General features: G+C 45.5%; 53 protein-coding genes (1 of these 53 running past the window's edge). 25 read left to right on the forward strand and 28 right to left on the reverse strand.

All coding sequences use genetic code 11. The features are described from left to right. Positions 1–99: 99 nt before the first annotated feature. The 5 genes from I6E49_RS05885 to I6E49_RS05905 form a co-directional block, all read right to left on the reverse strand. A complete protein-coding gene (locus I6E49_RS05885; protein ID WP_235400993.1) occupies positions 100–1,272 on the reverse strand; it encodes a carboxypeptidase-like regulatory domain-containing protein in 1,173 nt (390 codons plus the stop codon). 88 nt (positions 1,273–1,360) lie between these two features. Further along, positions 1,361–2,047 (reverse strand): TlpA family protein disulfide reductase, encoded by a 687-nt coding sequence (locus tag I6E49_RS05890; RefSeq protein WP_235400994.1) that lies wholly within the window; start codon positions 2,045–2,047, stop codon positions 1,361–1,363. Between the two features lie 116 nt (positions 2,048–2,163). Continuing rightward, positions 2,164–2,763 (reverse strand): hypothetical protein, encoded by a 600-nt coding sequence (locus tag I6E49_RS05895; RefSeq protein ID WP_235400995.1) that lies wholly within the window; start codon positions 2,761–2,763, stop codon positions 2,164–2,166. Positions 2,764–2,812: 49 nt separating this feature from the next. Continuing rightward, positions 2,813–3,550, reverse strand: coding sequence for a hypothetical protein (locus I6E49_RS05900; RefSeq protein ID WP_235400996.1), 738 nt, complete (start codon positions 3,548–3,550; stop codon positions 2,813–2,815). Next, positions 3,547–4,041: an RNA polymerase sigma factor gene (locus I6E49_RS05905; RefSeq protein WP_235400997.1), complete on the reverse strand. Its 495-nt coding sequence runs from the start codon at positions 4,039–4,041 to the stop codon at positions 3,547–3,549. The genes I6E49_RS05900 and I6E49_RS05905 overlap by 4 nt, the downstream gene beginning before the upstream one ends. Positions 4,042–4,262: 221 nt before the next feature. On the opposite strand from I6E49_RS05905, the gene I6E49_RS05910 reads away from it, so the two are divergent. The 14 genes from I6E49_RS05910 (at position 4,263) to I6E49_RS05970 (ending at position 15,999) form a co-directional block, all read left to right on the forward strand. Next, positions 4,263–5,093, forward strand: a complete 831-nt coding sequence (locus I6E49_RS05910) for an Rpn family recombination-promoting nuclease/putative transposase (RefSeq protein WP_235400998.1) — start codon at positions 4,263–4,265, stop codon at positions 5,091–5,093. 376 nt (positions 5,094–5,469) lie between these two features. Then, positions 5,470–5,691 (forward strand): PD-(D/E)XK nuclease domain-containing protein, encoded by a 222-nt coding sequence (locus tag I6E49_RS14590; RefSeq protein ID WP_369681609.1) that lies wholly within the window; start codon positions 5,470–5,472, stop codon positions 5,689–5,691. Then, on the forward strand, positions 5,682–5,750 hold the full coding sequence (locus I6E49_RS14595) for a hypothetical protein (protein WP_369681611.1): 69 nt from the start codon (positions 5,682–5,684) through the stop codon (positions 5,748–5,750). Before I6E49_RS14590 ends, I6E49_RS14595 begins: the two co-directional genes overlap by 10 nt. A 2-nt stretch (positions 5,751–5,752) precedes the next feature. Then, a complete protein-coding gene (locus I6E49_RS05920; RefSeq protein WP_235401000.1) occupies positions 5,753–6,517 on the forward strand; it encodes a hypothetical protein in 765 nt (254 codons plus the stop codon). A gap of 76 nt (positions 6,518–6,593) precedes the next feature. Continuing rightward, positions 6,594–6,881: a helix-turn-helix domain-containing protein gene (locus I6E49_RS05925; protein WP_235401068.1), complete on the forward strand. Its 288-nt coding sequence runs from the start codon at positions 6,594–6,596 to the stop codon at positions 6,879–6,881. Positions 6,882–7,511: 630 nt separating this feature from the next. Next, a complete protein-coding gene (locus tag I6E49_RS05930) occupies positions 7,512–8,603 on the forward strand; it encodes an OmpA family protein (protein ID WP_235401002.1) in 1,092 nt (363 codons plus the stop codon). Positions 8,604–8,623: 20 nt separating this feature from the next. Further along, the gene (locus I6E49_RS05935) at positions 8,624–9,517 is read left to right on the forward strand and encodes a FimB/Mfa2 family fimbrial subunit (RefSeq protein WP_235401004.1); all 894 of its coding nucleotides are present in this window, start codon (positions 8,624–8,626) and stop codon (positions 9,515–9,517) included. Positions 9,518–9,545: 28 nt separating this feature from the next. Then, on the forward strand, positions 9,546–10,439 hold the full coding sequence (locus I6E49_RS05940) for a fimbrillin family protein (protein ID WP_235401006.1): 894 nt from the start codon (positions 9,546–9,548) through the stop codon (positions 10,437–10,439). A gap of 22 nt (positions 10,440–10,461) precedes the next feature. After that, the gene (locus I6E49_RS05945) at positions 10,462–11,403 is read left to right on the forward strand and encodes a fimbrillin family protein (protein ID WP_235401008.1); all 942 of its coding nucleotides are present in this window, start codon (positions 10,462–10,464) and stop codon (positions 11,401–11,403) included. An 86-nt stretch (positions 11,404–11,489) separates the two neighbouring features. After that, positions 11,490–12,383, forward strand: coding sequence for a fimbrillin family protein (locus tag I6E49_RS05950; RefSeq protein WP_235401010.1), 894 nt, complete (start codon positions 11,490–11,492; stop codon positions 12,381–12,383). A gap of 14 nt (positions 12,384–12,397) precedes the next feature. After that, positions 12,398–13,741 (forward strand): leucine-rich repeat protein, encoded by a 1,344-nt coding sequence (locus I6E49_RS05955; RefSeq protein WP_235401012.1) that lies wholly within the window; start codon positions 12,398–12,400, stop codon positions 13,739–13,741. A gap of 239 nt (positions 13,742–13,980) precedes the next feature. Further along, complete coding sequence (locus tag I6E49_RS05960; RefSeq protein WP_235401014.1) at positions 13,981–14,283, forward strand: DUF4160 domain-containing protein; 303 nt, start codon at positions 13,981–13,983, stop codon at positions 14,281–14,283. Then, positions 14,280–14,528, forward strand: coding sequence for a DUF2442 domain-containing protein (locus I6E49_RS05965; RefSeq protein ID WP_235401016.1), 249 nt, complete (start codon positions 14,280–14,282; stop codon positions 14,526–14,528). Before I6E49_RS05960 ends, I6E49_RS05965 begins: the two co-directional genes overlap by 4 nt. Before the next feature lie 778 nt (positions 14,529–15,306). Then, on the forward strand, positions 15,307–15,999 hold the full coding sequence (locus tag I6E49_RS05970) for a nitroreductase family protein (protein ID WP_235401018.1): 693 nt from the start codon (positions 15,307–15,309) through the stop codon (positions 15,997–15,999). 195 nt (positions 16,000–16,194) lie between these two features. On the opposite strand, the gene carB is transcribed toward I6E49_RS05970, so the two are convergent. The 4 genes from carB to I6E49_RS05990 all read right to left on the reverse strand — a co-directional run bounded on the left by carB (position 16,195) and on the right by I6E49_RS05990 (position 23,660). Further along, positions 16,195–19,419, reverse strand: coding sequence for a carbamoyl-phosphate synthase (glutamine-hydrolyzing) large subunit (gene carB, locus I6E49_RS05975; protein ID WP_235401019.1), 3,225 nt, complete (start codon positions 19,417–19,419; stop codon positions 16,195–16,197). A gap of 103 nt (positions 19,420–19,522) precedes the next feature. Beyond that, positions 19,523–20,599, reverse strand: coding sequence for a glutamine-hydrolyzing carbamoyl-phosphate synthase small subunit (gene carA, locus I6E49_RS05980; RefSeq protein ID WP_235401020.1), 1,077 nt, complete (start codon positions 20,597–20,599; stop codon positions 19,523–19,525). A gap of 179 nt (positions 20,600–20,778) precedes the next feature. Further along, positions 20,779–22,656 carry an amidophosphoribosyltransferase gene (locus tag I6E49_RS05985; RefSeq protein ID WP_235401021.1) on the reverse strand — a complete coding sequence of 626 codons (1,878 nt, stop codon included), beginning with the start codon at positions 22,654–22,656 and terminating at the stop codon, positions 20,779–20,781. 203 nt (positions 22,657–22,859) lie between these two features. After that, positions 22,860–23,660 carry a polysaccharide biosynthesis/export family protein gene (locus I6E49_RS05990; RefSeq protein WP_235401022.1) on the reverse strand — a complete coding sequence of 267 codons (801 nt, stop codon included), beginning with the start codon at positions 23,658–23,660 and terminating at the stop codon, positions 22,860–22,862. A 219-nt stretch (positions 23,661–23,879) separates the two neighbouring features. Between I6E49_RS05990 and I6E49_RS05995 the strand changes: the two genes are divergently transcribed. Both I6E49_RS05995 and I6E49_RS06000 read left to right on the forward strand, forming a co-directional pair. After that, entirely contained in the window at positions 23,880–24,932 is a 1,053-nt protein-coding gene (locus tag I6E49_RS05995; RefSeq protein WP_235401023.1) for an asparaginase, read from the forward strand. A 12-nt stretch (positions 24,933–24,944) separates the two neighbouring features. Further along, positions 24,945–26,165 carry an anaerobic sulfatase-maturation protein gene (locus tag I6E49_RS06000; protein ID WP_235401024.1) on the forward strand — a complete coding sequence of 407 codons (1,221 nt, stop codon included), beginning with the start codon at positions 24,945–24,947 and terminating at the stop codon, positions 26,163–26,165. A gap of 370 nt (positions 26,166–26,535) precedes the next feature. Here the strand turns inward: I6E49_RS06000 and rny are convergent, their stop codons facing one another. The 4 genes from rny to I6E49_RS06020 form a co-directional block, all read right to left on the reverse strand. Further along, the gene (rny, locus tag I6E49_RS06005; protein WP_235401025.1) at positions 26,536–28,068 is read right to left on the reverse strand and encodes a ribonuclease Y; all 1,533 of its coding nucleotides are present in this window, start codon (positions 28,066–28,068) and stop codon (positions 26,536–26,538) included. Positions 28,069–28,182: 114 nt separating this feature from the next. Next, positions 28,183–28,485, reverse strand: a complete 303-nt coding sequence (gene zapA, locus I6E49_RS06010) for a cell division protein ZapA (RefSeq protein ID WP_235401026.1) — start codon at positions 28,483–28,485, stop codon at positions 28,183–28,185. Between the two features lie 71 nt (positions 28,486–28,556). Next, positions 28,557–28,856, reverse strand: a complete 300-nt coding sequence (locus I6E49_RS06015) for a hypothetical protein (protein ID WP_235401027.1) — start codon at positions 28,854–28,856, stop codon at positions 28,557–28,559. A gap of 82 nt (positions 28,857–28,938) precedes the next feature. Beyond that, positions 28,939–29,571, reverse strand: coding sequence for a hypothetical protein (locus tag I6E49_RS06020; RefSeq protein ID WP_235401028.1), 633 nt, complete (start codon positions 29,569–29,571; stop codon positions 28,939–28,941). Between the two features lie 237 nt (positions 29,572–29,808). Here I6E49_RS06020 and rfbA point away from each other — a divergent pair, with 237 nt between their 5' ends. From rfbA to I6E49_RS06045, 5 genes are all read left to right on the forward strand, one after another. Further along, positions 29,809–30,687 carry a glucose-1-phosphate thymidylyltransferase RfbA gene (gene rfbA, locus I6E49_RS06025; RefSeq protein ID WP_235401029.1) on the forward strand — a complete coding sequence of 293 codons (879 nt, stop codon included), beginning with the start codon at positions 29,809–29,811 and terminating at the stop codon, positions 30,685–30,687. 84 nt (positions 30,688–30,771) lie between these two features. Next, a complete protein-coding gene (locus tag I6E49_RS06030) occupies positions 30,772–33,294 on the forward strand; it encodes a GumC family protein (RefSeq protein ID WP_235401031.1) in 2,523 nt (840 codons plus the stop codon). A gap of 42 nt (positions 33,295–33,336) precedes the next feature. Next, entirely contained in the window at positions 33,337–33,768 is a 432-nt protein-coding gene (locus I6E49_RS06035; RefSeq protein ID WP_235401033.1) for a BT0820 family HAD-type phosphatase, read from the forward strand. A gap of 268 nt (positions 33,769–34,036) precedes the next feature. Continuing rightward, positions 34,037–36,625 carry a C10 family peptidase gene (locus I6E49_RS06040; protein WP_235401035.1) on the forward strand — a complete coding sequence of 863 codons (2,589 nt, stop codon included), beginning with the start codon at positions 34,037–34,039 and terminating at the stop codon, positions 36,623–36,625. Between the two features lie 194 nt (positions 36,626–36,819). Further along, the gene (locus tag I6E49_RS06045; RefSeq protein ID WP_235401036.1) at positions 36,820–37,419 is read left to right on the forward strand and encodes an RNA polymerase sigma factor; all 600 of its coding nucleotides are present in this window, start codon (positions 36,820–36,822) and stop codon (positions 37,417–37,419) included. A gap of 47 nt (positions 37,420–37,466) precedes the next feature. Here I6E49_RS06045 and I6E49_RS06050 read toward each other — a convergent pair whose 3' ends face one another. The 7 genes from I6E49_RS06050 to trpD form a co-directional block, all read right to left on the reverse strand. Then, entirely contained in the window at positions 37,467–38,030 is a 564-nt protein-coding gene (locus I6E49_RS06050) for an anthranilate synthase component II (RefSeq protein WP_235401037.1), read from the reverse strand. Further along, on the reverse strand, positions 38,027–39,421 hold the full coding sequence (locus I6E49_RS06055) for an anthranilate synthase component I family protein (protein ID WP_235401038.1): 1,395 nt from the start codon (positions 39,419–39,421) through the stop codon (positions 38,027–38,029). The genes I6E49_RS06050 and I6E49_RS06055 overlap by 4 nt, the downstream gene beginning before the upstream one ends. Then, positions 39,408–40,610 carry a tryptophan synthase subunit beta gene (gene trpB / locus I6E49_RS06060; protein WP_235401039.1) on the reverse strand — a complete coding sequence of 401 codons (1,203 nt, stop codon included), beginning with the start codon at positions 40,608–40,610 and terminating at the stop codon, positions 39,408–39,410. Before trpB ends, I6E49_RS06055 begins: the two co-directional genes overlap by 14 nt. A 38-nt stretch (positions 40,611–40,648) precedes the next feature. Beyond that, entirely contained in the window at positions 40,649–41,425 is a 777-nt protein-coding gene (gene trpA / locus I6E49_RS06065) for a tryptophan synthase subunit alpha (RefSeq protein ID WP_235401040.1), read from the reverse strand. Between the two features lie 29 nt (positions 41,426–41,454). Next, positions 41,455–42,162 carry a phosphoribosylanthranilate isomerase gene (locus tag I6E49_RS06070; RefSeq protein WP_235401041.1) on the reverse strand — a complete coding sequence of 236 codons (708 nt, stop codon included), beginning with the start codon at positions 42,160–42,162 and terminating at the stop codon, positions 41,455–41,457. A gap of 174 nt (positions 42,163–42,336) precedes the next feature. Beyond that, a complete protein-coding gene (trpC, locus tag I6E49_RS06075; protein WP_235401042.1) occupies positions 42,337–43,125 on the reverse strand; it encodes an indole-3-glycerol phosphate synthase TrpC in 789 nt (262 codons plus the stop codon). Positions 43,126–43,193: 68 nt separating this feature from the next. Then, complete coding sequence (gene trpD, locus I6E49_RS06080; protein ID WP_235401043.1) at positions 43,194–44,192, reverse strand: anthranilate phosphoribosyltransferase; 999 nt, start codon at positions 44,190–44,192, stop codon at positions 43,194–43,196. A 451-nt stretch (positions 44,193–44,643) separates the two neighbouring features. Between trpD and I6E49_RS14425 the strand changes: the two genes are divergently transcribed. Continuing rightward, a complete protein-coding gene (locus tag I6E49_RS14425; protein WP_262911519.1) occupies positions 44,644–44,769 on the forward strand; it encodes a hypothetical protein in 126 nt (41 codons plus the stop codon). Positions 44,770–44,808: 39 nt separating this feature from the next. Beyond that, positions 44,809–45,462 (forward strand): ribulose-phosphate 3-epimerase, encoded by a 654-nt coding sequence (gene rpe / locus I6E49_RS06085; RefSeq protein ID WP_235401044.1) that lies wholly within the window; start codon positions 44,809–44,811, stop codon positions 45,460–45,462. Positions 45,463–45,534: 72 nt separating this feature from the next. Here rpe and I6E49_RS06090 read toward each other — a convergent pair whose 3' ends face one another. After that, entirely contained in the window at positions 45,535–47,346 is a 1,812-nt protein-coding gene (locus I6E49_RS06090) for a chloride channel protein (protein WP_235401045.1), read from the reverse strand. Positions 47,347–47,349: 3 nt separating this feature from the next. Continuing rightward, entirely contained in the window at positions 47,350–47,919 is a 570-nt protein-coding gene (locus I6E49_RS06095) for an L-threonylcarbamoyladenylate synthase (protein WP_235401047.1), read from the reverse strand. A gap of 126 nt (positions 47,920–48,045) precedes the next feature. Here I6E49_RS06095 and fmt point away from each other — a divergent pair, with 126 nt between their 5' ends. After that, positions 48,046–49,026, forward strand: a complete 981-nt coding sequence (gene fmt / locus I6E49_RS06100) for a methionyl-tRNA formyltransferase (RefSeq protein WP_235401048.1) — start codon at positions 48,046–48,048, stop codon at positions 49,024–49,026. Positions 49,027–49,132: 106 nt separating this feature from the next. Here the strand turns inward: fmt and I6E49_RS06105 are convergent, their stop codons facing one another. From I6E49_RS06105 to I6E49_RS06115, 3 genes are all read right to left on the reverse strand, one after another. Then, positions 49,133–50,563, reverse strand: a complete 1,431-nt coding sequence (locus I6E49_RS06105; protein WP_235401050.1) for an alpha-amylase — start codon at positions 50,561–50,563, stop codon at positions 49,133–49,135. A gap of 80 nt (positions 50,564–50,643) precedes the next feature. After that, on the reverse strand, positions 50,644–51,915 hold the full coding sequence (locus tag I6E49_RS06110) for a glycosyltransferase family 4 protein (RefSeq protein ID WP_235401051.1): 1,272 nt from the start codon (positions 51,913–51,915) through the stop codon (positions 50,644–50,646). A gap of 21 nt (positions 51,916–51,936) precedes the next feature. Then, entirely contained in the window at positions 51,937–53,883 is a 1,947-nt protein-coding gene (locus I6E49_RS06115; RefSeq protein ID WP_235401052.1) for a glycogen debranching enzyme N-terminal domain-containing protein, read from the reverse strand. Positions 53,884–54,239: 356 nt separating this feature from the next. Here I6E49_RS06115 and I6E49_RS06120 point away from each other — a divergent pair, with 356 nt between their 5' ends. Further along, a complete protein-coding gene (locus I6E49_RS06120; protein ID WP_235401053.1) occupies positions 54,240–54,941 on the forward strand; it encodes a Crp/Fnr family transcriptional regulator in 702 nt (233 codons plus the stop codon). A gap of 238 nt (positions 54,942–55,179) precedes the next feature. On the opposite strand, the gene I6E49_RS06125 is transcribed toward I6E49_RS06120, so the two are convergent. The 3 genes from I6E49_RS06125 to gap all read right to left on the reverse strand — a co-directional run. Further along, on the reverse strand, positions 55,180–56,115 hold the full coding sequence (locus tag I6E49_RS06125) for a diacylglycerol/lipid kinase family protein (protein WP_235401054.1): 936 nt from the start codon (positions 56,113–56,115) through the stop codon (positions 55,180–55,182). A 53-nt stretch (positions 56,116–56,168) separates the two neighbouring features. Beyond that, a complete protein-coding gene (gene miaA / locus I6E49_RS06130; RefSeq protein ID WP_235401055.1) occupies positions 56,169–57,101 on the reverse strand; it encodes a tRNA (adenosine(37)-N6)-dimethylallyltransferase MiaA in 933 nt (310 codons plus the stop codon). A gap of 161 nt (positions 57,102–57,262) precedes the next feature. Then, positions 57,263–57,671, reverse strand: partial view of a type I glyceraldehyde-3-phosphate dehydrogenase gene (gene gap, locus I6E49_RS06135; RefSeq protein ID WP_235394233.1) — the final stretch only. The gene runs 602 nt beyond the window's last position; only the last 409 of its 1,011 coding nucleotides appear in the window; the start codon falls outside the window, past its right edge; its stop codon occupies positions 57,263–57,265.

The following is a 57,671-nucleotide window of genomic DNA, read 5'->3' on the forward strand; positions in this document are numbered from 1 at the left end:
GACTTTACAATTCTTGCATTTTGCCATCCATATTGTTTGGAGGGCAAATGTAATATGCACCTATCGGAAATCTAGCATAGCAAGAAAAACGACAGTCGCTTATCCCGAACTCAGGTTGATAGTGTTCAGCGAGTCGGTGTAGGCGAAGAGACGTGCCTGCATCTGTGGGGCTATCTTATGTTTGTAACGATAGTTTTCCGATACGGCAAACGTGCGTTCCTGGTTGGGGAAGAAGGTCTCGGTAGACTGACCTGTTGTGTTCCAACCGTCGCTATGTCCCATATTTGCACTAATGTCAAAGCTATTGTTGTCGAATTTGTCAGCACCCTTAGTCTGCCAGTTGTGCTGATAATTGTACGACCCGTATTGGCTCTTGCCGTCGCCGTCGATATTAGCGTTCATTGAAGAATTCATGGTTCTGTCAATATAGCGATTGGCATTGTTTGCCTGTGCATAAACCATCTGCGGGTCGTGGTCGCTCAGCTTGCTGGCGGTGACATTAAACATGTAGCGCTTCTTTGTCTGATATTGCGCCTCAACATTGCCATACCACTTGTCAAGAAAACCTGGCTTCACCTGAATGTCGAGCACATGGTCTTCATCGCCTTCATCCTTGCCGGTATGTCGAGCCAGTTCCGACTTGCGGTCGTACAGCTTCAGCTTGCCTGCCACCTCAGCTGGCAACTGACCTATAATCTGGTCGCCGCCAAACAAATTCTTGCCATTCATCATCAAGCGTATGGGTTTGTTGTTCCAGTAGAGTTTGCCGTCACGGTTCTCCACTCCTGGCAACTTTTTGATGAGTTCGTCGAGACGTGCCCCCTCCTTCAGCTTGAATGCTTCGGGATTGAAAACAATGGTGTCGCCCGACATAGTGATGCGAGGCATCTTTGCCGTCACCTCCACATCCTTCAGCATAAGGGCAGTAGGCTGAAGCTTTATGATGCCAAGATCGGTAGTGTCATTCACTTCTTTACCGTAAGCATAGTCCACCTTGCGCGCATTCTTATATCCAATCATACTGAACGTGAACATGATGCGGCCCTCCCAACTTGCATTGAGAAAGAAGCAGCCAGTACTGTCGGTCTCAGCCTGATTCTGCATCGACCATCCTGGCTGTGGATTAATCTCGCTTCGTATTGTCGCTCCAATAAGTATCTCGCCCGTCTCGGCATTAACTATCTTACCCTTGAACGTGTCGGCATGACACACAGCCGAGTGCACAAGGCAGAGCAATAACACAACAAAAAGTTTCTTTAATACGTTTTCCATACGCTGATTATTTTAAATATGGTGCCAATTCTGACGTTTTGATTATATAACGTATTAAAGCATTATTTTTGAACAGCATTAACATGCATTAACAGCAACCAGCTAATGTTTCTATCTGTTGTAATATATCACTGCTGGCATTATTATTAACGCCATGCTTGCAATATCTTACAATGCCATCCTTATCTACAACAATGGTCAATGGATAGCCCTCATTGCCCACTCTTTTGGTGAAATACGTGTCATTGGCAATATGCGTCCAATTAAAGCCTTCCTTCTCCGTGATTTGCTTCACCTTGTCGACATTCTCGAAATTGGCTGAAACGAACTGTACATCAGGATATTTGTCTTTCCACGTCGATAGGATTGGCATCTCCCTACGGCACGGTCCGCAACCAGAATACCACACATTTACAACCGTTACACGACCTTTAAGTGCATCCTTGGTCCATGTCTTGCCATCAATATCTTTCTCTACGAAATCATCCGGCAGAGCTTTGCCAACTATAAACTTTTCGACACCAGTTGAACTGATAAGCTTTTTCATCTTGGCAAAGTTCAGAGCTCCTTCCTCAAGTTGCTCACCATTAAGCACCTTCTCAAAAGGAATCTCATACTTCTTTATTGACTGCGGCACCTTGAAGTCGTCGCCTACCAAGAGATTTACAACCCTATTTCCGTCCTTATCAGCAAGAGCCATTATCGAACTGCTAATCTTAAAAGCCTCATCCATCGGCAATTCCTTAGAAAAATAATGGCCTCCAATTCTATACATTGGAACAATCTTGTCCTGTGCTATCATCTGAGATGCGACACATAAAAAGCCGAATAGTAACAATAGTTTTTTCATATATTGATTATTTCTTATCATAGTAATTCATTACACAAGCATCACTTTGTCTTGATAATACAGATATCATGCGTCTTGCCCACTTCCCCATAGTCCATAGCAGCCTTTGAGCCACGCTTCAGCACAACGATATTTGAGATTTTCGATGGTGCAATGTCTTTCACTTCCTGAGACGTTGCCGACTTGCCATCTACTACATACTGGACATTATCCTTGCTTGCCTTGGTGAAGATTTTCAGCACACCGTTCTTCCCTTTCTCTCCGTAGGCGTTGGCTACGTCTGACCCAGGCTTGTACACATTTATCGAACTAATGTCGCCAGGTTTGATATAGTTGATAGAGCCACTGTATTCCTTACCATCCACAACAAACAAAGCCTTTGATGTGATGTGCTGCACTTTAGACGTCACTTTCAATGGTCGGTTTTTCAAACTATCAGGCAATATGTCGTCAGTATGTACATTATAAATATCACCTTTTTCATTCTTGATAACATTAAACGAGAGAATCTTCTTTCCAGTTAGTTGCGAACCGTCGAAATTCTCTATCTTCTCGCCATTAATGATAAAGACGTTTTCTTGCGCATACGATGCTGCTGCCACAAAGAGCGCAATAAATGTAATGACAAAAAACTTTTTCATAAGTATAATATTTTAAGTTGTTTATTATTTCTATCGAGAGCTATAGGTTTTAATTGAGTGCAATAAGCTGACTGCTCAACTCATCGTCAGAACATGAGACAATGAAGGAGGCAGACGTTCCATCATCATAACATTTGGTCACAATGTTTGCCTCACCCACTTTTCTTATTTCATAACTTTCCACCTGTTCGTTTGGTAATGTGACCGTAGCGATGATATTATCAACCCTATTGACTACACTTGGTTCGACTGTAGGCAATCGCTTTTTGGTCAATCGCTTGGATTGAGTCTTCCTTTGAGTGTTATTATCAACCCTTTCCTCTGTAGATTTTTCTATTGTGTCAGTATCATGTGTCTTGACAATGCCCACATCATATTTTACCTCGTCTGCCTTTTTCGGTTTTTCTACAGCAACCATATTGTCTACATCAGAAGTATTGCCTGTAAAAGCTGCCCATGGTCGGATAGCAACGAATGCCACTACTACTGCTACACATGCCGCAACAGCCACCCAACGCCATACATGTGATGTATGTTTTGGCAGTATATGCGCTGCAGAGGGTTCAACAGCCACATCAGATGTGAGCATTGCATCAAGTTCCGCAATGCTGAAGTTGTAATCATCGGTCTTGAAGCTACGAAACATCTCCTTATATACCTGCCATTCCGCAGGAATATCATCAGCTGTATCGAAGTATTCTGCAAGCTGCTGTTCCTCAAGTTCAGTAGTAAGACCATCAACAAACTTGCCCAACAGTTTTTCTATATATTCTCTTGAGTATTTCATTGTTTTGCCTTTTTAAGATTCTTAATAAGTTCCATTCGTGCCTTGCTTATCATTCCACGCACCGAGCTTTCCGTAGTGCCGAGTATACGTGCAATATCTGCATACGGCATATTCTCGACGTTGCGCATCCGTATAATGGCACGATGCCTGTCGCTAAGTGCGCTGATACTCTGTTTCAGCATACGGTCACTCTCTTTAATTTCCAGTTGGTTATGCGGATTGTCAGCATTAGCCATATATCCAACCTTCTCTATCTGCACATTACATCTTGCGCCACGAAGCATGTTAAGCGATACATTCCTACACACAACCGAAGCCATGTGCTGCATCTTTGTAGCATCCGCTACACGCTCACGTACAGTCCACAGTTTCAAGAGAGTTTCCTGAACAGCATCCTCAGCGTCAGAGCCATTACCAAGATAGTGCATAGCCTGCTTGAGCAAACCATCGCGCAGACTCTCTGCACCATTCACAAACTCTTGTATTTTCACGTCATTTCTTTCTATTTGTTTTTACATTAATAATAACACAAGAGTTATTATTTCGCTACGCAAAACTAATATTTTTTATCATAAATCTCGATTATTATTAGTAAATTTGCCACATATAATATATAGTCACAGTCGTCAACCCGTAAATACTTTTCCATTATGAGATATCTTGACCCAAAGCCGACCTTACTTTCAAAAAGATATTCGGCGAGCATAAGGACTTGCTCATCAGTCTTCTTAATGCTCTGTTGCCATTGGCTGACGACGAGCAGATCGAGAGTGTGGAGTATCTCTCGCCCGAACTTGTGCCCGACACTTATGTAGGCAAAAACAGTATAGTAGATGTGAGATGCCGCGACGTGAAGAACCGTCAGTTTATTGTCGAGATGCAGATGCTGTGGACAGAAGCTTTCAAGCAGCGCGTGCTGTTTAACGCTTCCAAGGCCTTTGTGCGCCAACTTGACAAAAAGCGCAAGTATGAATTGCTTCAACCTGTCTACTCGCTCAATCTTGTAAACGAAATCTTCATAAAGGAATACCCCGATGAGTTTATCCACAACTATAACGTTGTGCACGAGTTGCATAGCAACGAGATTATCGACGGACTGCATTTCACATTCGTAGAGCTTCCCAAGTTTCAGGCTCATTCCATCAAAGAAAAGAAAATGGCTGTGCTGTGGCTTAGGTTCCTTACAGAGATTGACGAACAGACAAAGGAAGTGCCGCAAGAACTCTTGGACAATCCTGAAACCTCAAAGGCATTGAAAACTGTAGAGGAATCTGCTATGTCGAAAAACGAGCTGCTTGCCTACGAGGACTTTTGGGATAAACTTGGCGCAGAACGCCTGCTGTTTGTTGATCCCAATAGGAGAAGTATGGAGGAAGGCAGAGAGGAAGGACGCAAAGAGGGAAGAGAAGAAGGACGCAAAGAAGGAGTAAAAGGGGGTCGTGCTGATGTGGCAAGAAATCTATTAAGCATAGGTATGACATTAGAAGACATTGCCAAAGTTACCGGGCTGGAGATACATGATATTGAACAGCTGAATAATTAAAAAGAAGACAATAAAGAGTAAAAAGACTTCGTATCATGCCATGAAACGGTCGTATCAAGCCATGAAACGGTCATTTCAAGGTATGATACGATCATTTCAAGGCGCAGAACCCTACCGGATACTTATTTAAACAGCGCATGAGTTATTATTTCACTACACAAAACTAATAAATTCGGAAGATTAAGTTGTAAGTTCGGCTATTTATTTGTAACTTCACAACGAAATATCAAAACCACAAGGCTATGGAGATGCAAGAGATAAGAAAAATAACGAGCGCAACTTCCAAACCGTGTTCTATCTCATCTTCAATCTTATGGGAGCTTATATCAAGGTGGAGGAATGTAGCGCAATAGGCTGAGCAGATGCCGTGCTGCACTTGCCAGACGCCATATACGTGATAGAGCTAAAGTATGACGGTTCTGCCGACGCTGCCCTGAAACAAATCAACGACAAGGGTTATCTTATTCCGTATTCGGCAGAAGGCAAGCGACTGATAAAGGTTGGTGTAAACTACGACAGCCTTAAACGAACAATTGGAGAATGGAGAATCGTGAACATTACATCACCTCCCTTGTTGCAGCAGGATATTTGCAGATGACTAATCCGGATAATCCTACAGCAAGTAATCAAAAATACAAGAAAGTAAACATAAGATAAGAATGGATTCATTATTTCTACTTCAGTTTGCATGTTTTATATTCATGCTCGTCAATGCCTTCATCGTGGCACTCTCTCATCTGCATGTTAGATGGGAAAACAAGCGGTATGAGCGTTCACGATGGATGATTGTTGTCGCCTTGATAGGATTGGCGATACAATATGCCGTGCAGATGGTTTGCGGATTCCGTGCCATGAACGATAATTTAGGCGCGGTCATCAATATCCTCGTTTATACCCCATGTTTTTCACTTATCTCCATGGGAATCTACAACATAGAGGCCACACGTTCCAACCTCAGAAAGATGATACTGATGTGTAGTGGCATTTATGCTGCCATCATTGTGGTCTTTTGCGTGGGTATCAGTCTTCATCATAGCCTGTATATCAGAGAGGGGCTTTATCTGATGCTGACTCTGTTTTGCGTAAGTGTTTTCTATTGCATATACATGATTATTCAGGAGATGATCAGGCGTAAAAATATGTTGGAGACAATGGCGGCAACGGATTTGTTGCCTTACGTAAGATATTCGCGTGCAAGTGTAATCATTCTATGGCTCGCAGTTCTCGCCATGCCAGTTGCCATATTTTCTACTACCTTATTATATATAGTAGGTCCAGCTGTATTGCTTGCCTTGTTGTTCTTCAATCTTACGTTTATCGCTCTCGGCAGCAGATATATTCCAACAGAAGAGCTATTGGATAAAGAAGAGGAAAATCAACGAAGCGGGGGGATAGAAAAAAAAAACTTTACAGCAATTATCTGAGGAGCGCAGAAACTTTATCCAAAACAGTCTTGACCAATGGTGTATGGATTTGGGCTATAAAGATTGTAATGTAAACATGTTGACGCTTTCTCGTACACTTTGTATATCAAAGAACGAATTGAGCCAGTTTTTCGACCAATGCTTGCACTCCAACTTTCGAATATGGCTCAGCGAAATACGTCTCAACGCTGCAAAAAAGATGATGTTGGAATATCCTGATTATAGCAACGACATCATTTCAGCTGAGTGTGGATTCTCTTGTCGCACTCATCTTTACCGAATCTTCAAAATAAAAGAAGGCTGTTCTCCTACAGAATGGAGGGGCTCCCGACATACTGATGTAGCACAAAATGTTTCTTTATAAAATACCAAAGAAAAAGTAGAATTTTTATCGTCAAACGGCCAAAAAGGTGTCGCATTCGTAGGAATGCGACACCTTTTTGGTATGAATGCGACACATGAACATGGCAAGTGGAAACTCCTTTCAAATGAAAAAAACTATTTTTGCAACATGAAGGGAATAATAGAAACTATGCCAAGGATAGAGTTAGCCCTGATCATCATCGGGGTGTTTGTACTCATATTATGTATTATCTTCGGATATGCCATGATATATGAGTACAGGATGTATCTTGAGAATCATTGGAAGGCTCGCTATAGCTTTCGTGACTTCATCAAGAGAGAACGCTTTTATATCTTTTTGCTGTTGGCATCCATATTTATCTTGCTGACAAACCTCTTGTATTTCCTGGAGTGATTTTCGGATAGAATGGATGAATTAGCTTTATGGTGGATACCTGTCTTGTAATTGGAGACAGATCCTTACTTTTACGATAAAAAATAAATGAATGATATGGAAAATTATTTGACAACAAAAAATCGGTTGCTGGTCGCAGCACTTGCTTTTATTCTTCCATTTTCTTTCGCGAAAGCAGAAGTAAAAGAAGATGGAAAGACCGGTCAGCAAGGCTGGTACGTCGGTATTGAGGGTGGAATGCCTTTCGGTTTCTCTACTTTCTCAAGTTTCGGACATGACAAGACGCACCTCGGTTGGGCTGCTGGCTTATATGGTGGCTATCGTTCCAACTCCATATTCTCGGCTGAGTTATCTGCCAAGTATGGAGAGATGAACTTGTCTGCACAAGATTGTTGCGTAGAACGTAACCATTGGTTGGGTAGCGACGGCGTGCTTTACAACGCAGGTGTCTTAGGCATGGACAGTTGGGAATATGCCAATCTGAAAAGCCATGTCCAGATGGGCAGATACGGAGCAAGAGTGAACGTTAATCTCCTTGGACTGTTCCATAAGACAGCTAACAGCCGATGGGATTTGGCAGTTTCACCTCATATATATGCAGTAACGACCAAGGCTGATATTCAGACTATAGCCGATGATGCCAAGGTAATGAAAGGTTCTACCAACTGGCATTTGGGTTATGGCGCAGACTTGCAGGTGGGCTACCAACTGACCTCATGTCTGAAATTGGGCATCTATTCCGGTCTGACCCGTCTTACTGGCGAACGTATGGACGGAATGCCTGAGCATCTGCATAAGAACAACTTTGTTTGGGAAAGTGGAGTAAGATTAGGGATTAACCTCTCTAAAAAGAAGAACAAGGTAGCAGAAACTCCATCAGTTCCACAACAGGAGGTTCTACAAAAGGAAGTTCTACAACAGGAACCAACTTCTTCGGAGAATGTCAATCAGAAAGAAACTGTGGATAAGGCAGAAACAAAAGTTGCTGAACAAGACATAAAAGAATCTACAAAGGTGACTTTCCCTGTCATATATTTCACCTTCAATAGTATCGACATCCAACAAAATGAAGAGACTAAATTGAATGCTATTCTCAAAACATTGAAAGAGAATCCAAACATGAAGGTGACGGTAACAGGTTGGTGCGACACAAAAGGCAGCGTGGCTGTCAATAAACGTATATCTCGCCAGCGTGCAGAAACCGTAAAAACTTGGCTTGTGAAGAATGGCATAGAGGCAAGTCGCATTACTGCAATAGGAAATGGCAGCGATGACACCCAAGATGCGGATAAGGCTCGCCGAGTAGAGACTAAAGACAATCATAAGTAACCCATAAAACAAGATAGAAAATGAAAGCAAAAAGAAGATTTAATATTTGGTTATGGGTGCTGTTATGCGTCCCATGCCTGTTGGCAAGTTGCGACCATAATGTTCATGATGGTGAGGATGAGGGTGGTTTGTCAGTATCGCTCACTTGGGCGGATGAAGCCGACCATGGTACGGAAGTGAAAGACGTGAAGCTCTGGATATTCAATGCCGATGACGGTTCGCTTGTAGAGGAAAAACATTATGGTAGTGCGCAGGAGGTGGCAAGCCAACGATTCGCTCTTCCTGAAGGGCATTATCAGATATTGGCTATTACCAATCTCATAGAGCCATTCTTCACCACTGACCAGACCAGGGCTTTGACTAACTGGAACAATATTCAGATAGGTTTGACCAATCCTAAGGATGTAAGGAACAATGCCTATTTCGGAGTGACCGATGTGAAGATAGACAACAAGGAAAGCAGCTATGTGGTGCAAAACCCTATGAAGAGCGTGCTTTCGGAACTGACCGTCATCATTGAGAATGTGCCGAAAGGCACAGAGATGAGTGGCAAGGCATTAGATGCAGCCTGGTGTCTGTTCCCTACACAGAAGAATAGTGATGGAGAATATGGATTGCCGAGCATAGAGCCAACGGAAGTGGAAATACCTACTATCTTGGCTACTGAGTCAACTTTGCAATCAGAAGTCATCCGGCTGATGCCGACCATACAGGGAAGTTCCGCCTCTCATATCTATCTCCGCCTATTGCTCCCTAACGGGACCTTGCAAGAGTATGACATCACCGCCCCTGCGATGAAGGTTGGAGGAAAGTATGAGTTGCGACTCAACTACAACCAGATGCAGCCAAAGATGAATCTGGAAGCTACCATCAACGGTTGGACGAACCTCAACAATGAAGTAGAAATCAAATAATAATAATAACTTTTAAAATATTGATAAGATGAAAAAGATGACGAAGTTTTTTGCCCTTGCACTCTTGGCAGGTGCAATGGTTTCATGCAGTACAGAAGATACAGCTCCTACAACAGCAAATGGTAAGGTAGCCGTGCAGTTTACTGGTGGTATCAGCGTAAACACCCGTGCTTCCGGTTTAGCCTGGGCTGATGGTGACAGGATTGGTATCTTCATGACAGGTACAAATCAGCCTCTCTCTGCAGATGCAATCAGAGAGGGAGTTGACAATGTTTGCTATCAGTCAAATGGAAGTATAGGTTTTTCACCTGTTTCTGGAGGTAAGACTATTTTCTTCCCGATAGATGGAGATGTGGACTTCTATTCTTACTATCCACAGACCACAGTCAATGATTACAAGGTAGCACTTGATGTAACAGACCAAAGGAAACAAGAAGCTATCGACTTTATGTATGCCAAGACAGAAGGCTGCAACAAAGCTACGCCACAGGTATTCTTGAAGTTCTACCATAAGTTAAGCAATCTTGTTTTGGAAGTTCAACCAGGTAACGGTCTTACGCAAGAAGACCTTAAGAAAATGACTGTGACAGTGAAAGGTCAGAATACCAAAGCCACTTTCAATCTTGCGGATGGGACTATCTCTGGTGAAGAAAATCCTGCGGACATCACGATGAAAACTACCGAAGCTGGCAAGCTGTATGAGGCAATCCTGCTCCCTACAGAAGAAGAAAGCCGAGTGATAGAGTTTGACCTCAAGAATGGTTACGACGCTCCTTTCGTATGGACAATGCCTGTAAAACTTGAGGGTGGCAAAAGATACCACTATACAGTAGTAAAATTGAGTCGTTCTGCCGTAGATATTTCTGGAAACATTGAGCCTTGGATAAAGGCTGGAGACGACAATGAACATATAGCACAATAACAACTCTTAAAAAGCAAGAGATATGAAGAAATTTAGATTCTTGTACATCGCTGCCGCAGCATTGCTGTTTGCAGCTTGCGCTAACGAAGAAGACGGTATCGGCAACAATGGTCCTGTTGCTGCTACAGTAAAGGCGGATATTTCCAACAATATCAAAACCCGTGGAACTGCAGACAACAACAGCTGGACAGCAGGCGATGCCATTGGCGTATATGCCACATCTTCTGGCAATACAACAGGAGACAACAAAAAGTATGTAACAACAAATGGGGATGGTACTTTTGAAGCTGCTGACAATAACAACATCATCTATTTCAAGGACAACAAAGAGACAACATTTAGTGCATACTATCCTTATAGCGAATCCTTAACTGATGGTAAAATGGATTGGAATATGGCTGAGGTAGAAGAAAACCAACCTTGTAAGGCTGATGTACTTTTTGCCTCAGGAGCTACTGCAAGCAAAGCATCTCCAACTGTGAATTTTACAGATCTCGAACATCGCTTTAAGCATTGTATGAGTTTGGTTGAATTCAAAATTAAACCAGGGCAGGGTGTCAAATATAACAATTATAAATTCAATCGCTTAGAGTTGAAAGGAATATTTACAAGCGGTAAATTTGACACAAGAACAGGTTTGGTTGAAAATGTTGGTGACAGAATGTCTATTGTGCGTAATTTTGTTGATGTACCTTTTGAAAGCGAAAAAAGTTTTGCTTATATCATGTTGCCGCAAAGCCTTGAAAGCAATAAGATGGATATAGAGATTTACTTGTTGTTGAATGATAGCGAAGTAAAATACACAACCCCTATAACACCATCCACCAATGGACAATTTGAAGGTGGCAAAAAATATACATACAACATAACTGTTAAAAATACGGGGATTACTATAGAAAAAGCTAATATAGTTCCTTGGGAAAATGGTGATTCAAGTGATTTAGACGCAGATATAGCTTTGTAATGATAAATAAGGTACTGAAAATAGGGAATACAGGGTTAGTGAGCTTGGCCGCTCACTAACTCACTAACAATAAAAAATTGAAGATTATGAAGACGATAAAACAAAGAATTTCCTATGCGGTAATGGGCCTTATGGCTATGGGCTTTACAGCATGTACGCAAAATGAAGATATGGCTCCTACGCTGAAAGGGCAGGAAATCAATGCCACTTTCTCTGTTGGAGGTATGCAGACTCGTGTCAATACATTGGGAGACGGTAACAATTGGGAGAATGAGGACCTAATAAGTGTACTGCAAATTTTCGGTGATGAAACTACTAGAACTGGTGAATATAAATATGTGGAAGAAAATGGGTTATACCATTGGGAACCTATCGTAAGACTTCGCTGGGAAAAAGTGGGAAGATGCGAATTGATTGCTTGGTATCCTTCTGATATGACCAATTTTCCTATCTATAATTTGCATACAGACCAAAGTGATGAGACTCAGTTGAAAGCTGCAGATTTAATAAACGGATGTTGGTACGATGTCCCTAAAGATTATGTAGATATTCCTATGAAGCATCGCATGTCGCTGGTTACGATAGTATATCATGTTGGTACTGCGGATTATCCTGATAAGGATATTAGTGAACCACAAGTGTATTCAAAAAACAACAGTGTTAGATTTTTTAGAGCCCCTGACCATGGGCAATTAGTAATGGGTACACCTTCTGGTAATCCTGATTGGGTAAAAGCCTGTAAGCATGACGGCGATATGTTTTCAGCAATCGTTATCCCTGGTTCATACAAAACTGGCGAGATTTTCGTGAAATTCAAGATTGGCGACCAAAACTTCCATGCAAAAATGAAGTCAAATACGGAGTTTCAAGAGGGCCATCGCTACACCTACAAACTCGATGTAGGAAAAGACAAAGTGGAACTGACCAGAATCAGCATAGATAATATGACTGGTTGGACAAACGAAGATGAACTCAAATAATTGGAGGAAAGAATATGAAAAAGATATTTCAATACATCATGCTGGCTGTCGTTACTATAGTAATGGCGTCATGCACAAGTGATATAGAAGAAACAACCGCAACAACAGGCAAGAACAACGTACAGTTGGTTGTTGGTGAATTTCCGACATTCGGAGATTCACAGACTCGTGCTATTGGTACACCAGATGAAGGCAAGACTTCATGGGCAGAAGGAGATGAGTTGCTTCTGGAGATGACCAGTAAGACTTTAGGAACCAAGTATGCTGCTTTTACATATAATGGCAGTAGCTGGGAATTGACAAGTGGCGAGCTGTCTTATAAAGAAGACGAAGTGCCAACCTTTCCTCATGTATATTATGCCCCTAACTACAAATGGGAAGCCGGCAAATTAGTTTTGAAAGAAGGTAAGGATCCTGGAACAGATGAATATATCGAGGGAAATGCTAGAATCACTGGTAATGGTATAAATGTATCTTTTGCCGAGGCAACACGCAAATATTCCCGCTTGCGTATTGCAACTCTACCCAATGAGCAAATAACAGTTGATACCGAATATTTCACTCCTGCGGGCAGCAGCGATATGGAACAGAAAGGAAATTATACACTTACTTCGGATGAAAAGGGCAATGCCTATTTATATGGTACTTTTGAAAATAATTCCGAAGTTACAGTGAAATATAGAGAAGCAACTTTGGCAACTCATACATTCATGCAAGCAACAGAAAATGCTAAGAGTTATGCTCTGGATGCTACTGTCATTTCGGCAAATAGTGCAGAAGAAATAAAGTCAGCTATTGAGCAAAAAGTAGCAGATGGCAAGACTATTATAAGACTCAACCTCGCTCCCAATGCTGGCACTGATGAATTTATGGCAATAAGAGAAGCCATCAAAGGTGCCGCCCCTAACGACTTGGGTACAATTGAGTTGACCGTTATTGGTGTAGAAACTATTCCAGAAGAGGCATTCTATAATATGTTGCAACTTAAGTCAGTCAAAATGTCTGACGTAAAAGAAATTAAGAAATATGCTTTTAAAGAGTGCAAATATCTCACTGTAGTAGAAGCGCCGAGTCTTAATAAACTTTGTTCTGGTGCATTTAAAAAATGTGATCAGCTTTCAAAGCTGACTTTTGGCCCTATAAACTATGCTGATGCACGAAATTGGCCAATATTTGAATATATTACCCCAAATATAGATTTAATTTTGTCAGACTATCAAAAAGAGATGATTGAAACTGACGATTATTTATATACAGCTAATAACGATATAGATTATGCTGGTAGTGATGAACATAACAGCAAAAATTTCCTTGGGCGTGAATTTAAGTCCATAACGTGTAGATATAAGGTTGAATAATAAATACAGATTGGTTTAACTCCTAAGCTGGGCAGGAGTATAAGTTGCCCAGCAAACATATCCCCCGCACCTCACGGGAAACGACAAGGGTCTATATGCCACGATGAAAAGGTGGCGTATAGACCCTTACTCTTCAAAAGCTACCACAATATTTACCAAAACTTTTCTTCTGTTTTCTTTGCGCTTTCAAAATAAAAGCTTAGCTTTGTAAGCGAGACTGATTAAAAAAGGAGGTTGCAATGCCAAAGATATTTGAATACTTCGGATTTATCTTTCTATTCTATTCGAATGAACATGAACCTATACATGTTCATGTTATGAAGGATGGACATGAAGCTATATTCGAGATAATGTTAGAGAATGGCGAACTTGTTGATATTCACAGAAGAACTTCTAACAAGATTCCACCATTAAGTGAAAAGGATGCAGCTACTGCTGAGGCCTTTGTTAAGAAGTACTATAAGAATATAGTTGATAAATGGGTAAACTTCTTTATTTATAAGAAAAGAATACGTTCAACTAAAATAACAAAGAAATTATGAACTTAAGTATTGTTTCTGCAAAATATGTGGCGCCATTAAAAGTGGAATTGCACTTCAATGATGGCATCATTAAGACGGTAGATGTTGGTGCTTTTATCAGAAAACATCCACATCCGCAATACAACTCTTACTTGAATGAAAACAAATTCAAAAAGTTCAAGATAGAGTTTGGCAATATCGTTTGGGGAAAGAATTGGGATTTGATATTCCCAATAGATAAATTATATGCAGGCGTTTGCTACTGAACAAGAAGAGGGTGTGTTATAAGTCTATAATACAATGCCTTTAACTTAACTCACTTCAATTTTCATTCTCCTTACAAAGTCTGGATGGATAATAGATAATGGTTCATATAAATTCTTAACAGATTATGGTGTTCAGTATCGAATAGAATTTGTAGAAAACAATAATATCTGGGAGGAAGAAAAAGCATACGAATTCGGCATTCTTAATGACAACAATAAGAATTCTCCTAACGATTCTAAAGTTAAAGCAACCATACAATGTATTATAGAGGAATTCTTTCTTACAAATATCGTACAAGCGGTAAAAATCTGTTACAAATGAAAAATCGATTCTAGAGATTTCAAAGGTAGGTTTTATAGTTTTTTGGAGCTACGAAGACATTCCAACTCGTCATTTGGGGCTTCTTTACCTTGCAAAAGTTGTCCTTTTGCATGGCAATAGGAGTACATTTGCTTTGTAAATGTAGCCCAAATGTATAGCAAAAGAGGTCCTTTTTATATCAAAAGGACCTCTTTTTTGTAACTGAAATCTGCGCCATAGCTTCACAATCGCTATAACTCGCTGTATACAAGCAACATAACAAAAACCGCGCAAAACTAAAGAATTCTGAGCCAAAGATTTCTTTGTGCGTTCAGATCACAGTTTTGAGCGGTCATAAATGCAAATATTGTATTGGTTGCAGTGAATTTACCTGTGTACAAATATTCCTCTGATATCTTTCATAAAGAAAAAAATGTGTATCTTTGAGCACAAATAAACATTAATATATATATGATTATGACATTACTTGAAGCTATAAAGCAACGACATAGTGTGCGCAGGTACGTTCATAAGCCGCTGTCGGCAGACATCATTGAGACGTTACAGAAGAAGATTGAGGAGTGCAACGCTGAGGGCGGACTGCACATTCAGCTTGTTACTAATGAGACAAAGGCATTTACGGGCATCTTCTCGTATGGCAAGTTTTCGGGCGTGGAGAATTATCTGGTTATGGTTGGCAAGAAGGCTGACGACCTTGACGAGCGTGTGGGCTATTACGGAGAACAGCTTGTACTGCTGGCACAAACGCTCGGGCTAAATACTTGTTGGGCAGGACTGAGTTATCGTAAGGTGAATGAGGCTTACATAGTGGGCGATGACGAGAAACTAACGTGTATGATTGCCTTGGGATATGGAGCTACACAAGGTGTAAGCCATAAGATTAAGAAAGCCGAAGAAGTGAGCAACATCTGTAATGACTCGCCCGAATGGTTTCGCAATGGTGTGGAAGCTGCACTCCTGGCTCCTACTGCCATCAATCAACAGAAGTTTTCTTTCACGCTGTTGCCTAACGAGCAAGGTACAAGAGAGAAACCAAAGATTCTTGCCAATCGAGGCTTCTCAATGGTGGGATATACCAAGATGGATATAGGCATAGCCAGACTGCACTTCGAGATTGGTGCTGGAAAGGATAATTTCGATTGGGCGTAGGTTACATCATCATAAAATCAGTCAAAGTCAATATACATGTACAAGTAGTATTAAGCTATAAAAAAAACGACAATAGAGACAATGTGGACAACTCTATAGCGGTTGTCTGTCATTGTCTCTATTGTCGTTTTTATGTTATTGAGAGTTAGGATTTCATAACCCTCAACTCTCAATTCTTAATTTTCGACTCGAATATTAGTACTCACCCCAAGCCTTGATGTCGATATCCTCAAGCTTCGTTGTGCAGAAAGCGTAGATGAACGCACTTGCAAGACGAGCATTGGTGATAAGAGGCACGTTGAGGTCAATAGCGGCACGACGAATCTTGTAGCCGTTGCTGAGCTCTGAGCTTGTAAGGTTCTTCGGTATGTTGACCACCATGTCGATAGTGTGGTTGTGCAACAGGTCGAGAGCCTTAGGCTCGTCACCCTCCTCTGAAGGCCAAAGTACGAGCGTGTTCTTTATGCCGTTCTCAGTGAGGAACTTGCTTGTACCGCCAGTAGCGTAGAGGTTGTAGCCGTTCTCAAGGAGCATCTTGGCAGCATCGAGCATGGCAACTTTCTGCTTTGCACCACCTGTAGAGAGAAGGATGTTCTTCTTCGGGATGCGATGGCCTACAGAGAGCATACTCTTAAGCAATGCTGTGTTGGTGTCGTCGCCCAAGCAACCTACCTCACCAGTAGAACTCATGTCTACACCAAGCACTGGGTCGGCCTTCTGCAGACGGTTGAATGAGAACTGCGATGCCTTGATACCGACATAGTCGAGGTCGAAGAGGTTCTTGCTCGGCTTCTCTACCGGCAGACCAAGCATTACACGAGTTGCAAGCTCGATAAAGTTTATCTTCAGAACCTTGCTTACGAACGGGAACGAACGTGATGCACGGAGGTTACACTCGATAACGAGGATATCGTTGTCGCGTGCCATGAACTGGATGTTGAACGGACCGTTGATGTGAAGCTCCTTGGCAATCTGACGGCCTACACGCTTACAACGGCGTACGGTCTCAACATAGAGCTTCTGCGGTGGGAACTGGATTGTAGCGTCACCTGAGTGTACACCGGCAAACTCGATGTGCTCAGAGATAGCGTATGCGATAACCTCACCATTCTTGGCAACGGCATCCATCTCAATCTCCTTGGCATGCTCGATGAACTTGCTCACTACTACTGGGTGGTCCTCGCTAACGTTGGCAGCCAACTGGAGGAATCGCTTCAGCTCGTCCTCGTTAGAACAAACGTTCATGGCAGCACCTGAGAGTACGTACGACGGACGCACAAGTACCGGGAATCCTACACGCTCGATGAAGCGGTCGATGTCCTCCATGCTTGTAAGTGCGCTCCACTCTGGCTGATTGATGCCATTGTTGGTAAGCATCTGCGAGAACTTGGCACGGTCCTCAGCGTTGTCAATATCCTGAGCCTTGGTACCGAGGATTGGCACGTGCTGCTCATCGAGAAGCATAGCAAGGTTGTTAGGAATCTGACCACCGGTAGAAACGATAACGCCATAAGGTGTCTCCAGGTCTATGATATCCATTACACGCTCGAATGTAAGTTCGTCGAAGTAGAGACGATCGCACATGTCATAGTCGGTAGACACGGTCTCTGGGTTATAGTTGATCATAACCGAGCGATAGCCCTCCTTGCGGATTGTGTTAAGAGCCTGAACACCACACCAGTCGAACTCTACTGAAGAACCGATACGATAAGCACCCGAACCGAGAACGATGATAGAACGCTTGTCGTTCTCGAATGTGATGTCGCTCTTCACGCCAGCGTATGTCACATACAGATAGTTGGTCTGTGCAGGATACTCGGCAGCAAGTGTGTCGATCTGCTTTACAACAGGCAGGATGCCATAGTTCTTACGACGTGAGCGAACTACAAGCGATGCCTTACGCATTGACTTAAGCTCGTCCTCAAGTCCTACGGCACGTGCTATCTGGAAGTCGGTGAAACCGTATACCTTAGCTGTGCGGAGAAGTTCCTTGTCGAGTGTGTTGATGTTGCACTTCTTCATAGCCTCATCGATGTCGATGATGTGCTGCAACTTCTCAAGGAACCACTTGTCAATCTTGGTAAGGTCGTGAATCTGGTCGACTGTATAACCCTTGTGCATAGCCTTAGAGATGACAAACACACGCTTGTCGGTAGGCTCGCGCAAAGCTGCGTCAATATCTTCAATCTCAAGTTCCTTGTTCTCAACGAAACCATGCATGCCCTGGCCTATCATACGCAGACCCTTCTGGATAGCTTCCTCAAAATTGCGGCCGATAGCCATAACCTCACCAACCGACTTCATTGAAGAACCCAACTCCTTGTCTACACCACGGAACTTAGAAAGGTCCCAACGTGGAATCTTGCAGACTACATAGTCGAGCGCAGGCTCAAAGAATGCTGATGTGGTCTTGGTTACAGAGTTCTTCAACTCGAACAAACCGTAGCCCATACCGAGCTTAGCAGCAACGAAGGCGAGAGGATAACCGGTAGCTTTAGAAGCAAGAGCTGACGAACGGCTCAAGCGAGCGTTAACCTCAATAACACGATAATCCTCTGACTGTGGGTCAAAAGCATACTGCACGTTACACTCACCTACGATGCCGATGTGACGGATAATCTTGATGGCAAGGGCACGAAGCTTGTGATACTCTGAATTGGTAAGAGTCTGTGAAGGAGCAATAACGATTGACTCGCCGGTGTGGATACCCAGAGGGTCGAAGTTCTCCATGTTACATACGGTGATACAGTTGTCGTAGCGGTCGCGCACTACCTCATACTCAATCTCCTTCCATCCCTTCAAACTCTTCTCTACCAACACCTGCGGAGAGAATGAGAATGCCTTCTCGGCAAGTTTGTCGAGTTCCTCCTCATTGTCAGCGAAACCAGAACCGAGTCCACCAAGAGCGTAAGCAGCACGTATAATAACCGGATAGCCAAGCTCAGCAGCAGCCTTACGGGTCTGCTCCATTGTCTCGCAAGCCTCGCTCTTGATAGTCTTGACATTAATCTCGTCGAGCTTCTGAACGAAGAGCTCACGATCCTCAGTGTCCATGATAGCCTGAACAGGAGTACCAAGCACCTTCACGTTGTACTTCTCGAGAATGCCCTGGCGGTAAAGCTCAACACCACAGTTTAGAGCAGTCTGTCCACCGAACGAGAGCAGGATGCCATCGGGACGCTCCTTCTTGATAACCTCCTCAACAAAGTGAGGCTGGACGGGAAGGAAATATATCTGGTCGGCAACACCCTCTGATGTCTGCACAGTTGCGATGTTAGGGTTGATGAGCACTGTCTTCACACCCTCCTCACGCAGAGCCTTCAGAGCCTGTGAGCCAGAATAGTCGAACTCGCCCGCTTCGCCAATCTTCAAGGCACCCGAACCGAGCAACAATACTTTCTTTATATTTTCGTCTTTCATTTATTCTAATGTTTAATGATTAATGTTTAATGTTTATTTGGCTATGCCATAAACACGAAACTTAAACATTTGGATTTTTCACTTTTCGTTCTTCACTCTTCACTTAGCCCAATGCCTCCACAAACTTGTCGAACATGAACTCGGTGTCTACCGGACCTGAGCATGCCTCCGGGTGGAACTGGCTTGAGAACCAAGGCTTTGACTTGTGGCGGATACCTTCGTTAGAACCGTCGTTCATGTTTACGAACAATTCCTCCCAGTCAGCACCAAGTGTCTTTGCATCAACAGCATAACCGTGGTTCTGTGATGTCACGAAGCACTTCTCTGTACCAACCAAGCGTACCGGCTGGTTGTGCGAACGATGACCGTACTTGAGCTTATAGATATGAGCACCTGCAGCCTTAGCAAGCAGTTGGTTGCCCATACAGATACCACAGATAGGCTTGTCGGAAAGGCTCATCTGCTTCTGGATAATCTTAACGGCATCCTCGCACATGTCAGGGTCGCCAGGACCGTTGGCAAGGAAGAGTCCGTCAAATTCCATGTCGGTATAGTCGTAGTTCCAAGGCACACGGATAACCTCACAACCGCGTTTGATAAGACAACGTATAATGTTGGCCTTAACGCCACAGTCTACGAGAACAACCTTCTTGCCAGCACCCTCGTTGTAGCGTACAATCTCCTTGCAGCTCACCTTGTCGACAAAGTTAACTCCAGCATACTCGGCTGTCGGGATGTTATCGGGCTCATCGTCGAAGATGATCTTGCCCATCATCACACCATGCTCACGTAACACCTTGGTCAGCTCACGAGTGTCAATGCCTGTAATGCCGGGCACGTGCTCGCGCTTGAGCCACTCGGCAAGGCTCTCAACGGCATTCCAGTGACTGTACTCCTCACTATAATCAGCAACGATGATAGCCGAAGCGTAGATTTTGTCACTCTCCATGAACGTGGGCAGTCCGTTCTCCTCGATTGAGAAAGGAGGCACGCCATAGTTACCTACAAGCGGATATGTCAGAGTCATGAGCTGTCCTGCATAAGAAGGGTCGGTCAGCGACTCAGGATAACCCATCATCGCCGTGTTGAAAACGACCTCTCCAGCCACAGGTGCCTCATAACCAAATGACTTACCATGGAACTTGGTTCCGTCTTCCAATACTAAAGTTACATTTCTCATAGTTATATTTTCTCGTTATTGTTCTTATTGTTTCACAATTTCATTATTGTAGCGAAGGTTACCTGCCTCCCCCACTTTATCGCGCACAGACGCCCTGAAAGCGCAAAAGTGTTGTTGTATTTTACTTTTGCCCTTTCAGGGCGCGTTATGGAAACATGGCTATCAGCCCGTATTTCCCATTACATCTGCTTCTCCATATAGTTGACGAAAGCCTGTATGCATAGCTTTGTGCCACCCGGTGTCGGATACTTGCCCGTGAAATACCAGTCGCCCTTATGGTCTGGTATCGCCTCATGCAGACCGTCGATTGACTGATATACGAGTTCAACTGGTGTCTCCAGCTCCTCCGGACGAAGCATCTCAACAATCTTGTTGTTTATCTCGTCGATAGTGAACGGCTTGTATACGTCACGCACACAGTTGCGCATCAGCTCTTTTGGCTTGAGCAGTTCGAGCTTGCACGACTCGTATACACGTTTCAGCAGGTCTTGCATGCCACGCTCCTTTATCAGTTCTATCGTTGCACGGAACACGCAGAACTCCTCCAGACGCGGCATATCGATGCCGTAATAGTCGGGATAGCGTATCTGCGGAGCCGACGACACGATAACTATCTTCTTCGGATGCAGGCGGTCGAGTATTCGCAGGATGCTCTCCTTGAGTGTTGTGCCACGCACTATAGAGTCGTCTATCACGACGAGGTTGTCGACGTAAGGCTCGATGCAGCCGTAAGTGATGTCGTAGACATGCGATGCAAGGTCATTGCGCGAGTTGCCCTCGGTGATGAACGTGCGCAGCTTGATGTCCTTTATAGCCACCTTCTCCGAACGCACGTATGTATCTAGTATTGCATGCAGTTCCTCATCGGTAGGCTTATGGTCGAGCTGTTGGATGCGCTTCACCTTCAGCTCATTGCTATATTTCTTGAATCCGGACAGCATACCGTAATATGCCACCTCGGCTGTGTTCGGTATGAACGAGAACACGGTGTGGTCGACATCTCCGTCAACTGCATCAAGTATCTTTGGCACAAGCTGTTCGCCAAGGCGTTTGCGCTCACGATAGATGTCTCTGTCAGAACCACGGCTGAAGTATATGCGCTCGAATGAGCAGGCAGAGTCGCCTCGCTGCTGCAGTATCTGCTCCATACGCGTCTCACCCTGGCGGCTTACAAGCAGCGCATATCCTGGTTGCAGCTCCTGTATATCCTCACATTCAAGGTCGAATGTCGTCTGTAGAACAGGACGCTCAGATGCCACTGCAACAAACTCATCATTGGCATAGTAGAACGCAGGACGAATGCCCCACGGGTCGCGCATTGAGAACATCTCGCCCGAACCCGTCAGTCCGCACATCACATAGCCACCATCGAAGTCGGGCATTGATGTGCGCAGCACGTTGGCCATGTCCATATGCTCATCTATATAATGTGTCAGTTCCATTCCCTCGAGTCCCTTTGCCTTAGCTTCCACATAGTTGCGTTCAGCCTCGCGGTCGAGTCGGTGACCCATCAGTTCGAGCAGCGTATATCCATCGCTGTAAATACGCGGGAACATGCCTCGCGTCAGCATCTCCTGGAATATCTCGTCGATATTAGTCATATTGAAGTTGCCGCAGATGCACAGGTTCTTTGCCTGCCAGTTGTTGCGACGCAGGAAAGGATGGACATACGAAAGTCCTTTCTTTCCAGTCGTGGAATAGCGCAGATGTCCCATATACAGCTCGCCGGCAAACGGCAGATGCTCCTTGGCAAAGTCGGCATCGGCAAGCAGTTCGGGCGACATTCGGGCAAACTCTTTCTGCACACGTCCGAAAATCTCGGTTATGGCATCCTTGCCCTCAGCGCGTTCACGGAACATATATTCTGTTCCAGGTTGTCCGTCAAGCTTCACACATGCCATGCCGGCTCCCTCCTGGCCACGGTTGTGTTGCTTCTCCATCATCAGATAGAGCTTGTTTAGTCCGAACATCCAAGTACCATACTTCTGTTGATAGTACTCAAGTGGCTTGAGCAATCTGATCATTGCCACGCCACACTCATGTTTAAGTGGTTCCACGGTTTCTTAACTTTACTTAATATAACTCTATATCCTGTGCTTATGCAGTATTTGTCAGTATCGTCATTGTGTAACGTGACAAGTTGCAGTAGCGTATGTTTATCGAAAATTTGATTATCCTTATGACATCTGTGCGTACACACAGATTGCATATGTATAAAAATTAAGCGTCAAGCAAACAGCCCAACGCTCAACAAATGTATTTAGTTTCGGATAATATTAACCAACAAAGAAGCCACCGACGTCAAGATGCTCACGAATGAGAACCACAAAGTCGTTGAAGAGCCGATAGCTGAGTTCTTTGACTTCACACCATTGGGCTCTACATATATGTAGTCGTTCTGCTGTACATAATAGTACGGCGAGTTGATAATATTGGCATCATTGAGGTTCAGACGATGTACTTCCTTCTGACCGGTAGCAGTCTCACGGATAAGCAATACATTGTCACGACGACCGTAAATGGTAAGGTCGCCTGCCTGCGCCAAAGCCTCAAGCACGCTCATCTTCTGTGTTGTAACGGGCACCACCTTAGGTGTGGTCACCTCACCTGCTACCGTAATGCGATAGCTCGACATATTGACTGTCACTACGGGATGCTCCTCGCTTGAAAGATAGGGAGCTATCTTCTCACCAATAAGCGTCTCGCATTCTGTCTTTGTCATACCTACGACATGCAGCTTACCCACAATAGGGAAGTCGATATTGCCACTATTGTCTACAAGATAAGTAAGCAATGCGCCCGAACCGCTGCTCAAATTGCCGCCGGCACCGAGTGTGCTCTGTACCGAAAGATTGAAAGGACGGGCTGCCTCAGGGTCTGACGTGACAACGGTTATCGTAAGCTCGTCCTTCGGCATAATACGTGCATCGTACAAACCAGCCGAAGCGGCAAGACTCAGAGTATCAATATTCTGGAAATAAGCGACTTTTTTTGCTGACGAACAACCGTTCAACAACAAAACCACCACAAGCAAAAATATAGGAAAGATAATTTTCTTCATATATATTATAATGTATTGCTAACCGCATTTAATTTGCTTCTGCAAAAATACTACTTATTTCCGACACTCACAAAGTTTTCAACAAATAATTTTGCCACCCCTAAAACAATTTCATTTTAACAATATAAAACCCTGGATTAAGCATAAAAACTTTGACTTACTTGACATAATGTCACTTATTTATAGTAATTTTGCGTGTACAAACACTACTTTTATAAAATGAACAACGACAAAGCCTACTCTCGACAAAACAAAGTGCTGCTGATATACACCGGCGGCACGATTGGTATGGGGCGCAATCCCATGACGGGAGCTCTCGAACCGCTTAACTTCGAGCACTTGATAGAAAACCTGCCAGAGTTTGCCTATCTTCAGACTGACATCGACACCTACCAGTTTACACCCCCTATCGACTCGTCGGACATGTCGCTGAGACGCTGGGCCCAACTCGTACGCATCATTGCCGACAACTACAACAAATATGACGGATTCGTCATATTGCACGGCACCGATACCATGGCATACACAGCAAGTGCCCTGTCATTTATGCTCGAAAACCTCACCAAGCCCGTAATCCTAACCGGATCGCAATTGCCTATTGGACAATTGCGCACAGACGGAAAGGAAAATCTCGTCACAAGTATAGAACTTGCAAGCATCAAAGACGAAGAAGGACATGCAATGGTGCCAGAGGTATGCATTTACTTCAACGGACGACTGCTTCGAGGCAACAGATGTACAAAGCAGAACGCCGACGGATTCGACGCATTCAACTCGTTCAACTATCCCCATCTTTGTGATGCAGGAGTGGAGTTCAGCTTCAACAAGCACTACATCCTAAAACGCGACTTCACCAAACCGATGACACCACACTTCGCCATGGACCCCAACGTAGTGGTATTCTCGCTGTTTCCTGGCATACAGCAGAACATCGTGCGACACGTACTTGAAGCTCCCGAACTGCGAGGCATTGTGCTGCGCAGCTTCGGTAGCGGCAACGCACCTCAGAAGCCCTGGCTGCAACAACTCCTTAAGGAGGCCACACGACGCGGCGTGACCGTTGTCAACATCAGCCAATGCGTAGCCGGAAGCGTAAAGATGGGACGATACGAGGCAAGCTACCAGCTCAAGGATGCCGGCATCTTGACCGGTTACGACTCGACAGTAGAGAGCGCCGTTGCCAAACTGATGTTCCTGCAAGGACACTATACCGACTGCAATGTGATAAGAACACTCATGAACCGCAACCTCTGCGGAGAAATAACGAAATAACAAAATCAAGAAATGCCAACTATAAACCCGTTTGCCCGCCCGGTATATCTTATGGCTAAACCGGCGGGCAGTCTTTGCAATCTACGTTGCAAGTACTGCTATTACCTCGAAAAAAGCAAATTATACGACAAAAACGAGAAGCATATAATGAGCGACCAGCTGCTCGATAAGTTCATAAAGGACTATATCGAAGCGCAAACCATGCCCGAAGTGATGTTCACATGGCACGGTGGCGAAACTCTGATGCGTCCTATATCGTTCTACAAGAAGGCACTGCGACTGCAACAACAGTATGCCGGAGGCCGACGCATCGACAACTGCATACAGACCAATGCCACTATGCTCACCGACGAATGGTGCAAATTCTTCCACGACAACAACTTCCTTGTAGGCGTATCGATTGACGGACCACAGGAGTTTCACGACGCCTATCGCAAGACAGCTACTGGCAGGCCTACATGGAACCAGGTGATGCGCGGCATAAGAATGCTCAATAAATACAATGTGGAATGGAACGCTCTTGCCGTTGTCAACAACCTGAATGTAGAGCATCCGCTTGAGTTCTACCACTTCTTCAAGGACATAAACTGCCACTTCATACAGTTCACACCTATCGTGGAGCGCATAGTCGACGACCGTGCCGACGGACTACAGCTCGCTCCGGGCATGACCGAAGGAGGACAAATGGCCGACTTCAGCATTACAGCCGAACAGTGGGGCACATTCCTCTGCACCATATTCGACGAATGGGTGCGTCACGACGTGGGCGAATATTTCATACAGCTGTTTGACAGCGCACTTGCCAATTGGGTTGGCGTTGCTCCAGGACTGTGTACAATGGCAGCCGAATGCGGACACGCTGGAGTAATGGAATACAATGGTGACGTGTACTCATGCGACCACTTCGTCTATCCCGAGCATCGCCTCGGCAATCTTCGCGAAAGCACAGTGACGCAGATGATGTACTCAGCCAAGCAACGTGAGTTTGCCCGTATGAAGAAAGAGATGCTTCCGCAGCAATGCAAGGAGTGCGACGTTCTGTTCGCATGCCACGGCGAATGTCCCAAAAACCGATTCATAAACGACCGCTACGGCAATCCGGGACTCAACTATCTGTGTGCCGGCTATCACAAGTTCTTCAAGCACATAGCCCCATACATGGAGTTTATGAAGGGCGAACTGGCTGCCAAGCGACCGCCTGCAAATGTCATGAACTACATCGTCAGCAAGTAGCGATTATTGAATAGCTGTAGGCGTCATATCACAATATATTTCACAACGAGATTTGCCACACTATCAGAAGGACTCCTTTTACATTCCAAAAGGGGTCCTTTTGCATTCCAAAAGGATTCGTTTTGCATTCCAAAAGGAGTCCTTTTACAACCCAAAAGGACTCCTTCTGAAAAACGAAAGGAAAACGCCCTAAATACACATTATTATATATATATGCAAACAAGCATTACATCTATGCAAACAAGCATTTATATAAGCAATCAAGCATCATATCTATGCAAGCAAGCATTATATATATACAAAACAGCGAAAGCCCCCAAGAAGCATAAAACTTCTTGGGGGCTTTCGCTATATCTTCGTTTTTCAGTATTTACTTGGCGTAAGCTACCGAACGTGTTTCGCGTATTACGGTGATCTTTACCTGACCAGGATATGTCATTTCGGTCTGTATCTTGTTGGCAATCTCGCCCGACAACTTCTCTGTTTCCTTATCGTCCATCTTGTCGGCACCCACAATTACGCGCAACTCACGACCAGCCTGTATGGCATATGTCTTTGTCACGCCAGGATAAGACATTGCTATTGCCTCCAGATCGTTAAGGCGCTTGATGTAAGCCTCTACGATTTCACGACGTGCACCGGGTCGTGCACCAGAGATAGCATCGCACACCTGAACGATAGGAGCCAACAATGTGTTCATTTCCATTTCATCGTGGTGAGCACCAATGGCATTGCAGATGTCCGGTTTCTCCTTATACTTCTCAGCTATCTTGGCACCATAGAGTGCGTGCGGCAATTCGCTCTCCTCGTCAGGCACCTTGCCTATATCGTGCAACAAGCCTGCTCGCTTCGCCTTCTTGGGATTAAGACCAAGCTCAGCAGCCATAACAGCACAGAGATTGGCTGTCTCGCGTGCGTGCTGCAGAAGATTCTGACCGTAAGACGAACGATACTTCATCTTGCCGACAATACGTATGAGTTCGGGATGCAGTCCGTGTATGCCAAGGTCGATGGCTGTACGCTTACCGGTCTCGATTATTTCGTTGTCAAGCTGCTTCTTTACCTTAGCCACAACTTCCTCGATACGTGCAGGATGAATACGTCCGTCGGCTACAAGCTGATGCAGAGCCAAGCGACAAACCTCACGACGTACCGGGTCGAAGGCTGATATTACGATAGCCTCAGGGGTGTCGTCCACTACGATTTCCACACCGGTGGCAGCCTCAAGAGCGCGGATGTTACGTCCCTCACGGCCAATGATACGACCCTTTACTTCGTCGTTGTCAATGTGGAATACGCTCACTGAATTCTCAATTGCAGTCTCAGTAGCCACACGCTGGATTGTCTGTATGACGATTTTCTTAGCCTGTGTATTGGCGTTGAGCTTTGCCTCGTCCATAATCTCGTTGATGTAGCTTGCGGCATCGGTACGAGCCTCGTCCTTCAAACTCTCTACAAGACGGTTCTTGGCTTCCTCTGCGCTCAGCCCCGAGAGTTCCTCAAGCTTCTCACGCTCCTTGGTCTGCATCTTGTCAAGCTCCTCCTGCTTGATAGCCAGAAGTTTCTTCTCGTTGTCAATGCGCTGCTGGCACTGCTCAACCTCCTGCTTACGGCGTCCAAGTTCCTCCTGTCGCTGATTGAGCGAAATCTCACGCTGCTTCAGACGGTTCTCGTTCTGCTGAATCTTCTGGTTGCGCTGCTGCACCTCCTTTTCAAGTTCCGACTTCTTGTTGAGGAACTTCTCCTTTACCTCCAAGAGCTTTTTCTCTTTCAAAACTTCAGCCTCCTTAGTAGCGGCTGCTATCATTTCATTATATTTTCCCTTTATATAGCGGAAAACAGCATAGCCTGCGGCAACCACTACGACGAGTGCCACTAAGGCTGTGATTAATATACCAAACATATTCTTTAGTTACTTGTTACTTTATTATGTTCTTGTTATTTCTTTTGTTATATAGATTTTGCAGGTTCTGTCTACCGATTAAGTCAAAGTATGCAAAACTCCTACCCTTCAGGCTTACGCCTTCAGAGCATCCTCTATTTCCGAAGTCAATTGTGAGATTACGTCACGATAAGGTTGTGTATCGTTGCGCGAAAGCTCCATCTCATAGCGCAAGGCTATGTCGACGAGCGCCATATAAAAGATTTCTTTCATATTTACGGGTCCTTTATATCTCGCTGCATACGTATTTATCGTATTTGTGATAAGACTTGCGGCATCGCGATACAGTGGTTCGTCCTCCGGACGCACGTTGACTGGTATGTCTGTATCATAGACATGCAGCCTTATCCTAAGTTTCTCTGATTTGTCTTCAGCCATATTGCTCTGCAATGATTTGTCACATCGGCTACTATTGGCGCTTTACAGTCGCCAGTTGGGTCCGACTATGGTTACTTGTCGCTCTCGCCAAGCAGCGTTATGCACTTGTCGACTTGGCGTATCAAGCGTGCTATTCGCTTTTGCGCTGTCTCCATATCGCCGTCGGTTATAGTCACCATACGTGCCAGTTTAAGACTATCGTAGTCTGCACGCAGTTGTGCAAGCTGCTTCTCCAACGCATCCACTTTGGCAGCCTGGCTGTCGATAGTGGCCTGCAAAGCAGTATTCCGTTCCTTCAGTTCTTCATACTGAAGTATCATCTGCCTGACACGTGTAGTGAAAAGGTTGATTGAGTTGGAGTCAGCTACCATTTTGCTACGTTTTGATTACAAAATTAGTTTATTTTTGCGAATGTCACAAAAATATAGACAGTTTTCTACATTTCTGCCATTATTATTTTTTAGGCGCACCGTCCTCTGCTGCCTTGGGTTCTTTCTTGGCAAGCATCACCACTTGGTACACAAAATCAGTAGTCCACTTTTGGGTGAATCCAAGACGATGATTGTATTGACGCACAGCCAATACCGACTTCAATACGGCAGCGTCTGAATAGTCGTTCTTGTTGAATATTCCGTCAACAGTCTTCTCGGTCATCTTGTACAGAGCACTCTTGAAAATCGAGGGCAGGCGCAGCTTGAACTTCATAAGGTTACCCATAAGCATCATCAAGTCCTGTGTGAAACCCTGGAACTGTACAAGATAAGCCTGCACGTCCTGCAGTTTGCGGCAGTTCTTGCGTACGCTCTGGTCTATTTCCTTAAAGAAGCTGTCGTCAGTGCCATATATCTCCTTCATCATCTTGCGACAAGCGGTCTTCTCCCCTACTCCAAGCTTGTTGTTAACAGTAGGAATGTGTAGCGTAGTCTTAAACACTCGCAAGTCGGGCAGAGCCGCAAGATTGGTAATACCAACATTAGAAGCTATTGTAGCCTGGAAGTAAACCCTAACAAGGTTCATATAATCTTCCATTCCACCAGTGTTCTTATCGTCGTTTTTCTTTCCGAAAATCTTTGAAAAAAGTCCCATAATTGATTTTATAATGTTTGATTATCTTTATATTTTGATGATTATTTCTTGCAAAATTACAAAAAAATATCAAACAGACAAGTTTTTTCACCCCCTATGCTACAATATTTGCCCTTTTTAGTTACATATTATATTTTTAAAGCTACAAACACATCGTAAACCAACAAAAAGTAGTATCTTTGTACACATTTAACACATTAGTTATTAAAAAGAGTAATACAACCAAACCACCCACATATGAAAGGAATCGTTTTAGCAGGTGGATCGGGTACACGCCTCTACCCTATCACCAAGGGCATAAGCAAGCAGCTTATACCAATATTCGACAAGCCGATGATATATTATCCTATATCAGTGCTAATGCTTGCAGATATTAAGGACATCCTTATCATTTCAACTCCTGCCGATCTTCCGTCGTTCAAGCGCCTGCTGGGCGATGGCAGCGACTTTGGCGTACACTTTGAGTATGCCGAACAGCCCTATCCCGGCGGTCTGGCTCAGGCTTTTATCATTGGCGAGGAGTTTGTTGGCGATGATTCTGTATGCCTTGTATTGGGCGACAATATATTCTATGGTGCCGGATTCTCACAACTTCTGCATGAGAGTGTGCTCAATGCCGAGAAGGATGGCAACGCTACTGTATTCGGTTATTACGTCAACGACCCTGAGCGTTATGGCGTTGCCGAGTTTGACAGCAACGGCAATTGCCTCAGTATCGAGGAAAAACCCGAACATCCGAAGAGCAATTACGCTGTTGTTGGACTCTATTTCTACCCCAACAGCGTCGTGAACATTGCCAAAACAATAAAGCCAAGCAAGCGAGGAGAGCTCGAAATCACAACAGTAAATCAAGAATATCTGAAACATGACAACCTGAAAGTAAAGACTCTGCAGCGCGGTTTTGCATGGCTCGATACCGGAACACACGACAGTCTGTCGGAAGCAAGCACATTCATTGAAGTCATTGAGAAGCGTCAGGGCCTTAAGGTAGCTTGCCTCGAAGAAATTGCATACAAGAAAGGATGGATAACAGCTCAACGACTCCAGGAAGTAGCAGAGCCAATGAGCAAAAACGAATATGGCAAATACCTGCTGCGACTCGCCGATGAAGGCTAAACCGCAGCATACAACCACACATTATCCCGCACAGAGGTAGTGCCTCTAAAACAAAATTCAAAGAGAAATAATATATCCAAAGAAATGGAAGAGAATAACCACATTGTACAACACAATTCACAACAAGACGTAGAGGAGTCTTCGTCAATCAATCTGCAACTCATATACAAGACACTGGTGCTCAACTGGCAGTGGTTTGTATTGTCGGTAATCGTATGTCTAGGCTTGGCGTTCTGCTATCTGAGATACGCCACTCCTATATATCAGGCAAGCGTAAAGTTGCTTATCAAGGACGACGACTCTCAAACTTCACGCTCGGGCAAGAGCGCATTGATGACATCAAGCACGCTCGGCATCATGACCAACTCGGCTGGTATCGACAACGAGATGGAGATACTCAAGTCGGCAAGACTTGCCGAACAGACTTGTCGCGACCTCAAACTGTATGTCACATATAAGAAAGAGGGACGCATCAAGGACAATATTATATATGGTAATGAGCCGATAAGAGCAGATATTGACCCTATACATCTTGAGAAACTCAAGTTCCCAGTATTCCTTGAAGTCAAATATCAGGATGGCAGATACCACATTACGGGCAAGTACAAGAACATATCGGACAACGACGAAAGCGCCAAGCCGGTGAAATATACTATCGACCGTACTGCCGACCGTCTGCCTTTCAGCATCAACACAAGCGTCGGCATCATCTCGCTCAAGCGCACCGAAGCCAAAGCTCTGCCCGAAGGCAAGGTTCTGAAGATTTGTATCATGTCGCCGACTATGGCTGCAGTGAAATATACGAAGAGTCTTTCGGTAAGCCAGACGTCAAAGACTACTACTATCGCACAGCTTGTATTGAATGACGAAATGCCCAAACGTGCCACCGACTATCTTAAGCAGTTGGCTGAATGCTACAACCGTCAGGCCAATGAGGACAAGAACGAGATAGCTCTGCGTACCGAACAGTTCATCAATACTCGTCTGGAGAAGATTAACAGCGAGCTTGGACAGACTGAAGGCAATCTCGAATCGACCAAACGTCATTATCGTATTGTCGACCCGAAGATTAATTCTACATCGGCAGTAGCCAATACCGACGCTTTCAATCAGAAACTTGCAGAGATGAATACACAGATAGAACTGCTGTATAGCATCACCGAGTACATGAACGAACCGTCCAACAAGTACCAGACTCTACCTTCTAATGTAGGCTTAACCGACCCTACTGCAGCCAACCTCATCAACAAATACAATGAGATTGTTATGCAGCGCAACCGCCTGTTGCGTAGTGCAAGCGAGACTTCTCCAGCCGTATTGCCGCTCACAGCACAACTCGACGAACTGACATCGAGCATTCGTCGCGCTATGAGTCAGGCTCAACGCAACAACGAAATTCAGCGTAACAGCATTCAGCAGCAGTTCAACACCTATGCAAGCCAGATTGCTTCTACCCCTGAGCAGGAACGTATTCTTACTCAGATAGGTCGCCAGCAGGAGGTAAAGTCGGGTCTGTATCTTATGTTATTGCAAAAACGTGAGGAGAACTCGATCTCACTTGCTGCCACTGCCGATAAAGGTAAACTGATTGACGAACCGCAATACAATGGCAAGATAAGTCCCAAGGGTGCTATAATCCTTCTCATTGCGCTTGTTCTGGGACTTGCTATTCCTGTCGGAATATTGTTCATCATCAAATTCTTCCGATACAAGATAGAGGGTCACGACGATGTAGCAAGCCTCACATCGCTGCCCATTATCGGTGACGTTGCAATTGCAAGCGACACTGCAAAGACAAAGGCCGACATCGTGATACATGAGAACGAGAACAATCTTATGGAAGAAATATTCCGCTCAATGCGTAGTAATATCCAATTCCTGTTGCCCGAAGGCAAGAAGACCGTGATGTTCACATCTACCACATCGGGCGAAGGCAAGACGTTCACAGCAGCCAATCTGGCAGTAAGCTTTGCTCTGCTAGACAAGAAAGTGATACTTATTGGTCTTGACATACGCAAGCCTCGACTTGCCGAACTGTTCGAAATCAACGACTATCGACATGGTATTACCAATCTGCTTGTAAAGTCTGAGCCTACAGAAGCTGACATTGACAGCCAGATTATACCTTCAGGTGTCAACAAGAACCTCGATCTCTTGATGGCAGGACCAATCCCGCCAAACCCAGCCGAGCTTGTTACACGCAAGTCGCTCGACGCTATATTCGACATACTCAAGCAGAAATACGACTACGTGATTATCGATACAGCTCCTGTAGGACTCGTTACTGACACATTGCAGATAGCCCGTGTTGCCGACCTTACAGTATATATGTGTCGCGCCGACTACACTCCAAAGTCAAGTTTCAACCTCATCAACGGCCTGAGTTCAGATCATAAGCTGCCAAAGGTGTCTATCGTTATCAACGGTATCGACATGTCGAAGAAGAAATACGGCTACTATTACGGCTATGGCAAGTACGGCAAGTACGGACAATACGGCAATAGTGGTAGCAATGTTGGTTATGGTAGCTTTGGATCGTACGGAAGTTATGGCAACTACAGCAACAGCGGCTATGGCAACAAGAACGACAAGTCAATAAAAGCATAACAAAAATAGACATTATATAATAAGTACATACATTATATATATATGGTAATTGCATTAGACTTCGACGGTACTATTGTCGAACATAAATATCCTGCGATTGGCGAGGAGATTCCTTTCGCTACCGAAACGATTCGTATGCTCATTGCCGAACGCCATAAAGTGATATTGTGGAGCGTACGTGAGGGTAAGCTTTTGGACGAAGCTGTCAACTGGTGTCGCGAACGTGGCATTGAATTTTATGCCGTCAACCGCGACTATCCGGAAGAGACAATGACCAACAACAATCATTTCTCGCGCAAGCTGAAAGCAGATCTGTTTATCGACGATCGCAACCTTGGTGGACTGCCCGACTGGGGATTGATTTACCAAATGGTGCACAACAATATGACATGGAATGACGTGATACGCAATGCACGTCCTTCGCTCAATTCGCACGAGGCTCCAAAGCGCAAGAAGAAGTGGGGAATCTTCTAAAAAAACAATCTCCACTTTAAAACATAAAAGCAACAAATACGCAAATATTTGAGTTCAATACGGTAATTAAGGACTCAAACGTTTGCGTATTTTTTATTTTTACACTATATTTGCATTATTGCATTGACAACGCAACAAAATCCAAACAAGCCCACACAATGCCCCGGTTTGTTATACATACATGTAAAGCGATATAGAGAAACATATAAAGCGATATAGACAAACATATAAAGCTATAAAGAGAAAGAAAAACCAGAACAATTAATATATGAAAAGACTATACCTATTATCGATGCTGATAATGTTGTTTGTCAGCACATCGGCGTTAGCCTCTCCACGTACTTTCAGCCAAGCGAAAGCCATAGCCGAACGCAAAGCGGCATTGCTTGGCATCAAGATTGACAAAAAGGCAGCTGCCAAAGCACCCTCAATGAATGGTGGAATAACGACAGCCGTGTCACCCTACTACGTTTTCCCATTTGGCGAAAACAAGGGATTTGCCATTGTTTCGGGCGATGACGATATGCCAGAGATTGTAGGTTATGCCGACCATGGAACCTACGATGCCAACAATATGCCTGCTGCAATGGCAGCTTTTCTCAACAATTATCGTGCTACGATTGAAGCTATGAAGCAAGGCAACGCCTCAGCTATAAAGAATATAGCTGAAGCCAAGGCTCTGCGCGCCAACAACACACGTGCAACTACAGCCGTAAGTCCGTTGCTGGGAGATATAAAGTGGAATCAATCAGAGCCTTATAACAATATGTGTCCTTCATACGACGGCACCAATCTGTCGGCAACGGGATGCGTAGCTACTGCTATGGCGCAGGTAATGATGTACTGGAAATATCCCAAAGAACTGAAAGCCGACATTAATAAATACGAGACTTACACACACAAGTTGCAGGTTGCAGGCGAATTAAAGGGTCAGAAATACGACTGGGACAATATGCTCCCCACATATACCAATAATAATTATACCCAGACTCAAGCCGATGCCGTAGCCAAACTGATGTTGCATTGTGGTAAAGCTGTAGAAATGGACTATGGTGAGGAATCGGGAGCCATCGTTACACCTGGCCGTCTTGCCAAATACTTCGGTTATGATTCCGACCTGATGCTCGACCTTTCGCGCACATGCTTCACTCTTGCGGAGTGGACAGCAATCATTGATAAGGAACTTCAAGCAAAACGTCCGATTCTATACAGCGGCAGAACTACAAATGGTGGTCACCAATTTGTATGCGACGGAAGCGACGGCAACGGACTCTATCATATCAATTGGGGATGGGGCGGCTATCAAGACGGATACTTCGACATCACCATTCTTAATCCTGGTCAGGGTGGAATAGGTGCCGGAAACGTAACTGATGGCTACAACCGCAACTGTAATATGATTATAGGTATACAGCCAGACAACGGCAAAGTGGACGAGCCTTTGGTTGACGTGCCTGCAATTAGAATAGAACACTTTAGCAACAACAATTTAACGACAGGTATTGAGTTGACCAACGCCACACGCACTAATATTAACGAAAACTTCACTATCACAATAAATGAGTGGTGGGCTAATCCCTATCCAACAAAAATAAATTGCACAGTCGGATATGGCATAAGCAATGGCAAAGGCGGATACGAACTAATATCTGAAACAAAAAACATTGAGATAGATGGAATCAAAGATAACGGACAATATTCGTTACGCTATTCAACATTAAAAATAAACAATCGTTTCTCGCCCAATGGCACTTATACCATATACGCCATATACAGCATCGACAACGGAAAGACATGGAAAAAGTGTGCCTACTATTATATGCAACCATACGTTGTGAAGTCTACGGCTACCACTCTGTCGCTTGTAAAGACCCAACTCACAGCCGAGATAACATCAAAAGAGACACAATACAGTGGAGTTGAAGGCACATTCGAGCTTAGTATCACCAACAATGGTGACGATGAGTTTATCGGACTGATCAATGCGTACACATCAAGTACAGCCACATGCCCTGATGATGCAATCGCACAACCATACATGACCATACCCGCCCACTCTACCGTAACACGCGAAATCGGTATCACACCAACAACCGTTGGCGATATGTACGTGTGGATTGAAGACGGAGAAAGTGGCGAAATGCTGCTGAATGCAAAGAAGTTTAATGTTGAACAGACAACAGAGCCATCATATACAATAGTAAGCGTTACTACAAATGCAACACCTGGTGTATATGAAACAGAAAAAGCATACATCAATACAGATAAAGTGAAAGTGCCACGAGTAGACGATGAGAAAGCAGAGTTTACATTTGGTATACGTAATAATGGAGGAACTGGAGTACTAAAATACATATTCTGGGTATGGAATTTAGAAAACGATAGTTATAAGTTGGTCAATACTGTTTATAAGAAGAAGATACCGGGAAACGGCGAAATTACTTATCTGCCAATATCATTTACCCCAGAATTTGCAGGAGGAAACACCATTTACCCACTGATTGAGCAAATAGACAGCAACGGCAAGAATGATGCTATCCCAACATCTCTACCAAATTATTTTATCCCTATCGTTGGAAACGAGAATTATGGATACAAATTTAATGGTTCTAATCCCGTTGTCTACATAGCTGGCAAGCCCAACGCAATAAGCGGAGTTACGGATTCAGCTTCAAGCTACGTGCTTGGTGGCACGAGCGAGATAACAATCCTTACCGAAAAAGCTGAGCGTCTGCCGATATTCCGCATTGATGGCAGCAAGGTTTGTGACGTGATTACCGAGGCAAACACCGCCAAACACGTGACCGTTGCACCCGGACTGTACATAGTACGAGGAAAGAAAATAGTAGTAAAATAGTACATGAAGAGCTGCAACACAGCAGTAAGACACAAGACAATAATATTTTAGTAAATTCATTAAAAGATAAAAACTTTTGGCATTTTCGTCAAAAGTTTTTATCTTTGCATACGATAAGATATTTTAAAACAAACCATCAAAAAGCGAGACATTTGCCTATCGGAACACATTTACTCAATCAAAAATAGAGAAAAATGAAGAAAATACAGGATATGACCGACGAAGAGTTGGCATTATCATATATCGATGGGAACAACCGCGCTTTTGATTTGCTGTTGCTTCGCAATCAGTCGAACATATACTCATACATTCTTTTTATTGTACACGACCGTGAAACAGCCGAAGATCTGTTTCAAGATACGTTCGTGAAGGCTATTGCATACATGCAGGACGGGCGCTACACCACGTCGGGCAAGTTTGGCGGATGGCTCATGCGCATTGCCCACAACACCGTGATGGACTGGTATCGCAGTCTGGCACAATTCCACTTTGTCGAAGCCAACAAAGACAATGACCTCTCAAACATCAGCGATCCGAGCTTGGTTGTAGGCAATATCGAAAACCAATACGTCAACAGTCAGACGCTGAAGGATGTGCGCCGACTGCTCGACATGCTTCCTATGATACAGCGCGAGGTAGTATATATGCGCTTCTATCAGCAGTTGTCGTTCAAGGAGATTGCCGAAACGACAAACTGCAGCATCAACACCGCTCTCGGACGCATGCGTTACGCTGTGCTAAACATGCGACGCATGGCAAAGACATACGGTATGACACTGCAGTTGTCAATATAAATATGTAAGACAGAATTATCCGATATACAGTTGGGGATTTCCTAAAATCAGTGTTTTAGGAAATTCCCAACTATTGTTTTTCCCTCAGGTGTGAGCACACTCTCGGGATGAAACTGTATGCCGTGGATGTCATACTGGCGATGGCGCATAGCCATTATCTCGCCATCATCAGACATGGCAGTCACCTCCAAGCATTCGGGCACCGAATCTTTTGCTACCACCCAGCTGTGATAACGTCCCATCATGACACGTTCGGGCAGACCTTCGAAGATGTAGTCGTTGCCCAACTGCGTTCCCTCGGTTTGCACTCCGTGATACACTTCTTTAAGATTTTCAAGACTCGCACCGAACACTTCGCCTATAGCCTGATGTCCGAGACACACGCCAAGTATAGGTTTGCGTCCGGCGTATGTGCGTATCACGTCGAGCAGCAAGCCCGCCTCAGACGGAATGCCGGGTCCGGGACTTAGTACAATCTTGTCGTACTGCTCCAAATCCTTCAACTCGAACTTGTCATTACGAACCACATCGACCTCCGCTCCCAGCTCTTTGAGCAGGTGGGAGAGGTTGTATGTGAATGAGTCGTAGTTGTCTATAATCACTATTTTCATTTTTCAGCTTCTTTTATTGCTTTTCTTAATGCTCCTAATTTGTTGTTGACTTCCTGCAATTCGTACTCAACGTTGCTCTTGGCTACTATGCCGCCGCCAGCCTGAAACCACAGTTCGCCGCCACGACTTACAAACGTGCGTATTGTAATGGCCTGGTTCAGATTGCCGTTAAGTCCGATAAATCCTACGCATCCTCCATAAGCGCCGCGGTTGTGAGGTTCGAGTTCGGAAATGATCTGCATTGCACGCACCTTGGGCGCACCCGACAACGTGCCTGCAGGAAACGTATCGATGAATGTCTTTACGGCATCTGCCCCCTCGTCAAGCTGTCCGCTGACACGGCTCACGAGATGCACAACGTGCGAGTAATACTGCAAATCCTTATAGAAATCAACCTTAACATCATGGCAGTTGCGCGAGAGATCGTTGCGCGCAAGGTCAACCAGCATCACATGTTCGGCATTCTCTTTAGGGTCATTGCGCAGGAACTCGGCAGCACAGCGGTCGGCATCGGCATCGCCCGTACGTCGTGTAGTGCCTGCAATAGGGTCGATGTAAGCCTTACGGTTCTCTATACGGCAGTGAGTTTCGGGCGAAGAGCCGAATATACGAAATCCTCCGAAGTCGAAGTAGAACAGATAAGGACTGGGATTGATGCTGCGCAGAGTGCGATAGAGCTTGAAGTCGTCGCCCTCAAAATGCTGTATGAAGCGGCGCGATATGACCACCTGAAACACGTCACCACGCAGACAGTGCTGTATTCCGCATCGTATGTTGGCACGATGCTCGTCGTCGGTGAGCGGCGAAGTACACTCGCCGACAGCACGAAATCCGTAGTCCTGACCCACAGCCGAATCGAGCGATAGCTTCATAGCATCAAGAGCGTCGTCGCCACCGAGTGTGACGAGCGTCATACGACTGTTGAAATGGTCAATAACAACGATGTCCCTATACATTATATATAATATGTCGGGAGCATCGTTCTCCTTCTGCGTCTCGTCCTTAACATTGATGTGCTCAAAGTAGCGCACAGCATTGAATGTAGTATATCCGAACAGTCCGAACACATCCGAATGTTCGCCACTGATGTCGAAGCGCTGCATAAACTCGTTGATGGCAACATCGCAGGTATAGTTGTCGTCGATGTTGCGACGCAATACGCTACCTCCGGGAAGCGAGAATGTCGCCAGCCCATGACCTATAGCAATGCTACCTATGGGATGAGTGGCTACAAACGAGCGGCTGCTCGACCGGTCGTGATAGTCGCTACACTCCATCAATGCGCTCTGCACGCCACGATAGCGCATGCGCATATACACCGAAACGGGTGTGTACATGTCGGCGAGCATGTCGCACGACACTGTATTGTATTTGAATTTAGAAGTTTCCATATTCGCCAGCCATTTGCTTGTTATTGAGATAAGTCTCCACATCCTTGTCGCCACGACCGCTCACGGTGAGTACCACCACATCGTCCCTCTTGAACTTTAGGTGCTGCAACGCAGCAATGGCGTGTGCCGACTCTATGGCAGGGATGATGCCCTCCATACGGGTGAGTTCGTATCCGGCGCGAATAGCCTCGTCGTCCTTTATTGCCAATACATCAATACGTCCCTGCTGGGCAAGATTGGCATGCATAGGCCCTATGCCCGGATAGTCCAGACCAGCCGAAATGGTGAATGCCTCCTTTATCTGTCCGTCTGCTGTCTGCATCACCATAGTGCGCGCACCATGAATGATGCCCTCCTTGCCGCAATGTATCGTGGCAGCGGTGTAGTCGGTGTCTACGCCATGACCGGCAGCCTCAGCCAGCACCATCTTCACCTTCGGATTGTCTACATAGTGATATATCGTTCCGGCGGCATTGCTTCCGCCACCAATGCAAGCCACGAGAAAATCGGGATAGTCGCGTCCCACCTTCTCCTGAAGCTGCCATTTCAATTCTTCGGAGATGACACTCTGCATACGAGCCACAATGTCGGGATATGGATGCGGGCCCATTGTCGAACCGACAATGTAGAAAGTGTCCTGCGGATGACAACACCAGTCGCGTATAGCCTCCGAACATGCGTCGCTGAGCGTCATGTTGCCAGTAGTGACGGGATGCACTTTGGCACCAAGCATACGCATACGCTCCACGTTGGTGTGCTGGCGCTCGACATCGGTCTTGCCCATAAACACCTCACACTCCATATCCATCAATGCGCAAACAGTTGCAGTGGCCACTCCGTGCTGTCCGGCTCCGGTCTCGGCAATGATGCGTGTCTTGCCCATCTTCTTAGCCATGAGAATCTGCCCGATGGTATTATTTATCTTGTGCGCACCCGTATGGTTGAGGTCTTCACGCTTCAGATAGAGCTGACATCCATACTTCTCGCTCATACGACGGGCGTAATACAGCGGCGAAGGGCGACCTACGTAGTCGCGCAAGAGTGCGCGATACTCGTTCTTGAACTCCTCGCTCTCGATGATTGGGATGTAAGCCTCCTGCAAGTCGGTAACGCACTTGTGCAGAATCTCAGGTATATAGGCGCCGCCGAAGCGACCGTAAAATCCGTTTTTAGGTTTTGCTAATGTCATAATCTTTTGTGTTTTGGTTATTATATAATAAGGTGTACTTACTTCTTCAATGCATCGAACAACTGGCTGAGTGCCTCGTCGGCATTGCCTGTGTCACGAAGCAGAGTGACGAACTTGCTGCCTATGATGGCACCGGCGGCATTGTTCTGCGCGCTTTCGAGCGTCTGGCGGTTGCTGATGCCGAAGCCTATCATGCGCGGATTGTGCAGATTCATGGCATTGATACGCTGGAAGTATTGCTGCTTGGCTTCGTCGAAATTCTGCTGCGCACCGGTTATACTTGCCGAACTTACCATATATATGAATCCATCGGTATGGCGGTCGATAAAGCGTATGCGTTCCTCAGACGTTTCGGGCGTTATCATCATGACGCAACGCAGATTGTAGCGGTCGGCAAGAGGCTTTATCTCATTGAGATAGTCGTCGAACGGAAGGTCGGGAATGATGAATCCCGAAACGCCGCACTCTACACAACGCTGGCAGAAGCGCTCATATCCGTAGTGCATGATGACATTGAGATAGCCCATAAGCACCAGCGGGATATTTACCTGCGACTTGATTGCGTCAAGCTGATCGAAAAGCGTTTCGAGCGTCATGCCGTTCTTCAGTGCAACGGTTCCCGCACTCTGTATCACCGGACCGTCAGCCAGAGGGTCGCTGAATGGTATTCCCACCTCAATCATGTCTATGCCGTGGCACTGCATGGCGAGTATTACGTCAGCAGTCATGTCTTTCTCGGGACAGCCTGCACAGAAATACAGCGACAATAGCTTGCGGTCGCCACGCTCTGAAAACAATCTGTTTATCTTATTCATATCCTATGGTTTTTATTTTTTAGATTATCTTATATATTGAGCAATCGCCCTATGAACTCTTCGAGCAACCTGACATCCTTCAGAGCCGGCTCGGTCTCAAACATCGAATTAAGGTCGACTCCTGCAAACTGCTTATGACTTACCGCCTTGATGCGTTCGGCATCGTCCGGCCCTATGCCTCCGCTCAGCAGGAATGGCACTGTGCCTTGATAGCTGTCGAGCAGCGACCAGTCGAACTGCATGCCGCTTCCGCCATAACCTGTACACTTGGTGTCGAAGACAAACATGTCGACCAAGCCCTCGTACTGTGCGCAACGTGCAATGTCGTCGGCAGAGGCTATGCTCATAGCCTTGAATATCTTCAGTTCAGGACGTATGTCGGGCACTATGGTAGAGTGCAGATTGCGTATGAACGTGGGCGACTCGGATCCGTGCAACTGAACTGCGTCAAGCTTGAAAGCCACTACATGCGTAATGATCTCCTGCACCGTAGCATCGACAAACACCCCCACTCTATCAATGTGGCGCATCTGACTGGCATCGGTGGCATGGCTCATGTCGGCATCAGCAAGGTCGGGCATGAGTCCGGTGCGCACACGCTTCATGTCGACATAGCGGCTGCTCTTGGGATAGAATATAAATCCCATGTAGTCGATGGGCAGCTGGGCCACGGCACGTATGTTGTCGGGCTGGCGCATTCCGCACACCTTAATAAGTGGTTTAATCGTATTGCTCATTTTGCGATTTGTATTACGTTGATTTTCAATGATTTATATCTTACCTTCAAGAAGGGGTCCTTTTGCATTGTAAAAGGGGTCCTTTTGGAGTGCAAAAGGGGTCCTTTCGGAATGCTAAAGTTGTCCTTTTGGAGTGCAAAAGGAGTCCTTTCGGAAACGGCATGTTCTGCACCGCTATTTCTGTAGCATTTGCTTGAGCGCCAAAGGCGGGTTTTCTTCCTTCATAAAGCGTTCGCCCATGAGGAAACCATGGTAGCCAGCCATGCGCAAAGCCTCAAGAGTGGCGGCATCCTTCAGTCCGCTTTCGCTTATGCGGCAAGTGTATTCGGGCAGACGACTGGCAAGACGGAACGATGTCTGCACATCGGTGTGAAACGTCCCGAGGTTGCGATTGTTCACTCCCGACATATCAGGCTGCAAGTCGGCATATTCAGTATCGGCTTCGCTATGCATTTCGAGCAGCACCTCAAGGTTGAGTTCATGAGCCATATCAATCAGAGCGCGACACTCGTCCTTCTTCAGGCAGGCTGCAATCAGAAGCACAGCCGACGCTCCGCAGAGGCGAGCCTGAAAGAGCTGGTATTCGTCGACGACAAAATTCTTGTAGAGTATGGGCAGCGTCACGCCACTGTTGCGTGCCTTCTGTATGTCGCTGTCGTCACCTCCGAAGTAAGGAGTGTCGGTGAGTATGCTCAGTGCCGAAGCTCCCGACTGCTGATAGCCCAGTGGAATCTGTGCCGAATCGGCATCCTGCTTTATCCATCCCTTAGACGGCGAGCGATGTTTGAATTCGGCTATTATGCCCGTCGGGCTGCCTTTAAGCGCATTACTCATCGACTGAACGGCTATGCCTTGCTGCATGAGCAGCTCCACCTCTTGGTGTATAGTGCGCTCAGTAAACTGGGCCTTCATCTGTTGTAGGTCGACACGCTTGCGTGCTACGATTTCTTCTAATATATCCATAATAAATGCCATAAGCTATGGTACATACCGCTCCCCTCCCTGCTGGGGAGGGGCTGGGGGTAGGGTCTTTATCCGTTAATCTCCCTAAACTTCTTGAACGTTGCCAGTGCTCGTCCGCTCTCTATCGACTCGCGTGCTATGTCGATACATTCCTCAATGGGTTTCTGTCCGCGTTCGAATGTCTGTATACCGAATGCCGCATTGGCTATCACGATGTTCTTCTGTGCAGACAGCGCACGGTTCTCAAGCACGGCATCGAATATCTCGGCGGCTTCCTTTTCGGTGGCACCGGCTACGAGTTCTTCGGGCTTTGCCTTCTGCATACCGAGATCGGAGGGCGAGAAGATACGCTCATAGGTATTGGTGGCAACCTTGAAGTCGCCCGTAAGCGAAATCTCGTCGTATCCGTCGATGCTGTTGACTATAGCGTAATCGACACCCAAGCGACGATACACCTCGCTGTAGAGCTTCATCTGACTGAGAGTGGCTACGCCCAATAGCTGACATTTGGGTTGCGATGGATTGACCAGCGGACCGAGCAGATTGAAGCATGTGGGAAACTGCAAAGCCTTGCGTATCGGACCAACAAACTTCATTGCCTTGGCAAAGAGCTGGGCATGCAGGTAAACGATGCCACACTCGTTGATAGAACGGTTGAGCTTATCAAGGTCGGCAGTGAACTTCACGCCGTGCTGTTCGATGACGTTCGAGGCTCCTGAGGTAGATGTGGCAGAATAGTTGCCGTGCTTTGCCACCTTGTATCCAGCTCCTGCTATGACAAAACATGAAGTTGTGGAGATATTGAAGGTGTTCTTGCGGTCGCCACCAGTGCCTACCACGTCGATGTAACGGTCGCAGTCGAGTACGGCAGGTACTCCCGTTTCGAGTATTCCGTCGCGAAATCCGAGCAGTTCGTCTACTGTCACGCCTCGCATCTGGAGTGCTGTGAGCATTGCCGAAATCTGTTCGCTGGGATATTCGTCGCGTGTTATACCAAGCAGAATGTCCTTTGTCTCCTGACGGCTGAGCTTCTCGCCGCCAAGCACCTTTTCCAAAATCAACTTCATTGTTGCCATATTACAATCCTTTTAAATGTTGTCAACTGTTATAACTCCCTTGAATACGGATATAAAAAAAGACCTGTCGCGTGAGCGGCAGGCCTGTCTTATTATCTCTATATACGAAAATAATGCGTAGGTGCTATCTTCTCACGACTTTTCAGATCTTGAGCTACGCCACCACCAGAATGTAAGCTGTGCATTATTCATATACTGTATTCTTTTAATTAGTAATCTATTCGATTGCAAAAATAAGAAATAATTATTAATTCACAAGTTTTTTGAAGACTTTTTTATCCAATCACTGATATTTTGTTCGATTTAGTGTATTCTGAGTATAAAAATGTATTGTTACACCTTTATTATATAGGAAAAAAATAAAATGCGCCAGAATATAATAATAAACAATCATCGTCGTTAATGATAATAAAGACGTAACAACAAACAAAACATTTCGCCTATGAAGATTTTTACCCCAGACGAGGCTCGACCCTCAGAACTTACGCTGAACATCATACGCCAGATAGCATACGCCTATCGGGTGATGAAAGGCGACGGACAAAACGAAGCGTATATGACAAACTAATCTCTAAAACTATTTTATAAAAGAAAGACTATCACAGATATGGAAACACTTATTTCACCTTCACTGCTGTCTGCCAACTTCATCAACCTCAAGAAGGACATCGAGATGATCAACAACAGCGAGGCCGACTGGCTTCATCTGGACATTATGGACGGCGTATTCGTACCCAACATCTCTTTCGGTTTCCCCGTTATCGAGGCTGTGGCTAAGGAGTGCAAGAAGCCGCTCGACGTGCATCTGATGATTGTACATCCCGAAAACTACATCAAGCAGGTGGCTGCTACGGGCGCCATGATGATGAACGTACACTTCGAGGCGTGCTTACACTTGCACCGCACCGTCCAGGAGATACATGCCGCAGGTATGAAAGCCGGCGTCACGCTCAATCCTTCTACTCCTATCTGCATGCTTGAGGACATCATCAACGATGTTGACATGGTGCTGCTCATGAGCGTTAACCCTGGTTTTGGCGGACAGATGTTTATTCCCGGCATCGTGGAAAAGACACGCAGACTGAAGAAAATGATTGAGGAGAAAGGCAGCAAGGCCCTTGTCCAGATTGACGGTGGCGTTAACGACAAGACCGCACCGCTGCTGGTAGAGGCAGGAGCAGACGTATTGGTAAGCGGCAGCTACATATTCAAGGCAGCCGACCCGATAAAGACAATACACGAATTGAAGAACTGCAAATAATATTCAGTTCATAATTGATAATTGAGAGTTGAGAGTTTTTTAGTTGAGAATTGAAAATTCTCAACTAAAAAACTACTCATTAGAGAAGTCAGCCACCATCTTGCGATACATACTATAGGCACGTGAGCGCGATATGTATCCCGTTATATGACCTGCCGTATTCACTACCGGCAAATAGCGCGTGCCCTTAAGGTCGAACTTGCGCATCACTTCTTCCATCGAATCACCCTCGGCTACCTGTGCTGCAATTGGCTGCATAAGCTGACGAACGGTGAACTTATTGTACAATTCGGCACGGAACATGACGTGGCGAATCTTCGTAATGTCTATCTCACCCAATATCGATCCGGCTGCATTGAGCACCGGAATGAAACTGGTGTGGCTCTTTGATATGGCATTGACCAATCGTCCAAGCGGCATATCGGGGTCAACGGCTGTATAGTCGCGTTCTATCACACTGTCCATACTCATAAGCGTGAGCACCGACTTGTCTGTATGGTGGGTGACGAGCTTGCCCTCACGTGCCAGTCGCATGGCGTAAATGCTGTGAGGCTCGAAAATGCTTATCGTCATAACCGAACTTACTGCCACTATCATAAGCGGCATGAAGAGGTCGTAGCCGTTGGTTATCTCGGCTATGAGGAAGATACCCGTAAGCGGAGCATGCATTACACCTGCCATCACACCAGCCATTCCGAGCAATGTGAAGTTCTTCTCGGGAATATACGTTCCTATCTGGTACATATTCCAAAGACGCGAAAAGAGGAATCCGCTGAATGCACCGACGAACAATGACGGTGCGAACGTTCCACCACAACCGCCTCCACCATTGGTGGCTGCAGTGGCAAAGGTCTTTGTGAAAATGACCAAGGCGATGAAGAGTATGAGCAGATGGCCATTGCCATAGAACATAGAATTCTTGAGCACTTCGTTCCAGTCGGCTTCGCTCGAACCGTTGAGCAGAATGTTGATGGCGCTATATCCTTCACCATAAAGTACGGGGAAGAGGAATATCAGCGAACTCAACATCAGTCCGCCTAATGCCAACTTGCCCCAACGATGCTGCTTCATCCGCCCAAAAATGCCCTCGCATACCGACATGGAGCGTATGAAGTAGAGGCTGACAAGTCCGCATACTACTCCAAGAATGATGCTGGCAGGTACACGTTCTACTACCCATCCGCTGTCAAGATGAAAGGTGAAGAGCGAGTCACTGCCCATAAATACGTATGTAAAGCACGTGGCTGTGACGGCAGCCGTAAGGATTGGCAGCAGCGAAGCCATACTAAGGTCTACCATAAGGACTTCGAGCGTAAACACAAGTCCGGCTATCGGGGCCTTGAAGATACCGGCTATGGCGGCTGCGGCACCACATCCTACAAGCAGCATGAGCGTCTTGTTGTCCATACGGAAGAATCGTCCAAGATTGGAACCGATGGCTGAACCCGTAAGTACGATAGGTGCCTCGGCTCCTACCGAACCACCGAAACCGATTGTTATGGCTGATGCAACTACCGAAGTCCAGCAGTTGTGAGCCTTAAGACGCGACTGCTTGGATGATATGGCGTATAGAATACGTGTGATACCGTGCGAAATGTTGTCCTTGACAACGTAGCGTACAAACAACGAAGTCAAGAATATACCTACAACAGGAAACATAAGGTACATCCAGTTGAACGTGTTGGCATGGAAACGCGACGTGAGCAACTGCTGTATCTCGTGTATGAGCGAGTGCAGAAGGAATGCGGCTACCGAGGCGAAGAAGCCGATGAAGAAAGCCAGGATTATCGTCGCCTGACGATCACTAAGGTGCTTGATACGCCATTGGTAGAGTCGCAATCCAAGACTTCTTATTGCTGAAGTGCTTGAAACCGATTGTTGCATCTCTTACTTTCTGATAATTGTTACTCTACCGTCCTTGGTAAGCTTTATGATACTGCTCGGCTTGTGCGGCTTGTGTTCCTGACGACGGGTCCAGCAGACATAATCTACCGCCTCAAGTATCTCAGGCGATATGTCGCAATAGTTCTGGGCAGCAGTCTCACCGCTTATATTGGCACTTGTGCTGACTATGGCTTTCTGGAATCTATAGCACAACTCTTTAGAGAAAGGTTCGTTGGTGACGCGCAATCCGATGCTGCCATCCTCGGCAATGAGGTTGGGAGCAAGGTTTACGGCACCGTCAAGAATAACTGTCGTTGGCTTGTCTGACAATTCCATAAGGTCCCATGCCACCGAGGGAACATCGCGTACATAACGCTGTACACGGTCAACGGAGTCGGCAAGGCATATTAGCGCCTTGGAATCATCACGCTGTTTGATCTTGTAGATTTTAGCTACAGCTTCAGCATTGGTGGCATCGCAGCCCAATCCCCAAACAGTATCTGTAGGATAGAGTATCACCCCACCCTTCTTCATTGCGTCAATGGCATTCTTGATATCTTCTTTCTGTGTCATCGTTTTTTATATTTTAGTGTGTGTTTACTTCTTATACAACACGCAAAGTTACGTATTTTTAAGCACAAACCGTCAACGATACAACGAAAAAACACTACCTTTGCATACAAAACAATAAAAGAAACGATGGAAAAGAAAGACTTACGCATAGTATTTATGGGAACTCCTGAGTTTGCCGTGGGTTCGCTCAAGCTGCTTGTGGAGAATGGATATAATGTTGTGGCGGTTGTTACCCAACCCGACAAACCCGTAGGACGACATGGTTCGGTGCTGCGCGCTTCGGCTGTTAAGGAATATGCTTTGGAGCACGGATTGCCAGTACTGCAACCGGTAAAGATGAAGGATCCGGAATTTGTAGAACAGTTGCGAGAATACAACGCCGACTTGCAGGTAGTGGTGGCGTTCCGTATGTTGCCCGAGGTGATATGGGATATGCCACGATTCGGCACATTCAACGTGCATGCCGCATTGCTGCCGCAATACCGCGGAGCGGCTCCTATCAACTGGGCAGTCATCAATGGCGAGACAAAGACGGGTGTCACAACCTTCTTCCTCGACCATGACATAGACACTGGTCGCATCATCATGCAGCGCGAATTCCCAATTCCAGACGATGCTGACGTGGAATATGTTTATGACGGACTTATGGAATTGGGCGCAGGCATATGTCAGGACACTGTCGATCTCGTTATTTCTACCGATGGCAATGTTCCTTCTCAGCCGCAACGCGAAGACATCGAACTCAAGGCTGCACCGAAGATATTCAAGGAAACCTGTCAGATAGACTGGAATAACAACGCCAAACGCATTTACGACTTTGTGCGCGGACTCAGTCCTTATCCTGGAACATGGACTACACTTGCATCAAACAGCGAGACCGAGAAGACGGAGGCAAGCATTATAAAGATATTCAAGACTTGCAAAACGGGTATAAATTGCAATGGTACAGCTCCCGGAACTATGAAAACAGAAAACACCAAACTTATGGTTGCCGCCAACGACGAATGGCTCGACATAGTAGAACTGCAAGCGGCTGGAAAGAAACGCATGGCTGCACGCGACTTCCTTAACGGATTCAAGCATATTACCGACATGCACATGAAATAAACAATAGCAAGCAAAAAAAATTGGGATGCCTTCCATATCGCATGGAAAGCATCCCATTCTTATTAACCAATATTTATACAAGAACCCTTAACGGGTGTTCTTTTCATTATTCAGCAGGCTGCTCGTCGGCCTTAGCCTTCTTGGCAGCAGGCTTCTTTGCAGCTGGAGTCTTCTTCGGAGCAGCAGCCTTTACAGGAGCCTTTGTCTTCTCAATCTTAGCACGAAGCTTCTCCTCTGTAGCCTCGATTTTCTCAATCTTAGCCTGAAGGCGAACTATCTCCTTATTCTTCATCTCAATCTCCTCATCCTGATTCTTGATGGTTGTGAGCAGTGAGCTCAGCTCTTCATTGTCTACATCCTCTGGATAGAGTGAGTTTACACGTGAAATGAAGTCGCCAAGAATGTTCATATAGTTAGTGAATGCATCAAACGGACTTGAATAGATTCCACGGTTGATACCAACCTGCGACGGTTTTGTAGTCATCTGACGGAAATTGTTAGATGCCTGCAGATAGTCCCAATCCTGATTGATGCGCGGATCGTTAGCAATACGAACACGGTCGGCTACGCTATAGAGCTTGTTGAAAGCCTCACGCTGCATCGGATTACCAAGCCAGCAGCTGCAATCACGCTCCTCATCATTCCATGACAAAGTATCGGGAACGTCAACAGCACTGACACTCTGGAACGAATCGCATATCTCTGACGGTGTAGAGAATGTCACGCCACGCTGCTTGGCACACTCAGGCAATGCCTTGAAGAAGTCGAGGATGTTGCTTGACAGAGGCTGTGCAATACCAAGAGCAGAAAGCTCCATGAAGATATTGACTACCTGCTCGCCCTCAGGAAGATTTGCTATGCGGTCAACATAACTGTCTGCGAAGAGCGGATAGCCCTCCCATTCAGTATTGCTGAAGCGCAATGATATATCATCGCTGAAATTAACGTTGCGCAGAAGAAGCTTGAGATTAGGAGCAAGAGCGCAGTTATATACATAGTTAGGCGACTTCCAGCCGAGGACGTGGCGCGCTCCCTCAGAGAGCATACCCTTAAAGCCCATCTGTGAAACATGCAAACCGATGTCGTCACTATAGATAAGCGAAGAGTTACGCAACACCTTAGGAGTCTGACCGAAGTATTCCTCCATCTTGGTGCACTGGCGCTTTACCTCAGCTGCAAAGCTCTCCTCATTGGCGAGCGATGCAAGTCCGTGTGAGTAAGGCTCGGCAAGGAACTCTACACAACCGGTCTGGTTGAGTTCCTGAAGCTTCTCAAGCACCTGAGGAGCGTGTTTTTCAAGCTGTTCGATACCTACGCCCGACAAAGAGAAAGCTACCTTAAAGTAGTTGCCATTCTCCTTAATCATTTCGAGCAACGCATTGAGCGCAGGCATATACGAACGTTCCGCGATGTCAGAAATGAGACGCTCGTTCTCATAATCGTCGTAATAGTAGTGATCGGTACCGATATCAAAGAAACGGTAGCGCTTCAACTGTATATTCTGATGTATCTCGAAGTATAAACAAATAGTTTTCATTGTTGCTTGTCGTTTAATGGATTGTTGTGTATTTATTGCTTTTATGCATTACTATACATTGTGTGTTACACTTATTAGGCTTAAAGATTGCCTGAAAGAACACGCTCGTACAGATTCTTGATGCGTGCGCCAACCTTCTCCCATGTAATCTGGTCGACCTCATTCTTGCCCTCATCCTGCAGATAATGGAACAATGAGTCGTTATGACAGATTGCATAGATGGCATCGGCGAGTGCGTGGATGTCCCAGTAGTCGACCTTGATACAGTTGTCGAGAATCTCGGCACAACCTGACTGCTTAGATATAATGGTAGGCGTTCCGCACTGCATCGCTTCGAGAGGCGAAATACCAAACGGCTCTGAAACCGAAGGCATAACGTATACATCAGAGTCTTTCAAGCACTCGTACACCTGCTTGCCACGCATGAAACCAGGGAAGTGGAAACGGTCGGCAATACCACGCTCGGCAGCCAAGTAAATCATAGCGTCCATCATATCGCCACTACCTGCCATACAGAAACGCACGTTGCGTGTACGCTGAAGCACCATATTGGCAGCTTCCACGAAGTACTCCGGACCCTTCTGCATAGTGATACGACCAAGGAATGTAACCACCTTGTCCTTACCAGTATGGTCTGGACGTGGGATGTCCTGCAGTTCCTGACGCAATGGATAAACGGCATTGTGCATTGTGAAACACTTGCGCGGATCCTGATGATACTGGTTGATAACGGTCTGACGTGTCAGTTCTGATACACACATAATGCAGTCTGCATTATCCATACCATCCTTCTCAATAGCATAAACTGTAGGGTTCACCTTACCACGCGAACGGTCGAAGTCGGTAGCGTGTACGTGAATACACAATGGTTTGCCACTTACATGCTTGGCATGTATACCAGCTGGATATGTCAGCCAGTCATGAGCATGAATTATATCAAACTCCTCAGTGCGAGCTACTACACCGGCAATGATGGAATAGTTGTTTATTTCCTCATGCAGGTTAGACGGATAACCACCGGCAAATTCCATACAGCCAAGGTCATTGACATGCATATTGTTGAAGTCGGCATAGATATGGTCGCGCAGACGATAGTAGTAGTCGGGATCCATAACATTGGATATGCGGCTCTTTACATAATCGTAGTCGACATCACGCCATGCTATAGGCACACAATTCATAGCAACAATACGGCAAGCGCTGCGATCCTCGTCACCAAACGGGTGCGGCAAGCACAATACTGTCTCTACATCGCCCTGGGCATGAAGTCCCTGTGAGATACCAAAGTTAGCGGTAGCAAGTCCACCATATACGTGAGGAGGATACTCCCATCCGAACATTAATACTTTCATATTTTTGAATCCTCCCAATTTTTAATATTTATATTTTTCCAACAGTTCAAGCGTACGAAGCACCTCTGCTACATTCATAGCAAACGATATTGCTCCACGACCGCTGAACGGTGGGTTGCCGTCAAACAGTTCGGGGATAGTTCCAATGCAGTGCTGCACCATTTCATCCTCGTAACCTACCATCTGGCGCTCAATGAACGACAAACGTGTGCGCTTGTAAATCTTCAAGCAAGCCTCCATATAGAATCCTCCAAGCCAAGGCCATGCTGTACCCTGATGGTAAGCATAGTCGCGCTGTGCCTGCGGACCTACATACATAGGGTTATATCCGCCACTCTTAGGTGAAAGCGAACGCAGACCCTTCGGTGTAAGGAGCTCACGTGTACATACGTCAAGCACAGACTTCTGCTGAGCCTGGCTAAGCGGGGAATAGTCGAACGCAACGGCGAATATCATATTAGGACGAACACTCCAGTCGGGCGAGTCAAGCGGCTCAACATAATCGAACAGATAGCCATACTCATTGACAAATGTATCGACGAACGAACTGCCACACAACTCGGCACGCTTCTCAATTTCGGCGGCAAAAGTCTGATCGCCATACTCGGCAGCCATTGAAGCGCAGAACTTAAGAGCATTATACCACAATGCGTTGAACTCAACAATATAGCCAGTACGCGGCACTACCGGACGACCGTTAGCAGTTGAGTTCATCCATGTCACAGCATGATCCTTGCCTTCTGAATACAACAGTCCGTTTTGACGCAGCTGCAAGTTAGGATGCTTATCGGATACAATATACTGCAAGATATCGTAAAGCAACTTGCCATACTTGCGGTTGCACTTCTCACGACCTACGTACTTAGCATACTGCTGTATGGCCCACACAGCCCAAAGCAACACGTCGGGCTGCTCCATCTCGTAAATCTTGACTGTGAGAGGCTTGCCTTCCATAAACTCATAAAGACCGCGTGCTGCTGTCTCCATAACGAGTTCGAAGTAGTCTTCTTCCTCAATAGACAGTGTAAGACCCGGAAGAGCGATGAATGTATCGCGTGCACGACACTTGAACCATGGATAGCCGGCAAGCAGATAACGCTCGTCCTTGCTTGTACGGTTATGGAACTGGTGTGCTGCATTGATAAGACAGTGGAGGAAATTGTCGCGCGGTGAGCGCTCTTCAACCTCTTTTGTGAACAGAGCCTTTAAGCCACCGGTCTTGCACTGTGTTGTTGAAGCTGAGAATACGATGCTCTCGCCCTTCTTGATGTCCATCTCGAAATATCCAGGAACATAGAGGTCCTCATTTGAAGCATAGCCACGCTCCTGCTCCTTAGGATATTCTACGCCACGATACCAGTCGGGCTGGAACACGAAGTTGTTGGCCTTGCTGAACTGCATATACAGGTCGGGATAACCGGCGTACATACATGTGCGTATACCATTCTCCACCTCGCTGTAATCGCGAGATGCCACAGAATTCTCATGTGTAAACTGACGCACACTACGGAAAGCAAGGAACGGACGGAAACGCAATGTCGTTGCCGAATGGGCATCAACAAGAGTGTAACGAATAAGGATGCGATCCTCATAATGCTGGAACACTACTTCTTTCTTAAGTACCACACCACCAACACGATACAATGTTGTGGGCACCTTGTCACAATCAAATTCCCTGATGTACTTGTGACCTTTAGGACTGAAGTTATTGCCCTGATACTTGTGAAGACCAAGATTGAACTCTGCTCCATGCTGTATCACAGTAGCGTCAAGCGACGAAAGCAACACATGATTCTCGTCGTCAAGGCCAGGTACCGGCACCACAAGCAGACCGTGATACTTACGTGTATTACAGTCAACAATTGTGGAACACGAATACGCTCCCGAACGGTTTGTACGGAGCAACTCACGAGGCAGGGACTCCTCAAGGTTGGTCATAAGAGCTTTTTCGAATCGAAGATAACTCATAGATTTAATTTAAGGTTCATTATTAGTTCGTAATTATAATAGCCATATGGCTCATCAACCATCAAGGTCGGAAACAACAAATAAGTAGTAGGACTTTCAGGTTTAAGCCAATGAGCTTGCGCTCGGCAGTAGTCTTAAGATAAAGGCGTTAGCTGCTTTACGAAATCAAAGGTAATAAAAATATAATTACGCGCAAAAGAAATAAGTCTATATTTTTAAAAAACATGTTATTTAGCACTTTTTTGTGCTTAAAATGCCATAAAAACATATTCACGACAACCATATTAAAGCAAAAAAGCGTAACTTTGTATTGCAAATAGGATAGCTTAAAGTCAATAAAAAAACACCATACGCTTATGCCAATAGAAACACTTCTGGAAAAAGACATTGCCAACAGCATTGCAAATATATGGCATTGCAACAACGCTTATTGTGTCAACAAAATTCAACAGAACCTCACAGTGAGGTCATTCAAACGAAACGAATTGATTTATCAAGAGAACGAGACTCCTACCCACATCCTTTTCCTCGTCAATGGTATGGCAAAAATCATAAAGGAATGCGGTATGGGACGCTCACAAGTTGTGCGCATTATCAAAGAACAGTCATTCATGGGATTTCGCGCTTTCTTTGCACACGAACGCAATACGACATCTGCCTTAGCACTTGAAGACTCTACCGTGGCAGCACTGCCGCTCGACATAATGGCAGAACTGATTGAAATGCATCACAGCATTACCGATTACTTCATTACCATCCTTGCCACTACTCTCGGCGAAACCGACAACCGCTTTGTTACTATCACCCAAAAGCACATACGCGGCAGATTGGCCGAAACGATTCTTGCGCTTAAGGCAAACTATGGAATTGAGAACGACGACAAGACTCTCAACGTGATAATGAACCGCTACGACCTTGCATCGCTTTCGAATATGAGCACAAGCAACGCAATACGCACTTTATCATCATTTGCATCTGAAGGCCTGATAGAGATTTCCGGAAGAAAAATAAGGATTCTCAGTGAAGAAGAATTGGCAAAGATTTCAAGACTTGGATAGACTCATATACAAGGCAGTTATACCTATTATATAATAGGATACATTTTATATTAATATTAAATTGCACTTTATATTAATATTAAATCAATACTTTATATTAATATAAAATACACCTTATTATATATAAGGCACACACTATATATAACAAGAGATAAAAAAAATGATGAGGAAGTGGCATAAGTCAAAAAGACAGAAGTAAGAATAACAATTGACTTTATGCCACTTCCTCAACGTTTTTTTATTCCGGAATAAGGAAGTTTATCACCTCCTGCTCTACTGTAATGGTAAACGGACCGGATGGTGTGCGCATCAATCGGCCGTCTATGCCGACAAGAGCCTTGCGTGCCTCAAGCACTTCCACCTTGCGAGTGCGATAAGGATGCACACTCTTATGATTAAGGAACTTGCCACGCACAAACAGATATATTCCCTCAAGCAATTGTGTCATTCCGGGATGATAGACCACGCTGACATCAAGCAGTCCGTTATACGGAACGGCATTGGGTGTCTGTCCATAACCAGTAGCATTGCCCACGCACATTGTCATGATGCTACGGTTAAGGTCGTCGTTGTTGATCTTGACATGCATGCGGTATTCAAGTCGCTGGAATATCATAAGTATGAACGACATGATGAACGACAGTGTACGTGAACCTGAATAATGACGGGTCTGACGACGAAGATTCATTATAGTGGCAACGAGTCCGATGTTTATACAGTTGAGGAAATATCGGCGGCAAGCCTCGCCATGCTTATTGGCATAGCGAATACATCCAAGGTCAATCTTACGTACACGGCGCTCCTTCAACCACTTTATTATCTGGTCGTAGTCGTCCTCACGCAATCCCCAGAAGTGAGCGAAGTCGTTCATCAGACCGTTGGGTATCACACCAAGTGCCACCCTTTCACGATCATTGCGGTCGGCTTGCATCAGACAATTTACTGCATCATTGAGAGCAGAGTCACCGCCAACAACCACTATCGTACGATAGCCGTTGTTTATCATCATCTTTATGAGACGATCTACGCCTGCCGAACTCTCGCTCTGCACAAAATCATACTCTACGCCGTTAGATTTGAGACATGCCTCAATCTTCTCCCAACGACGTTTCGGGCTTCCAAACATTTCATGCTTTGGGCAATAGAGTATGCCCCAACGGTTATCGTTTATCATAATCGGTTTGTTTTGTTTATAATCCGGAGAGACCAACCCTCCCTATTTACCTTTTATTCATTCATGAGTGACATTATTGACTCAACCTTTTCATCCATCGACTGGGCTGCGTCTATCCAGTGGATTGTGTAGCCACGCCTTTCCATTCCGCGGAACCACGTCATCTGACGCTTGGCAAACTGATGAATGGCTATCTCAAGCTGACGGAACATTTCTTCGTAGCTTGTCTTTCCTACCACATATTCTGTCACAAACTTATACTCAAGTCCGTAATATATAAGGTCGTCAGGATTCACTCCTCCGTCAATCAGACTGCGTATTTCGTCGCACATACCCTCTTCAAGACGTGCCTTAAGCCGTCGTGTAATCTTCTCGCGACGCAGTTCACGGTCTATATTTATGCCTATGACAAGCGAATCCACCGGAGGCATCTGCCGTTCGGGTGTAGGATGTTCAAGATTATAAGTCTCAATCTCAATGGCACGTATTGCACGCTGGGCAGTATCCACATCGGTGCGGTTGTGCATATTCGAACCGTTCTTCTGCTTCAGCTGAACAAGCATCTGCGTGAGTTGGTCGAGCGACTTGCCCTCAAGACTCTCCCTTAGCTTCTGATTTTGCGGTACTGGCGACAGACTGTATCCGCCAAGCACAGCCTCTATATACAGTCCGGTTCCGCCACACAATATTGGCAGTTTGCCACGACTGCGGATGTCGTTGTATGCCGTGTGAAAATCCTGCTGATACTGAAACAGATTGTACTTTGTTCCGGGATCGGCAATGTCTATAAGATGATAAGGAATATGGACGTCGCCGATAGTATAGTCGGCCAAGTCCTTGCCCGTACCGATATCCATACGACGATACACCTGGCGCGAGTCGGCACTGATTATCTCCCCACCAGTACGCAGCGCAAGAGCAGCCGCAACCGAAGTCTTGCCGCTTGCCGTTGGTCCGAGTATGGTTATCATTTTCTGGTTTTGCATATTGTCAATAGCTTTGCTGGACATTATGGATTTATATTCGCTTTAGCTTTAAAGCTACAAACTTACAAAAAAAATCTTACACCCCAAATATTTAATCAAAAAAAAGACCGCAGGGCTAAATGCCTTGCGGTCTTTATTCTATGGTTTATGGGTCAATCGAATTAACCGTTAACCTTCTTCATGTGTGCGATGAGCTCGAGAACCTTGTTAGAGTAACCAATCTCGTTGTCGTACCAAGAAACTACCTTAACGAACTTGTCTGTGAGATATACACCAGCGTTTGCGTCGAAGATAGAAGTCAAAGTGCAGCCGAGGAAATCAGAAGAAACTACAGCGTCCTCTGTGTAGCCGAGTACACCCTTGAGCTCGCCCTCAGAAGCCTCCTTCATAGCAGCGCAGATTTGCTCCTTAGTAGCAGCGTTCTTGAGGTTAACTGTAAGGTCAACTACAGAAACGTCGAGAGTCGGAACACGCATAGAGATACCTGTCAGCTTGCCGTTGAGCTCAGGAATTACCTTACCTACAGCCTTAGCAGCACCTGTAGAAGAAGGGATAATGTTGCCAGCAGCA

The sequence above is a fragment of the Leyella stercorea genome, from assembly GCF_021531655.1.

Bases quoted from the DNA above. Each gene is read 5' to 3' on its own strand.
- trpD (WP_235401043.1), bottom strand. From the start codon at position 44,192: ATGAAGTTGATTTTGGAAAAGGTGCTTGGCGGCGAGAAGCTCAGCCGT.
- zapA (WP_235401026.1), bottom strand. From the start codon at position 28,485: ATGGCTGAAGACAAATCAGAGAAACTTAGGATAAGGCTGCATGTCTAT.
- I6E49_RS05960 (WP_235401014.1), top strand. From the start codon at position 13,981: ATGCCAAAGATATTTGAATACTTCGGATTTATCTTTCTATTCTATTCG.
- I6E49_RS05935 (WP_235401004.1), top strand. From the start codon at position 8,624: ATGAAAGCAAAAAGAAGATTTAATATTTGGTTATGGGTGCTGTTATGC.
- I6E49_RS06090 (WP_235401045.1), bottom strand. From the start codon at position 47,346: ATGCAACAATCGGTTTCAAGCACTTCAGCAATAAGAAGTCTTGGATTG.
- I6E49_RS06125 (WP_235401054.1), bottom strand. From the start codon at position 56,115: ATGATAAACGATAACCGTTGGGGCATACTCTATTGCCCAAAGCATGAA.
- I6E49_RS06035 (WP_235401033.1), top strand. From the start codon at position 33,337: ATGGTAATTGCATTAGACTTCGACGGTACTATTGTCGAACATAAATAT.
- carB (WP_235401019.1), bottom strand. From the start codon at position 19,419: ATGAAAGACGAAAATATAAAGAAAGTATTGTTGCTCGGTTCGGGTGCC.
- trpA (WP_235401040.1), bottom strand. From the start codon at position 41,425: ATGAATAAGATAAACAGATTGTTTTCAGAGCGTGGCGACCGCAAGCTA.
- I6E49_RS14425 (WP_262911519.1), top strand. From the start codon at position 44,644: ATGAAGATTTTTACCCCAGACGAGGCTCGACCCTCAGAACTTACGCTG.
- I6E49_RS06095 (WP_235401047.1), bottom strand. From the start codon at position 47,919: ATGACACAGAAAGAAGATATCAAGAATGCCATTGACGCAATGAAGAAG.
- fmt (WP_235401048.1), top strand. From the start codon at position 48,046: ATGGAAAAGAAAGACTTACGCATAGTATTTATGGGAACTCCTGAGTTT.
- I6E49_RS05885 (WP_235400993.1), bottom strand. From the start codon at position 1,272: ATGGAAAACGTATTAAAGAAACTTTTTGTTGTGTTATTGCTCTGCCTT.
- carA (WP_235401020.1), bottom strand. From the start codon at position 20,599: ATGAGAAATGTAACTTTAGTATTGGAAGACGGAACCAAGTTCCATGGT.
- I6E49_RS06070 (WP_235401041.1), bottom strand. From the start codon at position 42,162: ATGAGCAATACGATTAAACCACTTATTAAGGTGTGCGGAATGCGCCAG.
- I6E49_RS05900 (WP_235400996.1), bottom strand. From the start codon at position 3,550: ATGAAATACTCAAGAGAATATATAGAAAAACTGTTGGGCAAGTTTGTT.
- I6E49_RS06120 (WP_235401053.1), top strand. From the start codon at position 54,240: ATGCCAATAGAAACACTTCTGGAAAAAGACATTGCCAACAGCATTGCA.
- I6E49_RS06110 (WP_235401051.1), bottom strand. From the start codon at position 51,915: ATGAAAGTATTAATGTTCGGATGGGAGTATCCTCCTCACGTATATGGT.
- I6E49_RS05945 (WP_235401008.1), top strand. From the start codon at position 10,462: ATGAAGAAATTTAGATTCTTGTACATCGCTGCCGCAGCATTGCTGTTT.
- I6E49_RS05895 (WP_235400995.1), bottom strand. From the start codon at position 2,763: ATGAAAAAGTTTTTTGTCATTACATTTATTGCGCTCTTTGTGGCAGCA.
- I6E49_RS06045 (WP_235401036.1), top strand. From the start codon at position 36,820: ATGAAGAAAATACAGGATATGACCGACGAAGAGTTGGCATTATCATAT.
- I6E49_RS05955 (WP_235401012.1), top strand. From the start codon at position 12,398: ATGAAAAAGATATTTCAATACATCATGCTGGCTGTCGTTACTATAGTA.
- I6E49_RS05990 (WP_235401022.1), bottom strand. From the start codon at position 23,660: ATGAAGAAAATTATCTTTCCTATATTTTTGCTTGTGGTGGTTTTGTTG.
- I6E49_RS06015 (WP_235401027.1), bottom strand. From the start codon at position 28,856: ATGGTAGCTGACTCCAACTCAATCAACCTTTTCACTACACGTGTCAGG.
- I6E49_RS05965 (WP_235401016.1), top strand. From the start codon at position 14,280: ATGAACTTAAGTATTGTTTCTGCAAAATATGTGGCGCCATTAAAAGTG.
- rny (WP_235401025.1), bottom strand. From the start codon at position 28,068: ATGTTTGGTATATTAATCACAGCCTTAGTGGCACTCGTCGTAGTGGTT.
- trpB (WP_235401039.1), bottom strand. From the start codon at position 40,610: ATGACATTAGCAAAACCTAAAAACGGATTTTACGGTCGCTTCGGCGGC.
- I6E49_RS06115 (WP_235401052.1), bottom strand. From the start codon at position 53,883: ATGAGTTATCTTCGATTCGAAAAAGCTCTTATGACCAACCTTGAGGAG.
- I6E49_RS05930 (WP_235401002.1), top strand. From the start codon at position 7,512: ATGCCTTTCGGTTTCTCTACTTTCTCAAGTTTCGGACATGACAAGACG.
- I6E49_RS06105 (WP_235401050.1), bottom strand. From the start codon at position 50,563: ATGAAAACTATTTGTTTATACTTCGAGATACATCAGAATATACAGTTG.
- trpC (WP_235401042.1), bottom strand. From the start codon at position 43,125: ATGGATATATTAGAAGAAATCGTAGCACGCAAGCGTGTCGACCTACAA.
- I6E49_RS06020 (WP_235401028.1), bottom strand. From the start codon at position 29,571: ATGGGACTTTTTTCAAAGATTTTCGGAAAGAAAAACGACGATAAGAAC.
- I6E49_RS06050 (WP_235401037.1), bottom strand. From the start codon at position 38,030: ATGAAAATAGTGATTATAGACAACTACGACTCATTCACATACAACCTC.
- I6E49_RS06030 (WP_235401031.1), top strand. From the start codon at position 30,772: ATGGAAGAGAATAACCACATTGTACAACACAATTCACAACAAGACGTA.
- I6E49_RS05950 (WP_235401010.1), top strand. From the start codon at position 11,490: ATGAAGACGATAAAACAAAGAATTTCCTATGCGGTAATGGGCCTTATG.
- miaA (WP_235401055.1), bottom strand. From the start codon at position 57,101: ATGCAAAACCAGAAAATGATAACCATACTCGGACCAACGGCAAGCGGC.
- I6E49_RS06000 (WP_235401024.1), top strand. From the start codon at position 24,945: ATGCCAACTATAAACCCGTTTGCCCGCCCGGTATATCTTATGGCTAAA.
- I6E49_RS06055 (WP_235401038.1), bottom strand. From the start codon at position 39,421: ATGGAAACTTCTAAATTCAAATACAATACAGTGTCGTGCGACATGCTC.
- I6E49_RS05890 (WP_235400994.1), bottom strand. From the start codon at position 2,047: ATGTATAGAATTGGAGGCCATTATTTTTCTAAGGAATTGCCGATGGAT.
- I6E49_RS06040 (WP_235401035.1), top strand. From the start codon at position 34,037: ATGAAAAGACTATACCTATTATCGATGCTGATAATGTTGTTTGTCAGC.
- I6E49_RS05920 (WP_235401000.1), top strand. From the start codon at position 5,753: ATGGATTCATTATTTCTACTTCAGTTTGCATGTTTTATATTCATGCTC.
- rpe (WP_235401044.1), top strand. From the start codon at position 44,809: ATGGAAACACTTATTTCACCTTCACTGCTGTCTGCCAACTTCATCAAC.
- I6E49_RS05970 (WP_235401018.1), top strand. From the start codon at position 15,307: ATGACATTACTTGAAGCTATAAAGCAACGACATAGTGTGCGCAGGTAC.
- I6E49_RS05995 (WP_235401023.1), top strand. From the start codon at position 23,880: ATGAACAACGACAAAGCCTACTCTCGACAAAACAAAGTGCTGCTGATA.
- I6E49_RS05940 (WP_235401006.1), top strand. From the start codon at position 9,546: ATGAAAAAGATGACGAAGTTTTTTGCCCTTGCACTCTTGGCAGGTGCA.
- I6E49_RS05925 (WP_235401068.1), top strand. From the start codon at position 6,594: ATGTTGACGCTTTCTCGTACACTTTGTATATCAAAGAACGAATTGAGC.
- rfbA (WP_235401029.1), top strand. From the start codon at position 29,809: ATGAAAGGAATCGTTTTAGCAGGTGGATCGGGTACACGCCTCTACCCT.